The organism is Clostridium sp. 16K-1-R1 (assembly GCF_023921145.1).
Lineage (GTDB): Bacteria > Bacillota > Clostridia > Clostridiales > Clostridiaceae > Sarcina > Sarcina perfringens.
In genome coordinates this window covers 1,038,085-1,095,755 of sequence record NZ_CP046515.1, presented here as the reverse complement: position 1 = coordinate 1,095,755, position 57,671 = coordinate 1,038,085, and the positions used below count along the sequence as shown (strand labels likewise).

The following is a 57,671-nucleotide window of genomic DNA, read 5'->3' as shown; positions in this document are numbered from 1 at the left end:
TTTATTTCTTTTTAATTACTTTTTCTTTTTAATAGTTACTCCTCCAAGTGTAGCCAAAGCTGCACCTACTAGCATTAACTCACCTGCTCCTAAAGGTGATCCAGTGTTTGGAAGATTTCCATTCTCATCCTTATTATCTTCATTTTCATTCTTATCTCCAGAGTCTTCTTTGTCTCCTTCACCTTCAGAACCATTTTCTCCACCTTCTGGTTTACTTGGCTTATTCTCCTCTTCTTTATTTGGCTCTGAATCAATAAAGTTATTTATTTTATTTGTTAAATCCTCATATGCTCTTACAATCTCATCATCTGAAGCTTTATTATTTAATAAATTCTCAATATTTTTTAATGCTTCTTCTAACTGAGTTCTTTCTTCATTTTCTTTATCTTTATGCTCAACTAAAACATCTTTTCCACGCTGAATTTCATTTTTAATATCTTCAATTATGTAATCTAAAGATACAAAGGTAGGTTTTACTTCAAAGATTTCCACCTTTCCAGCATCTTTTTCCCACACTAACTTTACAGATACTAATTGTCTTGGATTCTTAAGAACAAGCTCATTTAATCCCTTATCTAACACTCCAAGGTCTAAAGTTTCTCCATTTACAGTCTTTCCAATAACTTTCGCTCCTGATAAATTATCTGTACTCTGAGCAACTGTAACTTTTGAAACTAATCTCTCATTAAAAATTCTGCGTAGAAGATAATCTCCACTCTTAATTTCACCTTCTGGTATATATGCAGAATTTAAATTATTATCTCTTATATTCTCACTTCTATCTATATAAGTTCCCTCTGAAGTAGCCTTAGTCTCGAATTCTTTTACTGTTTTATTTACAGTAAATTCTCTAACTCTTGACCAACGATCCTTATATCCAGTTGAAATAACTCTAACATATCTAGCTTTCACATCTAAATCTTTTATTAAGGTATCAGTTCCTTCTACAACACCTAACTTTGTCCAATTTTCTCCATCTAAAGAATACTCAATATCTCCATCCATATAATCTCCACCTGGTCCTTGAACTAAGCTTATATCTCTAATTTTCTTTTCTACCCCAAGATCTAATTGTACAAAGTCACCTTTTTTAATAGTATCTGAGCATACAAAAGATGTACCATAATCATTATCAGCAACAAAATCAGGATGTATATTTGCGTTTGAGCTTATTCTTCTATTTGTTGAAACTATTCCCTTAGAATATCCTTCTAATGAAATCTTAATTTCATTAATATTAGCTTCAGTTTTTTCCTTCGCTCTTATTCTAAAGAACTTTCCTACTAAAGGAGTCTCATCTTTAAAGATAGTTCCATTGCAAACTTCTTCCCACTCTATATTATCAAAGGAACTTTCTAATACAAATTTATTACTTTCTACATCTCCTAAGACTTCAAATCCAATTACATTTTTAACATCATTTATAGCAAGTCCTATAGAATCTCCCTCTTCAAAGCAAATCTTATTTATATTGCTTGCAGATATAATTTCATTTTCTCCCTCTGAAGACTTATTAATATTTGAATCTTTAACTTCTACATTTCCTATTAATTTTTCCTTACTCTTTCCAGTATTAACTTTAAAATCTCTAACATATAACTTATTTTCAGAGTCTGAAAGAGCTCTATATCTTATAAATCTAGCTTTTATTCCTGTTTCAACTAGTAATTCTCTCTCTCCCTTATTAACCTCTAACTCTGTCCAATTTTCTCCATCTAATGAATACTCTATTACTCCATTTGTTAAAACATCTGTATCATTATTATTTCTTCCCATAAGAAGATATATGTCTTTAATCTCTTCAGCTTCACCTAAATCAAATCCTATGAACTCATCCTTTTGTACTGGTGCTGCTGACCAAAAGCCTGTATTATCTTTATCATCAAACATATAATTTGGAAAGTGCGTTTCTTCAGAAATAAACCATTCTGAATATTTATGGTCAGCAATATTTCCAATTGATGTATAAGAATATTCCTTGTCCTCTAAAACAGTAGTTTCCTTATTGAAATATTCATTTCCAACTTCATGGACTTTTCTCATAAATGGATCCACCACATTATTAGCAATTGTAGCTTTTATTCCATCTAAATTTCTAAGAAGTTTTATTCCTTCAAAATTATCACTCCAGAACTCTGACATATCCTTATTTAATATGTCTTGTAATATTTCTATGGATTTAAGTCCAGCATTTCCATAAATCTCAAACTTTGATAAGTGTGAATCTAATTGATTTAATAAAGCTTTATTTTCTAAATTACTTCTTAATTTATTTAGCACCTGAACCATTTTAGAAAACTCATTTTGTAAATTGCTTAACTCTAAACTAATATCAGAACCTGCTTCCCACTTTTCCCATAAGCTATCTATAGTATTTTTAATCTCTGGTGAATCCGGTCTTCCTGTATCTAATCTAGTTGAATGATTAGCAAAAATCTTAAATTCTTCTTTCATTTCTCCTGCAATAATTTCAATAGCTTTGTCCCATGATTTTTCTGCTTCATATGAAACTGAATTCCATCCATAATCAGCTCCTGTTAATGTGGAAATCTTTGATGCATCAGAAAATCTCATAGGATTAACTATAAATCCTGACACTTCCTCATCTAAATTTCTATCTAGATCATATATTGGTCCTAAAGCCATTTTATCCTCTTTATAATCATTAACAGGATAATTCCACCATAACATCATTTTTCTATTATATACATTTGAAACCTTCTTTGCATCCTCTAAGCTAACCCCATTTGGAGGAATTACATCATTTCCTGTCCACATTACTTCAATATCCTTATCTAAAGTTTCTGCAAATTCTTTAGTATATGTCTTTACCTCTTCCCCGTTAAACATTGTGCTTCCCCAATATTCTACTGGGACAGTTATTAATGGCTTAACCCCTTCTTTATTTTTTATAAATTCTTTATTAAATCTATTTAAAACTTCTGCTTGTTGAACTCCACTACGATTTTCTATATCGTCCCAAAGAATTGCAAAGCTTCTTACTCCCATATCATATAGAGTCTCAGCTTTATTTATTAAAGCTTTAAAATCTGCTTCTCCCTCTTCTCCCTCAAACTTTATATCTAAACCTGGTGATATTGCAAAAACAAAATCAACCTTATTTTCATTAGCTGTTTTTATAAGTTCTTTCATTCTATCTAATTCAGAAGCTGGATACGGCTCTCTCCACTTTTCTCTATGATATGGATCTGACTTTGGAGCATATATATAAGCATTCATTTTATATTCTCCATACATTTTTATTTGATCCAATCTTTCCTCTTGAGACCATGGTGTTCCATAGAAACCTTCAACTACAGCTCTCATTTTAAAACTCGGCTCATCTTTTATAACAACTTCATCTAAGATAACCTTATTATCTTCCTTTTTAATTAATTGCTTTAAACTTTTTACTCCATAAAAAGTTCCTGTTTCATCATTTCCTCTTATAACTATTTTATTTCCCTCTATATTTTCATCAGTTACTAATACATAGCCCTCATCTTTGCTTATTGAAGATGTGTCTACATTCATTTCTTCTAATGTATTTTCCATCTCTTCAATATTGTCATCGCTCTCTCCTATATAAATAGTAGTAGCCCCCTCAATTTCTGATTCATTAATTTTTATGCCAAATTCAGTTAACATATTTTTCAAAAGTTCAAAGGCATATGTATCTGCTAAATCTCCTCCAACTATATTAACTGAATCTTCTAAGGTAAATTCACTATTTCCTACAGTCATATCCTTAGGAGTTGGATATATGCTTATATCTTTAGTAATATCATTATTCTTAATCTCATTTTTTAATCCCTCATCAGCTTTTACCGATACACTTATACCTAGGTTTAAAGCCATAACAGATGCTAAACACATAGTTAACTTTTTTCTAAAATCCCTTTTAATCATAAAAATCCCCCAATATTTCATTCAATATTTAATTGTATCAAATCCTTTAAAAGTCTTTTTATTATTTATTTTCCATTTAATACATTTTTATGATATCATACGACACTATGTTTTAAAATCGTTTTCAAATTAATTAAACAAAAGTTAACAGTATTAATAAATTTCTATTTAATGAACAAACTAATAAAAAATAGAAAGGGTGATTATATGAACCTATTTAAAAGATTTTATATAAGTTTATTTACTCCTAAAAGATATAAAGAACTTATTAAAACTTCTGGAATAAGCACTTTCTTTTATTTACTTATTTTATCTCTTTTATTAGGACTTTTAGCTTTTAGTAGAAATTACACTGAACTTAATAGATTTTTAATTTCTAGAAAATCTGCCTTTGAAGACAAAATTCCTCCCTTTGAAATTAAGGATGGAGTTTTAGACCTAAAAGATTCTAACTTTGTAGTTTTTCAAGAAGAAAATTGGACCTTTGTACTAAATGATAAGGAACCTGCAAAAGACTTATTAAAGGATTATGAATCAGGAATTGCCTTTGGAAATGAATCTTTAATAATTAAATATAACAATAATAAAATTACTGAAGCTAATTATTCAAATATGAATCTATCTTTAAATGATAATGACTTAAAAAATTATATAAATAGTTTAGAGAGAACCTTTGGAAATACATATTTATCCTTAATGGTTATTATATTTATTGCTTTCTCATACATTATAACCTTAATATTAGCTATAATAACTAAAATTCTATGTAGTATAAGAAATAATCCTATTGGATTTTTGGAAATAATAAAACTAAGTACTTATGGAATAACTCCATGCTTAGTATTATTAGCATTACTAAATTTATTAAGCTTAAATATGCTCATTACTCTTCCCCTAAGCTTTTTAGTATCAATAATATATGTTTACTTTGGAATAAATTATTTAAATAAAAATACTTTTTAAATATTATAAATAGATTCTATTTTAAATATTTATTATTATATAAATATTTAAACCCTAATTGTATATCGATGTGTTCTCCTATATCTATATAAAAAACAAAAGTTTAAAACTTTAATCTAAAAAATAACAAGGTGATTGATAAAAAATTATAAAACTTATAATTTTTTTATACAACCACCTTATTATTTTACCTTAAATTAATACAACTATAGTCTCAATATTTAATTAATATTTAAATAAATATATCAAAGTTATTACTTATTATTATCTGCTAAAAATTCATTGGCATATCTTACAACACCACTTATATTTTTTAAAGCTTCTTCATTTAATTCTATTGCCATAAAGTTTTCTTCTGGCACTTCAAAAGGAGCTTTTATTCCAAAATCTCCAGCTTTTTTAAATCCAAATTTAGGATAGTATTTATCATGTCCTAAAACTATTATTGAATCATATCCAAGTTCCTTAGCCATTCTCATACCTTCTCTTATAAGCTCTCCTCCAATTCCAATACCTTGATATTTAGGTAATACTGAAACTGGTGCTAAGGCTAAAGTTTCATATTTTTCTGTTTCATTTTCTATATTAGCTTTAGTTAATAATATGTGTCCTACTATTTCCCCTTCTCTTTCAGCAACTAAAGATAAACCATCAATAAAGTTTTCTCCCTTTCTAAGTTTGCTAACTAAAACATGTTCCATATGATCACTGTACTCAGCATCTTTAAAGGCTTCTTCTACTAAAAGCTCTACTGTTTTATGATCTTGTTCTAACTCTTTTCTAACAATTACTTTCATAACTATAACATCCTTTCTCATATGTTTTATTCTTAAATTTAAAAATTAAGATATATTTTATGTAAAATAATTACTTTTAAATTTAAGAACCATCTATGTATTTGCTTTCATTTATAGTATTTCAAATAAAAATAAATTTATATATATTAACCATTTATTCATTTGAAGTTTTCTTACTATTAACAACAATATTTTAACCTTTCGGAAAACCTTGTAAAAATGAACACTTTAAAGAAAAACAGATGACCACAGAGGCTATTTATTTCTATTAAAGAATTGCCCCTTTAATCCTCATTACTCTTATTTTATATAGTTTGCTCTTAATATTTATTAAGATTATAATTAAAATATACAGTAATTTACTATAAAATATAATTTAAAATTCATAATTTTTTATTTCTATATAGTAGACATATGAGGTCTGCTATTTTCTTTATAGCTAAATTACCTTAATTTTAGGAGAGTGATATTTTGGAATCGAAAAAGAAGATCTTGAGAAGTGTTTTATTAATAGCACTAGGTTCAAGCATCTTAGCCTTTGGTAGCTATAACTTTAACTATCAAAATAATGTAACAGAGGGTGGAGTCTTAGGCTTATTACTTTTAGTAAAAAATGTTTTTGATATATCTCCATCTATAACAAACTTAATAATTGATTTTTCATTATTTGCAATAGGTTCTAAATTCTTTGGCAAAAAATTCTTAGCATGTTCAATATTTGCAACTTTTTGCTTCTCAGTATCCTATAGATTTTGGGAAAGCATAGGATTTTTAACACCTAACTTTACTAATAATATGCTAGTTGCTAGTGTTTTAGCAGGTATTGGAGTTGGTGTTGGTGCTGGAATAGTATTACGTGGTGGTGGTGCTTCTGGTGGAGATGATGTAATAGCCTTATTAGGTAATAAATTTACTCCTCTTAAGGTACAACATGTCTACATGTTAACAGATGCCATTGTTTTATTAATGTCTTTAGTTTATTTAGACTTTAAGCAAATATTCTTCTCAATAATAGCAGTATGTATAAGTGGTAAACTAATAAGCGTAATCTATGAATACAAAAATGATGGTATTGATACTAAAGATGAAAATAAAGAAGCTGAAGTTTTAGAGAAAAATGGTTCTCTTACAGTTTAATAATATATAGAATTTAAATTAAATAGTAAAAAGAGCATGTATTAATGTTTTAAACTTATTACATGCTCTTTTATATCTTCTATATTAAAATTTAACATATAGTATTATTTTAAATTTTTTAATTTCTATGTGTATTAAAATAATTTTAATTGTACACTAGATCTTCATTATTTAAAAATTTACTATTTTAACTTTTTTCTCATCATTATTAATTCCTTTGGAATTTCATACCCTCTCTTATTATAAAAGGCTTCAGCTGTGCTTCCTTTCATAGTCCAAAAGTGAATTACTCCCACTTCCTTTTCCATAAGTATATTCTCTAAAGCGTTTAAAAGTTTCTTTCCTGTTCCTTTCCCCTGTGAACTTGAATCCACAAAGAATTCCTTAACACAAAAATGCTCTCCATCATACCATTGCTCTAAATTTCCTAAGATAACGCCTTCTATTTTTTCATCATTTCTTAAAACAGCACCCCTAAATCCTGGAGTTAAAACCACATCATTAAGTCTTTTTTTAGCATTTTCAAAATCCCAAGGTTCATTCCATGGTTCCTTACTAAAGGTTTTAACAAAAAGCTCAGCACATTCATTTAAGTCTTCTTTTTTAAACTCATATATATTACTCATAATTCTTATACTCCCATTATTTTAAAATTCAACTAGAATTAAATTAGGAGATGAGTTTCTTCATCCCCTAATTTAATTATTATTCTATAATTTATATATAATATTAAAGATTATATTTTTCTAATATTTCTTTTTTAAACTCTCCATTTTCATAGAAAAGTTCTCCATCTGCATATATTCTTCCACCATTTCTCATGTCACAAAGCATGTCCCAATGAAGTGATGATCTATTTTTACCACCAGCCTCTGGCATAGAATCTCCTATAGCCATATGAACTGTTCCTCCTATTTTCTCATCAAATAGCATATTTCTAGTAAACTTCTTAATTCCATAGTTTGTACCTATAGCTACTTCTCCAAAATGGCTTGCTCCTTCATCAGTTTCTAATAAAGCCTTTAATAAATCTTCTCCTTTTTTAGCTTTATATGAAACAACTTTACCATCTTTAACTTCAAGTTCTATACCTTCTATTTCCTTTCCTGCATAAATCCCTGGGAATGAAAAAGTTATGTGTCCATTTATCTTATTTTCAACTGGTGATATAAATATTTCACCATCTGGGAAGTTTACTCTACCATCACAATTTATCCACTTTCTTCCCTCTACTGAAACCTTAATATCAGTTCCTTCTGCTAAAATATGAAGTTCTTTTTTAGTATCTAAATATTTAACCCATCTTTCCTGCTCTTTGCTTACTCTATTCCATTCTGCCACAGGATCTTCATGGTCTAAAAGCCCTGCTCCATAAACAAAATCTTCATATTCACTAAAACTCATTGAAGCTTCCTGCGCATCTGCATATGTAGGAAATTGAGTTCCACACCATCTTAAAGAGCCATCTCCCATTCTTCCTGAATAGAACTTTCTCCATCCCTTTTCTCCAGCTCTGCTATCTTTTATTTTTTCTGAATCTATATTGCTAAAAGCTCTAGTATTTCTAGCTCCCCATGCACTTAACCAAACATCTGCCTTTTCAAGCATAGTTTCCATTATTAAATTCCCTGATAATAATTGATCCTTTGTAGAAAATTTAAGTCTTGCCTCCTTAGCTTCTTCTGATTCTAAAATATACTCAACATGAGCTCCTGCCTTAGTAGCTTCCTTTACTACCTCAGTAAGCCAAGGATTTGCAACCTCATTACAAGATACAAAAACAAAGTCCCCTTCCTTAACTCCTGTTGAATAATTTACAAGCAGTTTAGCTAACTTATTTAATCTTTGATCTGCCATACATATACCTCCTAAACATACAAATTTATATATTTTAATTTTTGAACTCTATTTTAACTTACTATTTTTATTAATAACAATAAATTTTTAAAACTATCTTTCTAATTTTCGCCTAATCTTTTTCTTTCTTTAATATTTAAATTTAAAAAATAAAAATTATAAGTAATAATAATTAAAGGTGCTAAAAGTGCCGTAATATTAGAGTAATTTTTATAATATATATTTTTTAAAAGTAGTATTGCCATTATTATAGAAAGAATAATATTTAATACAAATAATACCTTTATTCTCTTTTTAGATAAAATCTTCCCTTTAGCCAAACCTTTTTCTCTCTCCATAAAATCACCAATTTGTTTCTATCTATTTCATAAGTTTTATCTATCAATTTTATTATACTCCTATAAAAATTTGTAAACTATATAAATATAAAAGAAGGTGGAAGAATTATTCCATCTTCTTTTATAAATCTATTCATATGTTAAATTATATTTCCCTTGTTTCATTCTTTAAGAATTCTTTTTCTTCTTCATCTAAATATGGTGCTAATAAATCATAAACCTTTTTATGATAATTATTTAGCCAAGCCTTTTCCTCTTCATTTAATAAGCTTATATCTAATCCTTCTAAGTCTATTGGACAAAGTGAAATAGTATCAAACTTATAAAATTCTCCAAACTCTTCTGAATAAGTATCTTTAACAACTACCATTGTATTCTCTGTTCTTATTCCATGTTTTCCTTCTCTATAAACTCCAGGTTCATTAGTTATGATCATTCCTGGCTCTAAGGCAACCTTATTTGGTACTGGACTTATGCTTTGTGGTCCTTCATGAACATTTAAGAAAAATCCAACTCCATGACCTGTTCCACATTTATAATCAATTCCTTCATTCCATAATGGCTCTCTAGCTTTTATATCAAGGGCTGATCCAGTAGCTCCCTTTAAGAACTTAGCTCTCATAAGGCCTATATGTCCTTTTAAAACTAAAGTATAATCTTTTCTCTCTTCCTCAGTTAATTCTCCTAAAACAAAAGTTCTTGTTATATCTGTAGTTCCATCTAGGTATTGTCCACCTGAATCTATTAATAAAAATCCTCTTGGTTCTAAAGTGTAATCACTCTCTGGAGTTGCTGAATAATGCATCATAGCACCATGTTCTTTATGCCCTGCTATGGTTTCAAAACTAATTCCTTTAAATAACTTATCTAAACTTCTAAGCTCTTCTAACTTATCTGAAGCTGATATTTCACTTATTTCTATCTTTCCAATGTTATCCTTAAGCCATTTCATAAACTTAACCATGGCTACTCCATCTCTAACTTGACACTTTCTTAAGTTATCTAATTCAACTTCATTCTTAATAGCCTTAAACTTAGTTGTTATGTTTCCAAATTCCACAATATTATTTTTATTCTTAATGCACTCGTATAAATAAGCACTTATCTTATTTGGATCAATTAAAATCTTTCCTTCTAAATTACTAATATCCTCTCCAATTTTCTCATATGATTTTAAAGTAACCCCTTCATTTAAAATTTCTTCATCCATTTTAGAAATGAACTTTGATTTATCTACATAAAGATATGCTTCATTTTCTTTAACTAAGGCATAGCTTAAAACTACAGGATTGCATTTAACATCATTTCCTCTAATATTATAAAGCCAAGCTATGTCATCTAAAGAAGCTATAATATAATTATTAGCGCCTAGTTTTTTCATTTCCTCTCTAACTTCTCTTAATTTTTCTCTCGCACTTTTTCCACAGTACTTAACTTCATGTAAAAATGCCTTTTCCTTAGGAAGAGATGGTCTCTCTTTCCAAACCTCATCTAAAAGGTCCTCATCTATTTTTATATTAAGATTATTTTCTTTCTCTAATTTTTTAAAATCTTTATATTCTCCTACTGAAAATACCTTTCCATCAAAAGCAATAGTTTCTCCTGCCTTTGCATTTTCTTTAAGCCATTCTAATAAGCTTGGCCATCCTGGAATTCTCATTTTAAACATTTCAATTCCAGAACCCTTTAACTCCTCTAAAGCTTGTATGAAATATCTACCGTCAGTCCACAAAATAGCATTTTCTAAACCGACAAGTAAAGTTCCTGCTGATCCTGTAAAACCTGACATATATGCTCTACCCCTGTAATGTTCGCATACATATTCACTTTGATGAGCATCTTCACTAGGAATTATATAATAGTCAATTCCTTTATACTTCATAATTTTTCTTAATTTTTCTAATCTTTCAGTCACCTTCATAATTATAGCCCCCTATTTTTTAATCTAAATTGTAATTTGATTTAACTTTTCAAACCTCAATTTAATTTTCTGCTTTCAATAATAGTAACACAAAAATATTCTCCTAAAAATACCAATTAATAAAAATTAATTAACTTTATAAGTATAACTTATTAATGTTATTAATAAGTTCTCTTAAAAAATTACATAATTCCTTATAAAATTACAATATAAAACATATATATTGGCTACATTATGAAAAAATTGTAAATATACCTTTAAAAAAGGAATTATCTTATGTAAATCAATTATTTTTTTATTATAATGTAAGCATATTACATTTATTTTAATGTTTATAAAAAATAGATAAGAGAGATTCTTTATGAGAAAATTTTTAAAATCTGCTATAGAGTATTTAGCAAAAGATCTTGACTTGGACAAAGAATTATTAGAGCAAATTCAATATGTTGTAATTGTATTGACCTTTGAATTTATTAAATGTATTTCTGTAATTCTAATTGCTGGAATACTTGGATATTTCAAAGAGAGCTTAATAGTAATTCTTAGCATGTGCTTTATAAAGCCATTTATTGGTGGATATCATGAAGATAGCCAATTAAAATGTTTTATTGCAACATTAATTATTACAACAAGTATAATCATGCTTGTTACTTTTAACAAGCTAAATCTATTTAGCATTGTTATTTTAAATTTGTTTAGTATTTTTAGTATTTATAATAAAGCTCCAGTAATAGATAGTAGATTTCCATTGACTAAAGAACATTTAATTAAAAAAAATAAAATATTAAGTGTTACAAACTCAAGTATTCTTTTTTTAATAACCTTAATATTTTTCAAAATTTCATGGATTTCTCAAACAATAACGTGGACTTTATTAATACAAACATTACTATTATTTAATAAGTATAAAAGGGAGGATTCTTAAAATGAGAAAATCAATATTATCAATGTTAGCATTATTAACTACATTAACTATCAACGCTTCAACTACTTCTTTTGCTACTATAGGATTAGAAGAAATGCCTGAGTCTATGAAAAAATCTAGATAAAAATGAATAAAACTATATTTTTAGCTGATACGATAAACACTTTTTTACAATGTGTATTATTTATAAGCACAATAAATTTATGTAGTAAAGAAAATTGCAAAAAACCAAAGTCAAAGATGTTATTTTATATATTTCTTTTGTGGACAATGATATCACTAACAACTTTTTTTATGGGAAATTCCAGTGTTGCAACATTAATTCTTCATTTAGTAATGTTAATCATTGGAGGTCTAATATATAAAGATGATTTTTTAGCTGCTGCTATTGGATTTAGTTTGATTTATTCATTCATTGTTATAACCTTAATAATTTCATCTTTTCTATATAATGTCTTATCCCAAAATATATCATTAATAAATAAAAGTAATATATTTTTCATAACTATAATGTATTTTCCACAGTATATACTTGCCTTTTTAGTTTTATATAAAAAGAAAGGTATATACTCACTTTACAAAACTATAAAGTCTAGGAATAGCTCAATTATCTATTTAATACTCTTTACAATAGTACTAGACTTTATAGCTTCATTTAATGCTATTATTAATGCAAAGGATAATCCTATATTTACAGAAATAATATTAACTTTATTATTCATATTTATAATATTTATAATAATATATTTTTCTAACATAGAGAAAAAATCCAAAGAAATTGAACTACTAAATTCAAATTTAGAACAGAATATTAGCTCATTAAGAAAATTAAAACATGATTATGGCTCTCAAATTTCTTATTTATATGGATTACATCTTATGGGGAACTATGAGAAATTAGGAGAATTATTAAAAAACATAATTGATGGTAATGATAATATTATTAATAATATTGTTGTATCTAATGACACTTCAATTATATCAATGATAGTAAATACTATTAATCTAAAAGATATTACTGTATTTATAGATGAAAATGCTGATTTATTAGAAACCAATGTAAACGAATTAGACTTTCAACGTATAGTTTCTAATATATTAAGAAATTCTATTGAAGCTTTAGATGGTAGTGGTTCAATAAAAATTAATACTTATTATAGTTTTAATTATTTTGTGTTAAAAATCCAAAATAATGGTCCTGAAATTCCAGATAAAATATTAAATAAAATATTTGATAGTGGATTTACCACAAAAGAAAATAAAGAAAGTAATAATGGATTTGGACTAGCTATAGTAAAGGAGTTAGTAGAATCATATAATGGAAAAATTCAAGTAAGTAGTACTGATGAATTCACTGAGTTTACAATATACTTACCTACAATAAAATAAGAAAAGAAACAGAGTTCTATCCTCTGTTTCTTTTTAAACTTTATTTTATAATTATATTAAGTTTTTTATTACTTTAATACCTTCTAGGGTTTCATTTTTAATTCCACCTGGAAACTTTTCTTCAGTTTCAAATTCAAACCCTGCCCATCTATATAACCTAATTGCTTTATAACTCCAAGTCTGAGTTGGTATGTACATATCACAATCTCCTTCAATAGCTATCATAAGTTTAACTCCTTCTGAGATAAGAGCTTTTCCTAGCCCTTTTCCTTGATATTCCGGCTTCACAGCAACCCACTCCATAAATGGATGTCTTCTTTCCCCTGTATATCTCCACCAAGCTGTAAATGTAGCAATTTTTTCTCCATTATTATTTTCTATAAATATAGTTCTTCTTTCTAACTCATCTATATGAGGTAAATATTTATTTTTAAAATATTCTTCTCCATCTTTAGCATTTTCAAATTCCAGTACAGATTTTTCTATTTCTGCCCAAGCTTTTTCATCACCTTTTTTAAACTTAACAAATCTAAAACCCTCTGGTAAAGTTTCATCTTTTAATTCTTTTCCCTTTTCTCTCTTTAAAATTATTTTAAAAAATTCTATACTTTTATCTAACATTCTATCCCTCCAAATAAACCATATAACCTATTGAAACTTAATTTTTATCCTTATAGCTACTAGACTACAAATATTTTCTTATACCTTTCTATATTTAATTTTATCATTAAACTTATAATTTTAATATTACACTACTTTTTTTCATTCTTTATATCTAGATATTAATTGATCCAAAGAAAATAATAATTTAATTAAGTAAATACCTTTTCAACTTAGTATTTGTATATCCACAGAAATCCCTATTAATTTGTAGATATTAATTATAACATTATTGAACTCACTCATAAAAAAGTATGACATATTCTTAATATTGAAACCACTATATATAAAAATTACAATTATGGTGGTTCTTCACTTTATGATACAATATCTTATAATAGTATATGTAGTTAAGTTTTTTAATAAAAATATGGTGATTTATATGTAATACTTTATATGAGCATAATAATTTAGCTACGACTTATTAATTTAATGATTTAAGTTGAAATTAATTAAATAAAAGTAATAAAAGCTGTAATTAATTTGAGGTGTTTTAAATGGATATATGTGTTAGACCTGTATGGGCTGAAATAGATTTAGATATAATAGCAAATAATATGAAAGAAATAAGAAACCTAGTTGGTGAAAAGGAAATAATAGCCGTTGTTAAGGCTAATGCTTATGGTCATGGAGCTTTAGACATAGCTTCCACTCTTTTAGAAAATGGTGCTTCTAGATTGGCAGTAGCTATAATCACAGAGGCTGATGAACTTAGGGATGCTGGAATAACTGCACCTATTATGATTTTAGGTTATACTCCTATAAATTTTGCTGAAAATTTAATCAATAATGAAATTGAACAAACAGTTTATGATGTGGAATATGCTAAGGAATTATCTGACTTTGCCTTAAAGCTTGGCAAAAAAGCTAAAGTACACATTGCAATAGATACAGGAATGGGTAGAATAGGCTTCCTTCCAAATGAAGAGGGATTAAATAAAGTTTTAGAAATCTGCTCTTTACCTGGAGTTGAGGTAATAGGCCTATTTACTCACTTCTCAACATCAGATGAAAAAGATAAAACTTATACTTATGAACAATTTTCAAAATTAACTGCTTTTAATAAAGCTTTAGAAGACAATGGAATACACATTCCTTTAAAACATGCTTCTAATAGTGGGGCTATTATGGATTTACCAGAAACTTATTTAGACGGAGTTAGATGTGGAATTATTTCTTATGGATACTATCCATCTGAAGAAGTAAAAAAAGAAAACTTAAAACTTAAACCAGCACTTACATTAAAAACTAATGTAGCCTTTGTTAAAGAGTTAGATGAAGATATGTATGTAAGCTACGGAAGAACTTATAAAACTGAAAAGAAAAGTAAAATTGCCACTCTTCCAATAGGATATGCTGATGGATACTCAAGACTTCTTAGTGGGAAAGCCAAAGTTATAATAAAGGGTCAATTTGCTAATGTTATAGGAAGAGTTTGTATGGATCAATGTATGATTGATGTAACTCATATAGAAGATGTTAAAATTGGCGATGAGGTAATTCTTTTAGGGGAAGAAAATGGATTAAAATTTGATGCTAACGATATGGCTGAAATTATGGGAACAATAAACTACGAAATACTTTGTATGATCAGCCACAGAGTTCCTAGAATATATAAAAAGAATAATGAAATAGTTAAGGTAATAAACTATATTTAATAAAAATAGGAGTGTATTAAAAGTTATTTTAATACACTCTCTTAATTTAGTCATTAACATTTTAATGAACTATAACCTAATTTAATCATAATTATTTCTAGAACTAATTTTTTATTTTGTTTTTTCCTTATCATTAAACACTATTATCATTCCTAAAATAGCAAATATCACACTAGTGGATGTAACAAAACCATCTGCAGATATCCATGACATAAATGAAGCTAAAAAAACATATATTTCTGAAAAAATTAATCCTAAAATTGGACTTAATAAAATTATAATATACCCCATTAATCCTCTCCTATAATTAAACCGATTTTTCTAAAAATCTATTATTAAACAATTTTTTTCTTTTTATTATATCTTTAAAATAATTAATTTCTGTTTAACTAAACCTCCCCTATTATATATATACTCCCTTAAAAAATAAAATTCTAATAAAAAACAAAAGAAGCTGTATAAATATAGTTAAATAAATTAAACTTAATTGTACTTAGCTTTTTAATACAGCTTCTTTTCATATAAAAAAATATAATTATTTAATTTTTATTTTATCTTTCAGTTCTTAAAGTTATGGATTCTTTTGAAGAAAGCTCTCCATTATTATATTTTGCTGCAATTTTAAAGTTATATATAGTATGTCTATTTAATCCTTTAAACTTATAGGTAGTCTCATCTTTTCCTAATTCAGCTACTTTTTTACCATCTTTATATAGTACGTATCCTTCTAATCCAAATGAATTTTCAGGTGCGCTCCACTGAACAGTTACATTTTTCTTTGAAATATTAGTTGCTTTAAAATCTCTAACTGGGCTTACTATAACTTCTGAGGAATCAATAGCTTTTAAAGCTTCTTCTATTACAATCTTTAATTCACCTAAAACTTTATCCACATCTACTTTTAATGAATTTTCATCATTTTTAACTCTTTCAGCCTCTAAAATAGCATCTTCTAACTTTATTTTTATTCCTTCAAGATGATCAAATCCTTTAAGTTTTTCTAAAACATCATATGCTCTTTCTATCTCAGAATTTAATTCGTCTTTATTAGGAACTTTTGAAAGTTCAAAATTAGCTTCTGCTTCAGTTAAATCAGAAATAGCCTTATTTATATCCTCTTCATTTGCACCTTCATTGTTTAACACTTCCTTAGCTTTATCTAAAGCTTTTTTAAGTTCTTCTATAGCATTAGGAATATATACTCCTTCTGCATTTTCTAATTTACTTTCTATTGAAGATATTATCTCTTCTAATTGTGCTTTATCAATTACATTAACTGATTCAACGAAAGTATCTATAGCTTCTTTTAAAGTCTTTGTTATATTTCTAATCTCTTCTAAGCTTGTAGAACTTTCAAAACCTTCCTCAGCAATTCTTATAGCTTCATTTAAAGCATCTACAGCTTCCTTAGGATACTGTCCATTTCCATTTCCCACTACTGCATTTTCTACTTTTTCCTTAGCTAAAAGTACCATTGATTTATATGCAGTTTCAGCACTTACAGCATCATAGTATGAATCTAATGTATTTTTTAACTCATCATAAGCTGTGTCTATTTCACTTTGTGAAACTTGCTTTTTATTGTAAACTTCTTTAGCCTCATTATTTTCTAACTTTAGCTTTTGAATTTCTGCATTTACTATAGCTTTTTCATTATAGTTCATGCTATTCATAAGACTTGGTAATATTTCATTTAGTAAAATATCAACATCACTTATTAAAGCTGCAAGTTTAGTTCTGTTTATTTGAACAAATCCCTTATAGAATTCATTTAAAGCTGATTTTAAAGTGCTCATAACTTCATTAGCCTCTTTTGAATTTATATCATTTCCTAAAGCTAATTTTGCCTCATTTATAGCATTTCCAAGGGATTCCTTAGCCTCTTCAGTATAGTTTCCAGCCATATCCCCAACTACTGCACTATTATATATATCTTCAACTACTCTTATATAAGAAGCTAAACTTGAAGTAGAATCTCCTTTATAAATTTTGATTTCTCCAATTTTAACATTCTCACTATTAAAATTAAATCTTACAAATCTTCCTATTTTTCCTGACTTTAATATATTAGAATATACAGCTTTATTCTCTTCATTGTTGTTCTCATCAACTATCTTTGTCCATTCTGTTCCATCATTAGAAATCTCTATAGAGTATTTTAATGGAGAATTTCCCTTGCTTACTATATCTATTGCAGATATATCCTTTTCCTTACTTAAATCAAAAGTTACAGACTTTTCCTCTTCTTGTCCTGGAACCCAAAGAGTATTTTCATTTCCATCTCTTAAATTATTTGCTTCAGAATTATTTGAAGTTACCTCAACCTTAGTTTCATCTTTCATAGCTAGGTTTTCTGGAATTGCAAATACATTTAATTCAGCAGCTGAAGCAAATCCTCCAACCCCTTCTAAAGCTACAAGTTTAACATGAGTTGCCTTTGTACTATTAAATTTTAATGTTTTTAAACTTCCACTATCATCCCAATTTCCTTCAGATATTTTTCTAAAATTATTTCCATCCTCACTTACATGAAGCTCATATTTAGTTATATTTCCATTTTTAGCACCACTTCTTGGTAAGTAAGTAAACTTATTAATTTCGTAACTCCCTCCAAGTTCTAAAGTAATACTTTGTGGTAACTCTTCTACAGGATTATATTTTGTATGCCATATAGTATTTTCCTTTCCATCAATAGCAAACTTAGCTAAGCCTTCATTTCCTACATCAGGATGCTCTGATGTTGCTGTAGCTTTCATATTTCCTTGAGGTAATGCTATGGAAGCTTGTTCAACTTTATTTATAGCCTCTTTACTCATAGCTTTAATTTCTGCAATAGCTGCCCAAGCTTGATCAAATGAACCACCTGGAGCTTTTCCTGTAATAGTAGCATGTATTTTACTTATTTCTTTTTTTACAGGAATATTATATGACTTTTTATTATCCTCTGTATTAGAAGTCATATCCAATACTGTTTCTCTATTTCCACTCTCATCTTCAACTTCCACTTTAAATTGGAATCTAAATCCTTCCTTTTCAAAATGAAGCTCTAAGAAATCTACAAAATTATTTCCTTCTAAGTCAATTGTGGCATTAGCTGGCATAGCTCCATTATCACTTATCCAAATGGAACTTAAATCTCCGTCTGTAATATTAGATAAAGGATTTCCACTTTGAGAATTAGAACCACTTACATTTTTATTTTCTGCTATATTTACATAATTAGCTGGTTTTTCTTTTGACATGGCCTTTACTTCTGCAATAGCTGCCCAAGCTCCTGGATGTTGTCCACCTTCTGCTTTTCCTGTCATAGTAACATGAACTTTATTTATATCTTTTCCTACAGGTATTTTATATGATTTTTCATTATCTTCTTTATTTGAAGTCATATCTAATACATTTTCTTTATTTCCATTTGCATCTTCTACTTCTACTTTAAATTGGAATCTAAGTCCTGGCTTTTCAAAGTGAAGCTCTAAGAACTCAACATTTTCTGTTCCTTGTAAATCGATAGATGTAGTTGCTGGAGTTTTTCCACCATTACTAACCCAAAGAGAATTTAAATCTCCATCTGTAATATTAGATAATGATTTTCCATTTTCAGCCTCTGCTCCAGTAACTGTTTTTCCTAAAGCAACGTTAGTATACTCATCTTCCTTTTCTTTTCCTCCATATACCATTATTTCTGCTAATTCTGGTATTTTATATGATGGACTTAGGTTTAAATCTACATTAGTTAATGAAACCTTAACTTTTTGAGCCTTTCCAGTAAAATCAACCTTTTCAATGACTCCCTTACTAGAATAATCCTCAGATTTATCTGATACTATTTTCCACTGTCCACTTTCATCCATAACCTCTACTTTGTATGCTACAGCCCTATCACCAGCCTGATTTCTAAAAGCAAATTCTATTCCATCTACACTTTTAACTCCTTGTAAATCTACAGTTACACTTGCAGGATATCCCTCTCTATCAGCAATCCACATAGTTCCTGTATTTCCATCTGTAATGTTACTTAAAGGATCGGCTTCAGTTTCTTCATGAGTTTCACTACTTACAGGCTTTCCTAAAGCAATATTAACTCTTTCAACTGATTCATTTTCACCTAATATTTTATCCATATTAGTTACTGAATAACTTTCCATGGCTATCTTAGCAAGTTCTCCTAAGTTTTCATTAGAAGCTTCTGTAGGATAAAGCTTATCTGTATCACTCTTCTTGTTTACCCAGTCATACTCCATCTTAAACCAATCTATATTAGGGGCTTTAGCTCCTCCATCTAATTCAGTTTGTAATCCATTTATCCATTTTTCCCATCTAGCATAATAATAATCCTCAGTTAATCCTGACCATTGTCTATTAGAATAATCTTTAAGACCACCACCGTTAGCATTATTTCTTGAACCCCAAGTTGTTACTAAAGCTCTAGCATTAAACTCAAATAAGTCCTTAGTCCAATCATCAGCGTCCTTAAGCATAGTTCTAGCATCTTCAATCCAATTTCCTATTAAAAACTCTGGTCTAGTTGATAATACTCTCTCTTGAAGCTTTATAAGTTCTAAAAACTTTCCTGAAACAAATTTAAATTTCTCTCCATTTCCATTATTATAAGCATTACACATAACCTCATAATATTCTTGAGCTGAGTTAGCTAATAATTGTTTTAATATATCAGCAAAGTCATAAAGGAATGCATCACTATCTTTGAATTCATCATAGTTCTTTGCAAATATTTCAATAGCTTTTTCAAATTCACTCTTATCATAAACTATTTTTGAATGTCCCCAAGTTGAAGCACTTTTTATTCCAAAGCCAGGTCTTGCATTTATAATAGACTCAGCAGCACCTTGGTAATAATCATTTCTCTTTTTGTAAGCAGTGTCTAATATAATATTCCAAGCATCTAAAATCTCTTTATTAGTCTTACCATATCTTCTTTCAATATAATCTTCAGTCCATGTTCTAAAGTTTATTTGATCTCTAGTCCAAGCCATGTCAAATAAAAGTTCATACGCTAAAGGATTTGTATTTATAGCCTCTGGTGTAATACCTATACCAACCATATGCTCTGAATTAGCTAAGGCTTTAGGAATTTCTGTTGCAAGTTTTTCTGGTGCTGCATCCATTCCCATTCTTCCCCCAAAGTTATGAAGCATATTCCAAATCCACGGTAAATCTCTTTCCTCTAATCTATTCCAGTCTGGACTTACCTCTGAGAAAAGATCTAATACCATAGCTTGGTCTTTTTTAGTTAATCCTTCTAACTTATTATTACTAGGATTTCCTTGCCAGTTTTGTATAACCCAAACTGCATCATTATCATGCTCTATCATCTTATTTTGAATTATTTCATATATCTTTCCATTATCTAAATCACCAGTATTTCCTCCCTCATGGAATGGATCTACTCCATAGAAGTTAGTTACATCTCCAAACACTTCTTTTTGCTTTTCATAGAAAACATCTGCAACATTTTGGAAATAATCTACCTCCCCTTCATTTACATATGTTTTAAGCATATCTGGTCTATCAAAGCCACACCATCCCCCTTGAGAAATAGTTTGTGCTTCTGAATTTTTTTCCTTAAAATCTCTTGGAACCATACCTGAGTATCCTTGAAGAACAGGATTTATTCCAAAACTTTGCATTCTATCATGCATTTTTCTTCCAAGCTCTGCTCTTTGCTCAAACCAATCATTAGGAAGTGGCCCTCCAAATCCAGTCATATTTTGCATATAGAACCAAGCAAAATATGCAGGTCCCGAAATAAATTCTTTAACCTCTTCATCACTATATCCAAATTCATTTAAGGTTCTTCTTAAAACCTCTTCTTGTCCAATTATATCTAATACTAAGTTAACCCCATTCATAGCACACCAATCTAGGAATTCTTCATATTGATCCCAATCCCAGAAAGACATTGTATAAGAATAGGTACAAAAGTTTAATGCATATCTATGCTCATATGGAGTATCTATAACTACTCTCTCCCCAACAGAAGGCATTGTTTCAGGCATTTTTAAATTAGATCCCATTATTGGATTGTAACTTACATTACAATAATTTTTTAAATAATAGTTAAATCCTGATGCTAAGGAAACACCATTATTACCTTTTATTAAAACCTTTCCATCTCTTGAATCAGAAACCTCAAAAACATCATTTCCATTTAATTGATCTCTTATTTCAAAAATAAACTTGTCCTTAAATTCTTCTCCTATTACTCTACCAACTAAATTCTTTATTTCATTTAAAGTTTTTTCATTGGCATAGGCACTATCACTATTAAACTTTTCATATTCAGTAGCCCAAGGGGTTTCACTAAAATTACTTGTAGCAATTTTCTTAACTTCTGGTAAACTCTCTCCTGTATTTTTACCAAATACATTTATTTCAGCTATATTCACCCTATCACTATTACTATTTTGAACTACATCAATTCTAATCTTTCCTGCCCTTACATTATCAATGGTATGCACATTACCATTACTGTCTGATACATTTTCATTATTTTTATATGCTATTTTATTAAAGTTTTCTCCATCTTCTGAAGCATATATATTATATTTATACACAGCTTCATCCTTATTAAATATTTCAATTTTTGATAATTCGTAAATTCCACCTAAGTCAACTTCTATCCATTTATAATCATTTGAAGATTCCCAGTAGGTAGATAAATCACCATCTATGGCTAAATCAGCTGTGTTACCTTCAGTATTTCCCTTTGCAGTTACAGTAACCCCTTCCGTAATTTCAACACCAGTTGATGCCCTTACCTTAATTGCACTTGGATTAACTAATCCAAATACAAAAGTACTTGCTAAAACATAAGCCATTTGCTTTTTAAATTTTTTACTAAACAATTTAAAATCCCCTTCACTATAATATATTCAATAAAACTACTTTTTGTTGTGCTTTACTATTATATTAATATGTTTAGTAAATTAAAAAAATGTATGTTATTACAAAAAACTAGATGTTCCTACAAAAAATAACTAAATATTTAATTCTCATCTTAACCAAAATAAACAAAAAATATTTTTAATCCATAGTACTAAGGATTTTTTTATAAGAACTAAATTTTTAATCACTATCACTTAATTAAAAGTAATAGCAAAAATTAAAGCTTATAGCTAACTTTAAACTTATTAAAATTAGCTACAAGCCCTAACTATTTAAATTAAAATATTTTATTATTTTTTAATTATTGTGGTCCCATATATGGGTTATTTCTAGTTTTATCTTTTCCAAGTTTTCTTGATTCCTTAGAGTATCCTATTTCATTAGCAGTTTCATTTTTCATTTTCTCTACTTCTTTTTTTGTTTTTTGACTAGTTTTTTTGTTATCTTTGCTGTTTTTATTATTTTTATGAGACAAAGTTAAACACTCCTTTCAAATTAAGTTCTTAATTAGTATTTAACTTTAATAACTCATATATCCTTAAAACAACTTTCCAAAACTGTTGACTATTTCCTAAAAACCACTAACACTTTACTTCCTCAAATTCATAATCCTTAGTTACATCATTTATCCATTTTCCACTAATTACCCTATATACACTGGTAAGAGATTTTAATATTTCATCACATTTTATAACTAAGAATACTAAGGCAACTGGAAGTTCTAAAACAAAGGCTACAAAAAATCCACCTGGAATAGCAACAAGCCACATAAAAATAAGATCATTTATCAAGACAAACTTAGCATCTCCACCACCTCTAAGTACACCCATCATAAAATTACTTGCAAGAGATTGAAATACTATTATTCCTGAAGTTACAGTCATTATTTCCATAGCTATTAATTTTGTTGAATAAGATACATTATAGAAATTAACAACAAATGGCTTTATAAGTAAAATCATAAGTCCTGATATACATCCCATGACAACACTGAAAATCCCTATACTATAGGCATATTCCTTTGCTTTTTCTTTTTTACCTTCTCCTATGGTATTTCCTATAATTACTGCTGTAGCATTAGACATACCAAATATAAAAACTGTTACAAATTGATGAGCAACTCCATTTATACTATTAGCAGCTACAACCTCTGTTCCCATTCTACCAACTATTACAGATATCATAGAAGCTCCAATTGCCCAAAGTAATTCATTACATAAAACAGGAGTACATAATCCAACATAATCTTTTAAAATCTCTTTATCTATCTTTAATAAATGTTCTATCTTAAGACCAATCTTTCTTTCATATATAAACATAAACACTAAAACTATTGAAAACTCAGTAATTCTAGCACAGACAGTAGCTATGGCAGCTCCTCTTATTCCGAGTTCGGGAGCACCTAAATTTCCAAATATAAAAATCCAGTTTAATATTGAATTTACCACTAAAGAAGCAGTATAAACTATAATTGATATACTCACAGTTTTTACTGAACGAAGCATCATTATTGTACAGTTTGTAATAGAATAGAACAAATATCCTATGCACACAATTCTTAAATAACTTGCTCCAAAATCTATAACAGCCTTATCAGTTGTGAAAATTCCCATAAAGTATTTTGGTAAAAATAATGCTATAAATATGAAAATACCAGTTATTAATAAACATACCCTATACATTATGGCCAAAATCTTATGAATTGTTTTAACATTTCCTTTTCCCCAATACTGAGAAATCATAATATTAGATCCTCCAGCTAGTCCAAACATTAAAATTGTAAGTACAAAAAATAAATTATTAGCTATAGAAACTGCTGATAGTTGAATTTCCCCCAAAGCTCCAACCATCAAAGTATCTACCATACTTACCATAAAGGTTATTAAATTTTGTACTGCTATTGGCAAAGCAATACTAAAAAGTAACCTATAAAATCTTTTGTCTCTAGTTATAATCATAATTAGCCCCCTTACTAAAAATATATTCTTATAAAAGTCAATGTACATTATAGCATTCTGTACTAACTTATAATACGTGTTTAAATTTAACAATATATGAATATTAAAGCAATTATATTAATATTTTTATTTTTAAATTAATTCTTAATTAAAAAAAGCCCTAAGTTTTAAACTTAGAGCTTTAAAATCTAAACTAAATTATCATTTGCATAATAATAATTTCCATTTATAACTTCCATATCTTTTAATTTTTCAGAATCGATATAAGTTCCTGGTATATAAGTATATTCTATTAGTTTGTTTTTCCCTAGTTTGTCAGAATACTTAGTAAAAGCTAGCATGTACACATCATTTATTTCTGAGGTGTATGTTTTTTCTGGTGCGTAAGCATTCATCTCTTTAAAAAAATCGCTTACATCTTGGTATGGAGCTATTAAATAAACCTCATCCCATTCAAAAGCTATATTTTTATTTAAAGAAATTAAGTCTAGCTTTTTATCCTCTTCACCTTCTATAATACTTATAACTTCTTTGTTTAATGACTTATTTTCTCCAACATAGTCATTATGATACAACCCTAGATATACTATAGATATTAAAAATATTATTACTAAAGTTGTAATAGAGATAGCAACCTTTTTCTTCATACAGACCACCTCTCAAAAATAAAATTTCCTTTTAAAAAAAGTAAGATATATTTTACTATATCTTACTTTAATTTTACCACATATTACATGGTCATTATATACTTCAAAACAATTTAACATTATAACTATTTTTATAATTAAATTAATCATAATATTTTCAAAGTAAAAACTTATAAGTCACTATTATTTTTACATGTACTTTAAATACAACATATAACTTAAATGTATTTTATCTTAAATCGTATATAATAATTTTATTTTCTTGCTTTTTGTATTTTAACTTTTTTACCCTTTATAGTAACTTCCTTAAAGCTTTTTAAAACTTTATCACCTTTTCCATTTAATATATCAACATAAGAGAAACCATCTTGAACATCTATTATTCCAATATCTTCTCCTGTTAAACCTGGTAAGTTACTAAAACATCCAACAATATCAAAGGCTCTTATTTTCTTTTTCTTTCCGCCATTAACATGTATTTTAACTATATCACCATGAACTTCTTTCTTAGGTTTTTTACTCTCTTTTAATTGAACCTTTTGACTTTCCTTAAATATTTTTCTTCCAGCTTTAACTTCTTCATCAGAAGGAAGACTTACTTTTTTTATTTCATAACCAATATATTCTTCAACATTCTCTAAATATTTCTTCTCATAATGATTTACAAAGGTAATAGCCTTTCCTTCTCTTCCTGCTCTACCGGTTCTTCCTATTCTATGAACATAGCTTTCTGTTTCCATTGGAACCTCATAGTTTATAACAAGTTCTATACTATCTACATGAATTCCTCTAGCTGCTATATCAGTACAAACTAATACTTTAAAGTGCTTATCTCTAAAGTTTTCCATAACCTCAATACGCTTCTTTTGCTCCATATCTCCATGAAGTTCATTACAAGTTATTCCCTCATCCTTAAGCATTTTGTAAACAGACTTAACCTTATTTCTTGTATTACAAAATACTATAGCACTCTCTGGATGATAAGCATAAAGGCATTTCCATAAAGCTTTCCCCTTATTTTTCTTCTCTATTTCAATTGCACTTTCTTCTATTCTATCCCTATTAAATACTTTTGATTTAACCTCTAAAAGCATAGGATTTCTCATATACTCTTCACATATTTCCTCTATTTCCTTAGAAAATGTAGCAGAAAATAATGCAGTGGTTTTGTTTAATCTTAATTCTCCTAATATGTCCTTTATTTGATCAATAAATCCCATTGAAAGCATTTTATCAGCTTCATCTATGACTACATAATTTACTTCACTTAAGTCTAAAGTGCCTCTTTCCATATGATCAAATACTCTTCCTGGAGTTCCTACCACTATATGTACTCTTTGTTTAAGCTCTCTAATTTGCTCATTAAAAGGTTGTTTCCCAAATATAGCCGCACATCTAACCTTTTTTATTCTTCCTATATTAGAAAGTTCATCTTTAACTTGAATTGCTAACTCTCTAGTTGGTGTTAAAACTAGACACTGTACCTTTTTTTCTTCAATATTTATCTTTTCACAAACAGGTATTCCAAAACTTGCAGTTTTACCACTACCAGTTTGAGATTTAACTATTATATCTTCACCTTTTAATAATTTTGGAATAGAAGCTTCCTGAACCTCTGATGGATTTTTATATCCTAAATTATTAAGTGCTTTAATAATATCCTCACTTAAATTTAATTCATTAAATTTCATATATTATGTTTATCTCCTTTTTTAAAACTTTATTAGTCTTCTTATAGTTATACCATATATTCATTTTTTCTACTAATTTTAATTTTTAAAATCCTAAGAAAATAAGATAACATTACATTTTTCCATATATCATAAAGAGGGAAACAGTTAAAATTCTTAAGATTAAAAAAATAACATAATACTATGTTTTCTACTTTATTAACTTATATATTTTAAAATATCTTATTATAAAGAATTTTCTTTATAATAAAAAAGTGAACACAAACAATATATTTTTTATTGCTTATGTTCACCTTAAACTATCTATCTTTAAGCAAGTATTAAATTTTATTTTCACTCTATGGGGCTGTATCAAAATATAATAATAAAAATTATAAACAGTATGAAGAGAACATCTAGATCAGCTTTAGAATTTAAATTATTACGTAGAAAATATCACGTTAAAAAGCTGAGACTGTTCGAAGCGTAGCAAGTTTCGAAGCTTTAGTGATATTTTCGAAGTAATGATTATAAATTCTTAGCGAAATCTAGTAATTCTCGGAATATGTTTATAATTTTTATAAAAAGTTATTTTGATACACGCCCATAAACTTTATTTTAAAAGTCTAACTACATTTTCAGTTGTTAATTCTAAATTTCTACTTCCTTCTTTTAAAGCTTCATCTAAAGTTGAAACTCCAGTCATTATACTAAATATACTCTTTATACCTATTTCATAAAGGTCTTCTATTCCCTCTCCAACCTTTCCTGAAAAGGCAATTGTAGAAACTCCATTCTCCTTAGCCACAGTAGCAACTCCCATTGGTGTTTTTCCATATATAGTTTGATCATCTATACTTCCTTCACCAGTAAATACAAAGTCTGCTCCCTTTACCTTTTCAGCTAACTCTGTATGTTTTATTACAAGCTCTATACCTCTTTTTAATTCTCCACCTAATAGTAATAAAGCGGCACCTAATCCTCCAGCAGCACCAGAACCTTCTATGTGTGAAACTTCTTTTCCTAGGTCTTTTTTTATTACAGAAGCGTAATGAGCTAAATTATTATCTAATTCTTTAACCACTTCTTTAGTTGCTCCCTTTTGAGGACCAAATACTGCTGAGGCTCCTTTTTCCCCTACTAATGGATTAGTTACATCACAAGCTACTTCTATTGATACTTCTTTTAATCTTTCATCTAAAGAACTTAAATCAATACTTTCTATATCTTTTAATGCTCCTCCACCAAAGGCTATTTGATTTCCATCCTTGTCTAAAAGTTTTCCACCTAAGGCTTGAAGCATTCCACATCCTCCATCATTAGTGGCACTTCCACCTATTCCTATAACTAAATGTTTTATTCCTTGATCTAATGCAGCCTTTATAAGCTCTCCAGTTCCAAAAGTTGTTGTTATTAAAGGATTTCTCTCTTCTCTCTTAACAAGTTGAATCCCTGAAGCACTAGCCATTTCTATAACAGCAGTCTTTCCATTACCTAAAATTCCATAAAAAGCTTCCACCTTGTTTCCTAAAGGTCCCGTAACATTTACTCTTTCTATTCTTCCAAAGGTAGCATGAACTAAGGCTTCTACAGTTCCCTCTCCACCGTCAGCCATTGGAACCTTTATGCATTCTGCATCTTTAAAGACCTTTTTAATTCCTCTTTCCATAGCATTACAGGCTTCCATTGAAGTCATACTTTCCTTGAATGAATCTGGTGCTAATACAAATTTCATCTTTATTTCCTCCTACTAGATTTTATCTTAACTTTTCATTTTAAAATCCACTGTGCTTTTACTAAAAACTCTATTTTAAATCATAATTCTTAAAAGTTAATAAATTTCATACTAAGTTTAAATTAAACCTTACTAAAAATTTTCTTTATTATAAAGTAACAAAATATTTATACATTAGCGATAATAAGCATATAGTTAAAACTTTTCTTTATTTATTAAATAACTATTTTAATATTATTCCAAATATTATAGTTGATACAATTGTCATTGTTAATCCAACTAAAGATTCATATGGTATAAGTTTAAGTCTTTCCTTCATGTCCATTGAAACACTTCCACCAGTAGCGTGGAAGAAGCTTCCATGAGGTAAGTGATCTAAAACTGTAGCCCCAGCATGTATCATAGCTGCTGTAGCAAGTGGTGCCACTCCTAATTGAACAATTGTTGGTCCAAATACTGATGTAGCCACCGCTGTTCCTGAAGTAGTAGAGGCAGTTGCCGCTGACATAAGTATTCCTGAAACTGGAGCTAACATAAAGCTCGGTAATCCTAAAGCGTTTATTCCACTTATAATAACATCCTTTAATCCTGAGTTAGCAATTATTCCCGCTAAAGTACCTGTACCTATTAAAAGTATAGCTACTCCACTCATCTTAGCTAGTCCATATGTTGCATATTTGTTAATATGCTTAATTTTTCCCATAGCTAGTATTCCGCATATACCACCTACTGGTAAAGCTATTAATGGATCTATAGCAATGCCTGCTATTGGTCTTAACATTAATAAGATTATTGCTACTAATGGTCCAACCATTGCTGGTAAAAATCCAGGCATATCTGTTAACTCTTTCATATGTTCATCAGATTCTACTAAAGAACCTTTTTGTTTTATTCTACTTGCTAATATACATGTAATTATAACTCCAAATATAGCTGGTACTATACCTGCTATCATAACATTAGTTAATGAAACTCCTAAATTATCTGCTGCCGCAATGGTATTTGGGTTTGGAGACATTATATTTCCTGCCTTACCTCCACCAACCATGGCTAATAATATAGCTGGTTTACTTAAACCTGATTTGTGAGCTATTGCTAAAGCTATTGGAGATACTGTTATTACTGAAACGTCTACAAAAACCCCAACCATTGTTAAAACCATAGTAGCTATTGCTAAGGCTATAAGAGCTCTTGATTCTCCAATCTTCTCAACTATTGTCTCTGCAATCTTCGCTGCCGCTCCGGATTCAATTAAAACCCCAGCTAGTACCCCTGCTGTAAGTATTCTAAGGATAGCAGGCATCATATTTTTTGCTCCATCCATCATTAAATTAACTGTCCCTGTTAGTCCTGCTCCACCAACAAGTCCACCTATTAAAGCTCCTAATATAAGTCCGTATGCTGGATGAACCTTTTTTATGATAAGAGTGATTGCAATAACTAATGCAATTACTGCACCTAAAGCTGTAACTGTTACATTCACAATAAATTCCTCCTTCTTATTAAACTCATTTATTCTTATTTATATTGACGATTTTCATTGTATAAGTTTTCATATTCAAAATCATTATTTAATATCACTAAAATAAAAAGGTTTTCTTTATGCAAACGCACAAAGAAAACCTTTTTTTATTTTAATTGACTTACTATATATGCAATCAAAAATTGAAATAAATCTAAATAATTATCAAAGCTTAAGCCTGTTATTTCCTCAATTCTCTCTAGTCTATAATTTAATGTATTTCTATGTATATGTAAAGATTCTGCGGTCTTTTTTCTCTCTCCACTATGTTTCATATAAGATATAAAGGTTTCTAATAATTCTTCTCCCATATTTTCCTCTAATATCTTGTTTTTAATAATTTTCCATTCCTCTTCATCTAAAAAATTATCTAAGTAACTAAAAACCTTTACTTTTTTATAATCATAAAAGAACTCATTTTTATATAATTTACTTCCTATATCTACTGCTTCCACTGCCTCGTTCATAGATTTTGATATAATTTTATGTTTTGAGCTTAATCCTATCTTAGAATTTGTGTCACTCATAATTTCCTTTAATTCCATTAACCTTTTATAAAGCAAATTATTATCTAATAAAATTACAACTATTCTATTTGAAGTTAAATTTATATAGTACTCATCTTCTTTTATGAACCTTTTTATTTTTTTAATTATTTCCTTAAATTGATCTTTCTGAAACTCCAATACAAGTATTATTCTATCTAAGGATATATCAATACCTACATTAGCTCCCCTTTGAATGAATTCTAAGTCATAGGCCTCTTTTGAATAAAGCCATTCATAAATAAACTCTTCTTTCAATCTTTCTTTAACTATATGTTTATTTAAAGTGTATTCTTGATTTATTAAAAGTTCAGCAGTAACAGTTACAAGCTGTGTAAATTGCCTAACATTTTTAGGATTTCCTGTTATACCAATAACCCCTATAGCTTTTTCTCTAAAAAATATAGGTGAATTAACTCCAGATTTCACCTTGTCCCCATCTTTAGATATTTCAACCACCTTTTTTACCCTTAAGGCTTCTAAAGCACCATTATGTATCATTCCTATTCTACTTGAATCACCACTACCTATTATTACTCCCTTATGATTCATTATGTTTACATTGTAAGGAATAACCTCCATCATTTTATTAACTATATTTTGAGCCAGTTCCCTATTTAACATTATATTGCGCTAAGTATATTCCCTGTTTATACTTAACTCCTCCTCTCTTTGAACCTCCCATAATTACACTTTGGAGTATTCTCTATAAGCTTAGATAAACTGATACTAGCAAAATATTTAAACATTTACAATACTTAAAATAAAAAAGGATATGTATCAAAACTAAATAATAAAACTTATAAAATATATAATCTATTAATTCTCATAACATAGTTAAAAGTTTTATTAAAAAGTTATTTTGATACATACCATACTATTTTACATATAGTTATTTTCCTACTTGCTATTATTTATTTTCTTAAGGGTAAAATATCCTATAAAGCTAATTTGTATATTTCAAGGATGTCCTCTGTGTTTAATTCTACAAAATGACCTACTGTATACTCATCATTATCTGTGCATTTTTTAGCCATTTCTTCTAATCTATCTTCACCTATTTCTAACTCTTTTAAAGTTACTGGAAGATTTATTGATTTGAAGAATTCTTCAAGTTTCTTAATTCCTTCTAAGGCAACCTCTTCCTTAGTTTTATCTTCAACTTGAACATCAAATACTCTAGTAGCAAATTGGTTGAATCTATCTAAATCATGTTTATAAACAAACTTCATCCAAGCTGGTAATATAACAGCTAATCCTGCTCCGTGAGTAACATCATATATTCCACTTAATTCATGCTCTATATTATGTGATGCCCAATCTGTTTCTCTTCCTGTGCTTAAAAGATTATTATGTGCTATTGTTCCAGCCCACATAACCTCTGCAAAGCTATCATAGTCTTCCTTATTTTTTAATACCTTAGGAACATTATTTATTACTGTTTTCATTGTTCCCTCAATTAATCTATCTATAAGTTCAACATTCTTTGTGTTTGTGAAATATCTTTCCATTAAATGTGCTAAAATATCTGCACTTCCAGCTGCTATTTGATATTCTGGTAAAGTAACACATAGTTCTGGATTTAACATTGAAAATTTAGGATATAAAAGTGGTGATCCTGTTGATCTCTTATACCATCCATCTTCATTAGTTATAACAGTTCCTGAACTTGATTCACTTCCTGCCGCTGGTATTGTTAATACTGTACCTAATGGTAAAGCTTTTTCTATTTTAATATTCTTAGTAAAGAAATCCCATACATCTCCATCATAAGGAACACCAAGAGCTATGGCTTTAGCTGAGTCAATAACACTTCCTCCCCCAACAGCAAGTATAAAGTCAACTTTACTATTTTTACAAAGTTCTATTCCCTTTTTAACTAAACTTAATCTAGGATTAGGCTTAACTCCTCCAAGTTCTATTACATGTAATCCTGCTTTATTTAAAGAGTCTAAAATTCTATCATATAACCCATTTTTTCTAATACTTCCTCCACCATAATGAAAAAGTACTTTACTAGCTCCTAAGCTTTTAATCTCTTCTCCAACAGAGGATTCAACCCCTCTACCAAAGTTAATTTTAGTAGGATTATAAAAAGTAAAATTATTCATTTAACTCACCCTTTCTCTTTTTTCCATATTATTTAAATTAATTACGTTTACAATATTATATATCACTTTTTATTTTAAGTAAAAGATTCTATAAATATATTTTAAAACTCTAATTATGTTTAAAATATGTATATTCACATAAATTTAAAATAAAAACCAACAATATAATAGGAAAATATTGAAATATACATTTTAAAGTATATAATATATTTAAATTATTCTTATGAGAGGTGATTAATTTGATAAATCATAAAGGAACAAAATGCATTTCAACGGAAAGAATAACTCTTAGACCTTTTTGTTATGATGATGCTGAAAATATGTTTAAAAACTGGGTAAATGATCCTGAAGTTACAAAATATCTGTCTTGGACTCCTCACGGAAATTTAAATGTGACTAAGGAATGCTTAGATAATTGGATTAAAGCCTATGAATCTGATGAAAACTATCACTGGGCAATAACCTTAAAAGAAAATCCAAATGAGGTTATTGGAAGTATTGGTGCAGTATTTATTGACAATTATTTAGAACAAGCTCACATAGGTTATTGTCTTAGCAAAAAATATTGGAATAAAGGAATAGTAAGTGAATCTTTAAAAGAAGTTCTTTCTTATTTATTTCAATGTGGTTTCACAAGAATAGAAGCAATACACCATGTTCTTAATCCTGCGTCTGGACAAGTTATGAAAAAATGTGGCATGAAATTTGAGGGCATACTTAGAAAAGCTAGAAAGGATAATAAAGGTGAATTTTTTGATATAGCTCAATATGCTCTATTAAAAACAGATTTAGAGTAAGTACTATAAAAATTCAGTAATACAATTTTTAATCAAACAAAAAAGACAACCCTCCCTCAAAGGTTGCCTTTTCCTTATACCTAATTTCCCCCTTGGCAAGCTATGCTTACCATTTTCTTTAAGTAATTAGAAGTGTTTCTTTTAATTCCCTTATTATCTGTTAGTATTATCCTTCTATATAAATATTACTTAAATTCTTAATTATAATTTAAAGTTTAAAGTTTTTTAAAGGTTTTAATACTCTTTAAATTCTTAACTACTTTAATGTTACTTTTAAAGTATGAACCTCAAATGGTTTAAATGTAAGGTGCATTGTTTCTTTGTTTAATTCCTTTCCATCTATGCTATCTTCTATTAAGTTAACCATTTCTATATTTTCATATGGAACATTTATATTAACTTTAGCCTTAGCATCTTCTCCATGACACTCATATAATCTGATTATCATTTGGTCACCATCTTCAGCTTTTTTAATTGTATCAATTATTACATTTTCACAATCTATTGAAGCCATTGCTTCTTTAACTAGGTTTTCACCTAAGTTTTCACTATAAATTACTTGTATTGGAGCATTAACTTCATGAGCTTCATGAACAACATTTCCTTCAATATAGTCTCCTCTGTGTGGGAATAAGCAATAAGTAAATTCATGCTCTCCTCTATCAGCATTTGAATCTGGATATCCTGGACTTCTTAATAGATTTAAGTCTATTTTAGTTTCTGAGACATTGTGTCCATACTTAGAATCATTTATTAAAGCAACTCCATAATCCCTTTGTGATAAATCTATCCATCTTTGAGCACATATTTCACCCTTAGCCATATCCCATGAAGTATTTCCATGAGTAGGTCTCTTTATTGTACCAAATTGTATTTCACAATCTGCCTCTCTAGTATAAACATTAGTATTGAAAGATGTTCTAAGCATCTTACCATTTTCTTTCCAATCAACCTTTGTTTTAAAGTCGATTCTCTTACTACCTTCTAAAATGCTTATTTCTTGTACTAAAGTAGAATCTCCATATTTATAATTTTGCTTAATAGTTGCCTTTGGTCCATCTACAATAACTTCTGATTTTACTAACTCAAAAATTTCAGATGGTCTATCTTCATAAACTCCTGAGAAGTCCCAAGCATCTCCATTATCTTCATAAACTCTAAGTTCATTTCCTTTTTCATCTCTTAAGACTTCTTTATTTAATTCTTTATCAAAAATTCTTGCAATTGTTCCATTTTCATTAAACTCAACTTTAACTAATCCATTTTCTAAGTTATTTTCTGAAACTTTTAAAGTTGAAATTTCACAATATGGCTCAATTTCTTCTTTTCTGATTGTTTCTCCACTTAAAGAGTTTAAGTTAATCTTTGTCCATCTATCATAAAGCTTAATCCATTGCTCTCTACTCCATGATAAAGAGTTTACTAATATAGCTCCCTCTTCTTTGCTATCTGCACTTTCTAAAATATCTCTATATAACTTTTCAGTCATTCCTTCTACCTTAGCAAGCATCTTTTCATAGGCTTCTACTGACTCGTCATAAACTCTTCCTATTGATGATCCTGGTAAAATATCATGGAATTGATATAAAAGAACTTCCTTCCAAACTTTTTCTATTTCATCTTGAGGATATTCTCCCTTTCCTAAAACTTTAGCTTGCATTGCTGCTAACTCTAAGTTCTTAAGAGCTATTTCCATCTTTCTATTATATTTTTTATTCTTACCATGTGTAGTGTAAGTTCCTTGGTGTTTCTCTAAATATAACTCTCCACTCCACACACTGTATTTATCTATATCTTTTTCTATTCTCTTAAAGAAATTGCTTGAAGGTTCTTGCTTAACAGGAGCTATTCCATTTATATTTCTTTCTCTTCTTAATCTCTCTAAATGCTCTTCTCCTGGGCCACCGCCTCCATCACCAATTCCAAATAGCATTAAGCATTCATCTGATAAGCCTTTATCTAAGAAGGCTTTCTCTGACTTAGCAACAGCCCTTGGTGCAGCTGAACTATTATAAGTTCCCTCTGGTGGCATGTGTGATAATACTCTACTTCCATCTAATCCTTCCCAAACAAAGGTATGATGTGGAAATTGGTTATAATTGTTCCATGATAATTTAATTGTCATGAAATAATCTACACCACTCTTTTTAAGAATTTGTGGAAGAGCTGCTGAATATCCAAATACGTCTGGAAGCCATAAAGTATCCATTTCCTTTTTGAATTCTTCTCTAAAGTATCTCTTTCCATATAATAATTGTCTTACTAAAGATTCTCCTGATGGAACATTAGTATCTGGTTCAACCCACATACCTCCTTGAGCTTCCCATCTTCCATCTTCTATTCTTTCTTTAATTCTTCCATATAAATCTGGATAGTATTCTTTCATCCACTGATAAATTTGAGGTTGGCTTGCTCCAAATACATACTCAGGATATTTTTCCATATTAGCTAAAACTGTTGAATATGTTCTAGCTCCCTTTCTTATAGTTTCCCTTATTGGCCATAACCAAGCTAAATCTATATGAGCATGTCCAATAGCTGAAACTGAAAGTGAAGGATCTCCACCTTTTTTATCTAATTCTTTCTTTAAAATTTCTCTGGCTTTTTTAACTTCTTCTTCATTTAAGATTGTAACTTCTTGTTGAGTAACAACTCCGTCCTTTAAGAAATCACATCCACTCATTCCAGTTTTAATACTTAATACCTTTGATGCTTCATAAAGAGCATTTAATATAGTATTATATCTAGCACTATCTTCTGGTAATTGATTCATAAGTTCATGTAAAACCTCTACATCATAGTAAAGAGCCTTTACTTCTTCATTACAAGTTGCAATATATGCATCTTTTATAATTCCATTATCTCTATATTTACCAAACAAATCGTTACATGCACAATCTGCCCATATATCTATAACTTCTCCACCTTCAGCTCTCTCAAACATAGGAACCTCTCTCTTACCTGGCATTCCTAAGCTTAAATCAAACTCTGAATTTAAAGTTGTAAGCCCTCTCATAGGATTTCCATTCTTATCTACCACAAAGGCTTCCCCACTTATATCTATTAAAAGGACAATCTTTTCTCCTTCATAACTTTTAGGTACTTCTCCCTTAAAGTTAAACCAACCACAGTCCCAAAGTTCTCCCCAAGACTCTCCTATAATTCCTTTTTTATGCTCTCCAGTTAGTCTATTTTCATAACTTACTGGCTCATTAGTTATATACATATCTATTTCTAAAGGCGCAACCACATTGTATATTGCCTTTTCTAGCTTCTCACACAAACCGTTTACAATATTCTTGCGTTCATTTATCTGAAATAACATTCATCTCACCCCTTGATAAATTTAAAAATCATAAAATAAATCTTTAGAATCCTACCTTAATAATTAAATTAATGGGCTTCTTTTCTTTCGATTCATCTAAATTCTCTATTTTAAAGATATCTTATAAGCAATTAAGTGTAAAGTGGACAAATATTAGTTTTATAGTTCATATTTTTAATAATTGAAATTCAATTTAAAATCTCTTAAATTATAATTTTAAATTTTAAATTTAGATTATATTTTTAACAGTTTAATTTCTATATTCTTTAAATAACTAAAATTAAATTCAAATAAAACTTTTTAATTTTATATTTTAAACTTTTCTTCTAAAAATAATTTTTATCCTAGAAATAAAAAAGGTATAAAATAAATAAGACCAAGGATAGGAAGAAATCTTAAAACCTAAACCTTGATCTCAATTTATTTAAAAAGAATTAAAATAAATCTTTTATAGGTAATATGCTAATTTGCGGAAGAAGTTAATTCTATAAAACAATATAATTTAATCCTTATTAAATACTATAATTAGAATTTATCGCAAACTAGTTCAAAGTATGCTTTTGGATGATGACAAACAGGGCACTTTTCTGGTGCTACTGTTGATTCTAAAATAAATCCACAGTTTTGACATCTCCATAATTGTTTTTCATCTTTTTTAAATATTTCACCATTCTTCAATAGATTATATAATTCTAAATATCTTTCTTCATGGTGCTTTTCTATTTCTCCTACTTTTTCTAATATGAATGCTATTTCATTAAAACCTTCTTCTCTTGCTTCCTTAGCAAACTCAGCATACATATCTGTCCATTCATAGTTTTCTCCACCAGCTGCATCCTTTAGATTATCTAAAGTTTCTCCAACTGTACCATCATTTAAAAATTTAAACCAAATCTTTGCATGAGCCATCTCATTATGAGCAGTTTCTTCAAAGATATCAGCTATCTTATTATATCCTTCTCTTCTAGCTTTCTCTGCATAGAAAGTATATTTATTTCTAGCTTGTGACTCTCCAGCAAAGGCTGTTAAAAGATTCTTTTCTGTTTTACTTCCTTTTAAATCCATGAACTCCACCTCAAAATTTAATTTTATAGTCTATCGATCTTATTTCTAATAAACATCAATACAATTTAATTTTTCCCTTTTTGAGGTTTTATATTCTAAATTTAAAGTTAAAATTTTTAGCTAAAATAAAACAAACTTCTCATTAATAAATACATAGTAAGGTTGAATTAAAAAATCTATAAATAATTTCAATTTATTAAGCTTTTATATAATACGTATTTCCTCTTTAGTTCTATTATTAATTAAATAAACTTCCATATTATCTCTATGGACTTCATTTAAGTTATAGAACATTCTTGACATATAAAACTGATCATGCTTTGAATCCTTATTATATCTTTCATCAATACTACTATATTTTCTTATGGCTAACTCAGTAAACCCAACCCATTTTTCTAAATCAAAACTTCTTTCATAATCTCCACTTATTAACTTTACGGAATATTGATTTGCAATTCTTTTACATTCCTCTTCATCCTTATTACCAACAAAAATATACAGTAATGAACCAAATTCAAAATTTGATAAACTACGAATTTCAAAATCAACATTATCAAAAGTAATTTTTTTATTTAAACTTAAATAATCTTCATCTGTTAAATAAACTTCTTCTTTTATGGATACAGACTTCGCTATATAACTACCATCAGCTGATCTAGCATTAATTGAAAAGCTTAAATTTGCAGGTGAATCCTTATTTTCTTTAGCAATTATTTGTCCAGTTGAAATAATACGTACACTAGAATATTCCCATCTTCTTTCAACATCATTTGAAGATATATAAAATTCTCTCCCTTTAAAGTTCACATTTCCAGTAATATTAACATCTGTACTGTTTATATATCCTCCATCAATCTTTTTTACTGAATAATCAAATAATGCATAGTCTTCAAATACTTTTACTGAATTTATGGTTATATTGTAATCTAAAAACTCTAGTGTGTATGGAAAACCTCCACTTAATTCATTTTCTTTTTCTAATTTTCTATTTACTTCTAAAATTTTTTCAAAGTTACTTGTTTTTTTATTTGATTCATCTTTTAACTTAAATCCAATAAAAATGACTATAGAAAATAAAACTATTCCAATTAATGAGTACACTATCACTCTCTTTGATTTCATTGAAAACTCTCCTTACTATTTCATTTTCTACATGATATCATTTTTTTATATCGTAACTTTAAATCTACTGTTAAATTTATACAAACATAAAAAATGCTTAATAAAGGTATAATATTTCCTTTATTAAGCACTTAAATACAAATTAATTATTTTAGTAAGACCTATTAAATATTTTCTATAAATAATTTATCTAATTGTTTTTCACTTGAAAAGCCTAAATCTTTTAAAGCCTTGTCTATAGCATTTAGGACATAGGTTATATCTTCTATATTTGCATTTTCCCCCATGTGTCCAATTCTTAATAATTTATTTTCATATTTATCTAAGGATGTTGAAATTAGTACATTATATTTTTTATTTAGATGATTTCTTAAGTTTAAAGCACCTATTTCTTCTGGTATTTCCACAGCTGTAACTGTATTTGAATATCCATTTTTTAAGAATAAATCTAATCCATATTCTTTTACTGCCTTTCTAGTTGCTTCTCCAATTTTTCTATGTCTTTCAATAACTTTTTCTTTTCCTTCTTCTAGAATATTGTCTATAGCAACCCTAAGAGAAATAATATCACTTATTGGCATTGTATATGGAAACCACTTATCTTTGTAATAATTTTTCCATATATTCAGATTGCAATAAAAACCTACAATAGGTGTTTCTCTATTTTCCATAACCTTTCTTGCATCATCACTTATACTAACCATAGTAAGTCCTGGCTCTGCTGAAAATGCCTTTTGAGAGCCACCTAGGGCTATATCAATTTGCCATTCATCAACTTTAAATTCTTCTCCTACCATAGCAGAGACAGAATCAACAACTGTCAAAATTCCATAACTCTTAAGTAATGGACAAATTTTATCAACAGGATTTAATACTCCCGTTGGAGTATCACAATGAACAACTGTAGCATATTTAAAATCATTATTATTCTCTAAAAACTTAGATAAAGCTTCAACATCAATCTCTTTAGTATAATCTCCTGAAAAATAAGTTACTTCTCCCCCATACATGGTTACAAAGCCATCAAACCATCTTCCATATAGCCCATTATCTAAAACTAAAACCTTATCTCCTTTTTCAGTTAAGGATGCACAGGCAGCTTCTAACCCTAAAATTCCTTCTCCAGAAAGTATATAGCAATCATTTTTAGTATTTATAATTTCTCCAAACCTATCACAAGTTTCCTTATAGAACTCAACAAAATCCACATCAACATCTGGATTTGTAGTTTTTAAAGCTCTTGCTCTTCTTACATTTTCTCTTAAATTAGTAGGCCCTGGTGTATAAATAGTTTTATTACAATTCATAATTCATTCCTCCAAACACTCTCATTTTTCTCTTGTATAAAAAATAACACAACTATTCAAAATCACCAATAGAATCGATACAATACAAAAATTAAAAAGGGATGTATATAAAAGTAACTATTAAATAAAATTCAAAAATAAAAACTTTTATAAATTTTGATATTTCCCTTTACACCAAACTCTTAATTTCGTGTTTTTATTATAAAAGGTATTAGTATATAATTAATTTATAGAAATACATTTAAACTAGGAGATGATTTTATGATAAAGCATATAGTAATGTGGAAATTAAAAGATGAAGCTGAAGGAAACTCTAAAGATGAAAACGCTAAAATAATAAAAAACTCACTAGAAGATTTAAAAGGAAAAATTAATGAAATAGTTGATATTGAAGTAGGAATAGATGTTAATAAATCAGAGCAAGCTTATGATGTGGTTTTATATTCAACATTTAATTCTTTAGAGGATTTAGATTCATATCAAAAGAATCCTGACCATGTTAAAGCAGGTTCTTTTGTAAAAAAAGTAGCATCATCAAGAGTTGTTGTAGATTACGAAGTTTAAGTTCATAACATAATAATAAAGCTTACAAACAATATTAAGAGAATATCTAGATGAACTTTAGATTTTAAATTATTAAGTAGAAGATATTGCTTTAAAAAGCTGAGACTGTTAATTTCTTAGGAATACAATCTCTCAAAGTTCCACTTTATAAGTTCAAGAATCCAAATTAAAAATTTGAACTTTTACTTAAAATCTAGTAATTCTCTTAATATGTTTGTAAGCTTTATAAAAAGTTATTTTAATCCAATTTATTAATTTACTCTTTCAAAAATTAGAATCTCTTCTAAGGGTGAATTAAATTCTTTAATCCTTGGCCCTATAATAAATTCATCATTTTTATATTTCCATTTTCCCTTTGGAAAGTTTACTATTCTTTTTCTAGCTCCCTTTTTTATATTAGGTGCTATCATATATTTTTCTCCTAACATAAATTGGTCTTTAATTTCTTCTAAATTTTCATTTGGAAATTCATACTCCATATATCTAACTATTGGCTCTCCACTTCTACTAGATTCTTTTGCTAACTTATAAATATATTCTGAGTATTTAACATGCTCCCAAGCTGCTTTTTTACAAATTTCAAAATTTTCTTTAGATAATACTCTCCAAGGTGCTGCTGAAAATTGCATCATTGGCATAAGGGCTGCACATTGAGCATACCTTACAAACAATTCTTCATCTAAATTAGAACTATTTTCTAAAAAGTTAAGATATTCTCCCCCTCCAATCATATCAGGACAAGTATATGAATATCCTAAAATCCCCTGTGCTAGCTGATTAGGAATAAGTGATGAAACACCATTATATTCCCAACTATGATTTTTATCTGCTAACCTTTGTACTAAAGGTAATCCTGCACATTGAAAACAAGCTCTAAACTCATTAAATTCATAGTTTACTCCTAATAAAGCCCAAAGCTTACTATGTTCATTAGCCTCTATTTTCTTATATGTTAAGTCATCATTACTATAAAAACTAGCATCTCCAGCATCAAATTTAAATCCATCAACTCCATATTCTTCAATCAAAAAATCATTTTGATCTAAATACCATTTAACTGCCTCAGGATTTGTTAAGTCTAGTACTGCTGAATAACCATTCCACCATTTTTTTATTGAAACAGAGCCATCTTTATTTTTTACTAAACAATCTCTATCTCTTAAATATCTAAATTCTTGTGTATCAGGAGTAATAAAGGGACATGTCCATAGCATTACCTTAAAACCTAACTCATGTAATTTATTTATCATTCCTTTAGGATTTTTAAACTTTTCACCATTAAATTTCCATCTTCCATAATAATCACTCCATCCATCATCAATCATTATTATTCCCTTAGGCATACCATTTTCTATTATAGAATTAGCATACTCTAATATTTTTTCCTCTCTTTTATCATATAAAAGTTCAATCCAAGTATTATATTGTGGTTTAGTGAAAAAACGCTTAGGTGGTACTTTACCATTAGGCTTAAAAAATTTATTTGCTGCATGTAAAAAAGCTTCTTTTAAAGTTTCTCCCTCTTCATACAATTGTGGAACAGATTTTTCACTTAAGATTTCTATAACCCCACTATAAACTTTTAAAACAAATCCTGAATCACACCATATATATCTTCCTTTATTAGAAAGTAATATTGTATTAACCTTATTAGGACTCTTATTTGGATAGATATCCACTTCATATTTAGAATTAAAATTAAGTGGATATTTTATGCCATCATTAACCACAGGCCCATACCAATATTCATTTTCATACATTTTAAAAATATAACTTTTTAACTTCCCCATATAACCTACCCTCTCAATTTATTGAATTATACTTTTATAAAAACATAATTTGTAAAATTTATCAATAATTATATTTTAGCTTTTCTTTTCATTTTAAGTTAATTTATATCTAGAAAATATAAAGTTATTTTTTATTAATTTATACAAGGAGTTTAATATGAATAATAGGGTAAATATAAATTATATTTTAAATAGAATATAATTTAAGGAGCTTGATTAAATTCAAGCTCCTTAACTATTTTTATTATATTATTTTTGCTTTAAAGCATTTTTTACTGTTGATTTATATCCAGTATATGTTGCATAGAAATATCCACCATAAACAATTACCATTATTAAGGCAGTTACTAAGGATGAACCCCCTATATCTGGTCTATTAAACATAGTTAGGAATCCATTTACAACTTTTATTGCTACTACTGAGTGAACTAAAGCTACAACTAATGGTAATCCAAAATAAATACTAACCTGTGTAAATATTGATTTATTTATCATCTTTTGAGATACACCAATTCTTCTTAAGGATTTATATCTATCAATACTATCGCTAGCCTCTGATAATTGTTGAAGAGCAAGGACAGCAGTACTTGATATTAAGAATATAACTCCTAAATATATTCCTATAAACAATACTATATTTGTCATTCCATTATTATCTTCATAAATACGTGCTTTTGTATATCCATTTACAAAACCATATTTACTTGAATCAACAACTCCATCTCTATATTCATTGAATAATTTTTGTACTCTTTCTTCCTCATTTGAATTTTTAGGGAAGTTTAGATTAATTTTATTTGCAATAGGCTTTAAATTAGAAACAATATTATCTGGCACTATTAAAGTGAAAAAGTTATTTGTCATTCCAGTACTTTCAAATGCCTCTTTTATAACTTTTTCCTCTCCAATTAAGGCATTATTGGCAACCTTATATTCCTTACCATCAATTTCTATTTTCTCATTGTTTTTAAGAATATTTTTTAAAGTATTCTCTACTTCACCTAAGTTAGATGAAATTAATACTTCGTTATTAGCTAAACTTACTGATTTTTCACCACTTAAAGCTCTTATATCATTATATGAACTTATACTTATGGCATTTGTTCCCTTATAAGTCATTGCTTCTACTATCTCTTTTTTATTTTTACCTTCTGCATTTTTATTTAATAAGCTTTCTAAATTAGTTTTTTCTAATTTATATTCATTATATGAAACAATTTTATCCTCTGGATTAAATTTAAATCCTAACTCTTTTATTGATTCTTCAGCAGTTTTTATTTTACTCTCCTCATCAACATAGTAAGTAGCAGATGCGTCAAATGGAGTTGTAGCTTCTAATCCTTTTTCTAAAGCATTTTTAAAGCTTAATCCAGTTGATAATGTACTTATTGTTAAGAATAACATAAGACATATTACTGTCATTGATAAAAAGTTAGTATTTATTTTACTATTCATTTGTCTTAACACAAAAATATTTAATCCTTTTAAGTAAACATTCTTATTCTTTTGTAAAACATATAAAACAAATCCTGCTAAACTAAAGAATAACAGTAATGTTCCTAAAACTCCTAATACTATTGACACTAAGAACATACTATTTGTAGGATCTAATCCAACTTTAATTACTAATTTATACGCAACTCCTAATAATCCTAAAGATATAAAGAATATTATTGCTGTTAATATAGGATTCTTTATTTTTATATCCTCATTCTTCTTAGCAGCTGTTAACATATCTATAAGTTTATATTTTGAAATTACAAAAGTATTAAAAAGCATAACTAAGATAAAAATTATACCAAAGTATAAAATAGTTTTTAAAATAGCATCAGTTGATAATAAGAATTTATAATTGCTTAGAGATACCTCAAATAATTTAGCTGCAAAAGCAGATATTCCTTGAGAAACTATTATACCTACTCCTAAACCTACAACTAATGATATAATTCCTACTAATGCTGTCTCATATGTAAGTATTTTTGAAATTTTGTTTTTTCCCATACCAAGGGTCATATATATACCTAATTCTTTTTTACGTTTTTTAACTAAAAAGTTATTTGCATAAAGAATTAATCCACCTAAAACACAAGATATAAATACAGATATTCCAGATATTAACCCTTGTAATACTTTTATATACTCAGCCTGTCTTTTTCCAAATTCTAAAAAGGCCTTTTGATCTCCTATGGAGTTAAATGCATAGAATATACATACTCCAAGAGTTAATGTTAGAAAGTATATTGAATAATCTTTAAAACTCTTTCTAACATTGTTTAAAGCAATCTTAAAATACATCCCTATCATCCCCTCCAAGAAGTGTTATAACCTCAATAATTCTATCAAAAAATTCTTTTCTTGAATCTGTTCCTCTTACTAATTCATTAAATATTTTTCCATCTTTTATAAATAAAATCCTATGAGCATAGCTTGCTGTGAAAGCATCATGAGTTACCATAAGTATTGTAGCTTCTAAGTCCTTATTTAAACTTTCAAAAGAATCTAAAAGCATTCTAGCTGACTTTGAATCTAAAGCTCCTGTTGGCTCATCTGCTAATATTAATGATGGATTAGTAACAATTGCTCTAGCTGAAGCAACCCTTTGTTTTTGTCCACCTGATATTTGATATGGGAATTTATTTAATATTCCATCTATCCCTAAACTCTTTGCAACTTTTTTAATAAGAGCATCTATTTCCTTAGGCTTTTTACCTTGTATTGTTAATGCTAAAGCTATATTTTCATAAGCTGTTAAGGTATCTAATAAATTAAAATCTTGGAATATGAATCCTAATTCATCTCTTCTAAACTTCTCTAATTGCTTTGATTTTAATTTTGTAATATCCTTTCCATTAATAACTATACTTCCTGTAGTAACATTATCTATAGTTGATATACAATTAAGTAATGTTGTTTTACCACTTCCTGATGGTCCCATTATTCCAACGAACTCACCCTTATCAACCTTAAAGTTAATATTGTCTATTGCTTTTGTTATGTTATCTTTGTTTCCATAATACTTTTCTATATTTTCTACACTTAAAATATTTTTCATATTCTGTTCCTCCTCGTTTCATTTTACAATGTTATTTTATCCTCTTTAATAGAAATCACATATTTATTTATCTTTCATACACCTTACAATTTTGTAAGGTTTCCTTAGAAGAAAATATTTAATAAATAATAGAAGTTCAAATGAGAAAATCATTGTGATATTCAAGATATTATTATAAAAATTACAAAAAAGAAATAACTCTACTTAAATCTTATAAGTAGAGTTATTAATTAACTTAATTTCTTTTATGTAATCTTAAGAAATCATCTTTTAATATCTATATCTATTATATCCACCAAATGAAGTATTATCTTTATCAAACCAAGAATCTAAAAGTTCAAACCAGTTACCAACTTTATTTATTTTTGAATCTAATCCATCTTTACACCATGCTAGTTTTCCATATCCACTTCTTAATCTACAAGCATTAGTGTCTAAAGGATTGTACCATCTTTGAATAGCCCAATGTGGTATTGCTTGTCCTGAATATTGATCATAATAATTTCTATTACCATCAGGAAGGAAAATACTTATACCATTTTTACCTTCTTTGAAATTTTTAAACTCTTTTCCTCCAAATGAATATAAAATTAATTGGTCAACATTTTTCATAACATTCTTTGATAATTTTTTAGTTGTTTCATCAAATTCATTACTTAAGCTAATTTTTTCACATAAATCATATAAATCAAAATATGGATATTCAATCCATTCATATTCATCATATGCTTTAAAATAATGCATAGTTGGTGCATTTTTCCCTGTACCTCTTAAACTTTCAATAGCATCCTTTTTATTATTCTTACTTAAATTTCTAGCTAAAGCATCAACTGATTTTTTAACTTTTTCAATTTTTGAAAGATCGTAGCAACTTAGCTGTTGACTAGTTACTCCATAGCTATTTACAGAATCACGCTGCTCTTCTACAAATAATGCACCAAGTTCATTATTTGTAACAAGTGATGGATTAAATATTTTTTCTTTGCCTCCTAAAGTGGAATCAACTTCTCCATTTTCACCTTTAGTAGATCTTAAACGTGAAAATATTTTGTCATAAGGATATCCATTCCCCCAAACAACTGGAGATGATGCAACAAGTGTTTTTGCTTCAAAACTTCCATTATTAGGTCTATATTGATAAGCTACCTCTGAAGTTCCCATTAAACAAGCATCAAATACTAAAACATCAACAGATTCATCTTTAGTAAGTACATCTGAAAACTCTCCAGTATAAAGACAATCTTTGTTGTTACTATCATCCCAGCATATTGCCTTATTTACAGTACTAGCTATATCTTTATCATCCTTGGCCCCACCACCATGGTTAGACATGATTAACATATACTTATCCGCTTCATAGTTCTTTTTACAGAATTTAATGAATTTTTTTAAAGTATTTGCATCTCCCATGTTAGCTTCATAATTACTTGTAGTAGTTATCTCTGGAAATTCACTTTTTCCACTAATTCTTTCAGCAGAATTTTCACCTATTTTATAAAGTCTTGTGTCTTCAAAATTAGAACCTAACACTTTTGAATCGTTAGAATAACCAGGAATTCTATCAACTAATACTATAATATTTAGATTAGGATTATTTTTATAACCCTCTTTCATTTCTTCAATATCATTAAGTATGTACTCTTCTAGGTTATTATCACAATCAGCATATACCATAACCGTTAGTTTTTTATCACCTTCAGTTTTTTCAGCCTCTTTAATTTTCTCTGATACAGTTTTATGCTTGTGTCTTGGAGCAGCACTTACTGTTGAAGCTCCTCCTAATAGAACGCTACCAATGGTAATAGTAGCCATCAATAATGATAACTTTTTCTTAAACATATACATCCCCCTCTGAAAATTAACATTAAGTTAACATTAAGTTAATACTAATTTAATATTAATTTAATATATGAAATTTTCAATACAATTTGCATAACTGGTCAAAATTTATACATAACTGGTTATAATAATCTATTATTTAAGTTTATAAATATACAAAAAGTATTTAATTTTTCGGGAATATTATGAACAGCTATTAGTTCATATAACAATTCCAATTCTTTCATTCCTTAATATTAAAAATTATACAATCGCAATTATTTACATTTTATTTACACTTATGATATAATCAACCAAATAGGAGGTTGATTATATGTATTACTTTAAAGAATTTACTTACACTTCAAGTAGTTTTCTTATCTTATTAATTATTTATTTAATAAAAGTTTATCCTTCTTATGCCATGGCTAAGAAGGCCAATTTAAAAAATCCTTGGATGATGCTTATACCAATCCTCGGTGAATTACAAATGTTTCACCTAGCTGGTATGTCTTATTGGTATTTTATTCTTACATTTATACCAATTTTAAATATTATTATTACTATAATTGTACTTTATAAAATTTTTAAAAATTTTGGATTCGGATTACTTTCTACAATCATAGGAATAATATTTGCACTTATAGCATTCTGGTATATAGTCCTATCTGATAGAAAGTTTGTAGGATCCATACCTTGGGAATATCAAAATGAATTAGTAGGGTAAATTGCCCTGCTTTTTTTATTCAACTTTAACCCCTCTCCTATAACCTCCGTAGAACCTTCTATATATTAACACACAATATAACTATCATTTTTCTCCATAAAAACCTCATGAACGCTATTTTTAGTTAATAGATGATGGAGCCTTGTTTAATCTTCTAGTAACTTTATTTTAGGTTTATCAAAAAAACTTATTTGATTATTTATCATATATTTCACTTCTCTTAATTTCTAAATTTAGATAAAAAAATACCGCATATCCAATATAGAATAATACGGTATAAATAATTCTTTATTTATTAAAGTTCTTATCTATTTTATCTATAACAGTATATGTGCAAAAATAACAGTTGATATTGTAGCCCATCCTATAATCATTATTCCTGCATCTTTACCATTGAGTATGCTTCCTAAAACAAAAAAAATGCAAATACTATAAATATTGCTAATCCAATTGACTTAAAAATCATCTTAAACAATTCCCAATCCCCCATTTATATATGTAATATTTTGTAAATCATATCATTATAATCCATATACTTCAATAGTCTTAATTAGTTATCTAATTGGCTATTATAGTATCTCCTATTGGGAAAATTATGCTAACTTCTGTTCCTTCATTCTCTTTTGAAGTTATTTTTAAGCCTAAGCCTAATTTATCACAAAGATTTTTGCATAGGTATAATCCCATACCTGTAGACTTGGTAAATCTTCTTCCATTTTCTCCAGTAAAGCCTTTTTCAAAAACTCTACCTAAGTCTTTATTAGGTATTCCAACACCATTATCTTTTATTCTAAGAGTTATGCTGTTTTTAGATTTATTTACAAATATTTTGACTCTACTATTTTTAGCACTATATTTTATTGCGTTATTTATAACTTGATTTATTATAAATTCAACCCATTTTTCATCACTATAAACATTGTAATCTAAATCCTCTAAGTCTATAGCTATTCTTTTGTTTATGAAATCCCTAGAATTTTTCTTAATTACATTTCTTACACTTTTCCCTAAGGAAAATTCTTTTACAATATAATCTTTGCTAACATCTGTACTTCTAGCATAATATAAAGCTTGATCTATATATTCTTCAATTTTCTTTATTTCCTTTTTGATATTTTCACTAGACTCACTTTCATTATTTTCTAAAATAAGCCTAGTGGAAGCTATTGGAGTTTTTATCTCATGAACCCATGTTTCTATATATTCTCTATATTCTTTTTGCTCCAGTATATATTTTTTAACATGCTCATGCATATCTTTGTCAGTTTCTTTTAAAACCTCATATAAAAATTTGCCATGATAGAAATTTGGCTCTTCTATTACCTCAGGTAATAGGTACTTTCTGTCTAATTTATCTAAAGTAATGCTTATGTTATCATAAAATTTTTTACTCTTGTAAAAATCTAAAATTATATATGTAAAAAGAGGAATAAACCAAAAGCATCCAATTAAAAATATTATTCCTGAACCAACATTGCCTATGAACAATAAAACTGCTATAGTAGCAAAAATTATAAAGTTTACAATTAAAAAGAATATTTTTTCCTCAAAGTAATCCCTTAGTTTCATGGCATAATATACCCTAATCCCCTTCTAGTTTCTATAGCACCTTTTACTCCAACCTCTTCTAATTTTTTTCTAAGTCTAGTTACATTTACTGAAAGTGTGTTATCATCTACAAAAATATCTGAGTTCCACATATAATCCATAAGATCTTCCCTTGAAACAACATTTCCTTTATTTTTTAAAAGATGTGATAATATCTTAAGTTCATTTTTAGTTAACTCTTCTTCTTTTCCTCTGCAAGAAATTGTTCCATTAGATAAATTAAGCTTTAAATCACCATATGTTAAAACTTCTTGCTCTGATAAAGAATAGGTTCTTCTAAGTAATGAGGCTATTCTAGCTAATAAAACTTGAGTATTATAAGGCTTTGTTATAAAATCATCAGCTCCTAAATTCATGCTCATAATTTCATCCATATCACTATCTCTACTTGTAACTATTATTATAGGCACATTAGAATCTTTTCTTATTTCTCTACAAATATGATATCCATCAAAATAAGGTAAGTTTATATCTAATAGGATTAAATCTGAATTATTTTCTTTAACATACTCTAATATATTTTCAAAATCTGTTGGAGCTAAAACTTCATATCCATATCTAGTAAGAAGTTTTGTAAGTTCTTCTCTTATGGTATCTGTGTCTTCAATTATAAGAATTCTCTTCATACTAACCAGTCCTTCCATTATAATTAATTTCATAATATTCTTTCTTAACAGATAAAATTTTAAAGCTATATATTAAGCTTTCTTAAAGTATTACGATTTTATTGTCTTTAATTTATTATATAAAAAAAACTGTATTAAAGCACTTTTTAATTTAAGTTACCTAATACAGTCATAATGAAAAATACTATTAATTACACAATATAGTTTCTATAAATTTTTAATCTATAAATTATACAAGATGTGCTTCCTTTTAATATGTTTGATATTGCAATGCTCCACCAAACTCCATTTATCCCTAAAAACTTTACTAAAACTAAGGCCATAGGAATTCTTAACATAGTAAAGATTATACTTATGGCTGATGGTATTTTAGGAAGTCCTAATCCTGAGAATACCCCATTTGATATCATCTCAAAACTACTAAATATCTGAACTATTCCAAGTACTCTTAAATAACTGCTTCCAATTATTATTGTAGCCTCATCCTTAACAAATAATCCTACTAATAATCCTGGAATACAAATAAATAAGGCTGAAACAAGTACTGAGTATATAGCTCCTAAAAGCAAGGCTTTCTTATACCCTTCATTTACTCTATTTAGTTTCTTTGCTCCATAATTTTGTCCTGTAAATCCTGCTATAGCCCCGTTTAATCCTCCAATTACCATAAAGCTTACAGATTCTATTTGAAGCCCTATTTTCTGAGCTGCTATAGCATCTGCTCCAAAGCTAGCTATAATTCTAGCTAATATAATATTCACTAAGGTAAAAAGTACCCTTTGAGATGCCATAGGAAATCCTAATCTAGCTATTTCTCTTACTTTTTCATAGTTTATTTTCTTTTTTAAATCTATTTTAAATATTCCTTTTCCATAATATATATACATAAAAAACATAAGTATATTGGCAAGTAAGGTTGCCACTGCTGCTCCAAAAACACCAAGTTTAAAGGTATATATTAATATTGGATCTAATATCATATTTAAAATTATACCTGTAGCACTTATTTTTAAAGCTAATTTATTATTACCAAAGCTAGCTAATATTCTAGTAAAAAGATAATTAAAAAAGCTAAAAAATAATACTGGAGCACTTACAGCTAAATATATATAAGAATCTCTTTCAACTAAGGGATCATTTAAATTTAAAAATCCTATGAATCCTTTTCCAAAAACCACTAATACTAATGCATATATTAGTCCTATAAGAAAATTCATTATAATACCATTTCTTATATAATCCTCTGTCTCTATTTCATTTTTTCTCCCTACTTCATGAGAAACCTTAATTCCAGTTCCCGTAACTACTAAGGCATTTATAGAATATCCTAGTCCTAAAAAAAAGCTTGAAGAGCCAATACTAGCCACTGCACTACTTCCAAGACCTCCAACCCAAAACATATCTATAAGCCCATAAGCAAACTGAAGGAATGAACTTCCCATAATAGGAAGAGCTAAGGTGGTAAGGACACTTAGTACCTTACCCTTGGTTAAATCTATTTTCTTCATTTACCCTTTCTCCTATTTAAATTTGCCCATTTTTTATACGACTTACTAAATCTTCTACCTTTTCTTTTATTTTATCTCTTGTGTATATAAACTCTTCATCACTCTTTCCACTTGGATCCTCCAACCCCCAATCTTCCCTATGCTTGCAAGGTAATGTTGGACAGGAAACATTACATCCCATAGTTATAACTATATCCACCTCTGGAATTTCTCTTAATAATTTTGGTTTTTGAGTTAATTCCATATCCACTCCAATTTCTTTCATTATTCTAGCAGCATCTTGATTTATTTTATCTCTTTCCTCAGTACCTGCGGAATAACTTTCAAAGACATTTAATCCTAGTATTTTCCCAAAGGCTTCTGCCATTTGTGATCTACAAGAATTGTGTACACATATAAAGGCTACTTTTTTCATAATTCTTCTCCTTTTACTAAACTATTTTTCATAATAAACTAATATCTTTTTAAACATTTTAATTCTAATTAACTTAAACTAAGTTTCACCATTTATCATATTTCCTAAATAATTCATACTAATCTAAGCATGTTATTATTTCCATAAAAAATAATATAGATTTATTTGCATTATTTAAATTTAAACTATAATGATTCCAAGTTCCTTCTTTTCTACATTTAACAAGTCCACATTCACTTAAAATCTTCATGTGATGTGATAAGGTAGATTGAGATATATCGAAAAACTTCAATATTTCACAAGCACACTTTTCTCCACTTGATAACAAATCTATTATTTTTAATCTATTTGAATCTCCCAAAGCTTTAAAAACCCTTGAATTTATTTCAAACTTATCCTCCATATTTCTTCACTTCCTAATACTAAAACTTTTTATAACTATATTTCATTATAATTATATATCGACAATTGTCAATGTTATATATTTTGAACTTAGGGATAATCCTCAAAATATATTTATAGTTTTTATTTCATTTTTAAATCTCCAATTTAAAAACAACTAAAAAAGGTTGCAAAGTTAAATTAACTTATACAACCTTTTTATTTCTTCTTTTATGGATTTTTTAGAAAAAAGATTACTAGGAGTTATTATCTCTGACACATTATATAAACTGTTGTTTCCTTATTTATTGAATATAAATGAACTTGTCTTACTTGATTATGAAGCATTACCTATGGTGGTATTTACTTATTTTGTAGTTACATTTTTTATTATCTTCTATGCATAATTCCTTTAGAACTATTTAATAATACTTCTACATACTTCTTATTCATATAAGGTAAATTTATTTCCTCTGAATTTTCACTATAATAATCAATTACAATTTTGCCTATATTATTTTTTTCTTGTATGGGATTTGTATTAAAGCCTACAGCTTGTATGTCCTTCCCCTTAAGAATATGTATTGTTCTAAAGAATCCTCCTGTTACTGCACGAACTTTATTTTCCTCAATCTTAAGATTTATATTTCTTCCTTTTAAAATTGATGAAGGAATTGTTATAAGACTAATTATATTAATAAGCAATACCCATTTTACTTTTAATATTAAATAGGCTACTAAAGATATAATAAATACTATTAAAACTGGTTTTAGAATCATAAATATCTTTCCATGTCTTATTCCTTCTCCATCACCTTCTATGCTCCACTGAGGTATAAATTCTCTTATTATATTTTGAACTTCTTTGTCATTTCCTATGGGATACATTATTATCTGCTCTTTTCCTTCTCCAGAATAGCCTTTTATAACTACATTTATTTCATATCTTTTTAAAAGTTGTCTTAAAGGATTTGATTTTAATTTTATAAGCTTTATGCTATTTTCCTTAAAAGAAAATTCCTTTGTGCTAAAGAATCCATATTTTATTTTTATATTTTCTCCTTCTTTTAAAAGGGTAAAATTATAATATTTTATAAAATAATATACTGTAGCTATGGCTTTTAATATAATTAAAGCTACGATTAATCCAACTATTGCAAATATAATCCCTATTTTTGAAGCCTCATTTGCAATATATCCATTTATAACACTATCAACATACTCTGAATTTATAAACTTTTCAATCTTACCCCAAGCATTAAATATGAAAATAATAGCTATAAATAAATTAAAGCTTGTAAATCCATATAAAATTAAATCTTTATTGCTTATTTTCTTTTCTTTAATATTTACTTTTTCACTCTTATTTATATGTACCTTTTTGCTCTCATTTATATTTTCCCTATTATTTAAATTACTATCATAATCCTCTTTTAACTTTTCAAATTCAGAATCTACAAAACTTTCCCTAAATATATTCTCCTTTAAGTCAAAGCCTTCACTTACTTCATTATTAAGCTCTTTATTAAATTCTTTATTAGTTCCAAAGGCAAAACTCTTAAGCAAAGCTATATCTTCATTACTTAAGCTCATTTTAATATCTTCTTCTCCAACCTCTCTAGAGGGACTTTCAATTTTTACAATCTTATATCCTAAAATTCTCTCTATTAAATTTTGAGAAATATCCATAGATTTAAAACTCTTCTTTGGAATTATTGTAGTATTTTTAGAAAAAACTCCCTTATGATAATGAGCTTCATCTCCTTTTAAAAGCATATACTCTTTCTTCCAACTAAGAATTGAAATTGCAATTCCTAAAAGTACTAAAACTATTATTAAGATGTAAACCCATTGTTTTAAAAATACTACAAATATAAGACCTAATCCAAAATCACTTATCATTCCCTTAACTATATTATAAAGTAGACTTCTTACACTATTTTTTATTTCCCTGTTATTAAGGCTCTCTTTTTCATAATTACATTGACTTATTTCTTTATTAGCTAATTTTTCATTCATAATTATGCCTAAAGCTCCTCTCTAACGTTTTCATTAATCTTAATCCTTAAAAACTCTCTAATCTTTTCAACTTCCTCTTTATCAAGATTAGGAATCTTATAGCTTCCCCCAGCAGTTCCTATTTTTACATCTGCCAAATTAAACTTTCTATTTACTGGCCCTTCACTTAAGTTTATATTCTGAATTCTAACTATAGGAATAGTCACACTTTTTTTGAAAAAAACTCCCTCAGTGAAGAATATCTCTTCTTCATCTATTCTGTAACTCCACTGTTTGTATTCAAAAAAAGGCTCAATATAAGCGCTTAAAGCTGTTATCCCTAGAATTATAAAGCTTAAAATATTCACTATTTTCATGTGATTATTCAAAATATAATCTGCCCATTGAATATCCATCTTAGGTAAAACAAATATAATTCCTAAGTAAATAATCACTAATACAATTAACCCTATTGTTCTCCCTAAAATCCATGACTTAATAGCTTTATTGCTTAGCTTTTTGTCCATTAGTCCATCCCCCATTCAAATTTTGTTAACTTTTCCTTAAAATATCATAATTAGTCTTATTAAGTCAATTTAAAACCTAAGAATTAAGCAAAGTTTAAGAAAGAATCTATTGTAATATAAAAAATCACTTTCCTAAGTATTTATATAGAAGCTTTTTTCTTCTATCTACCTAAGAAAGTGATTAAACTCTATCTTTTTGTCTTTTAAATATAAATATTAAATATAATATTGTGCTTGAGCACTATACATAGCTTCATACTCATTGCCTTTATCTTTTACAAGTTCATCATGAGTTCCATATTGAATAAGTTTTCCTTTTTGAAATACTGCTATGTTATCACAAAATCTACAGCTAGATAATCTGTGAGAAATATATATTGTTGTCTTTTTTCCTATAAGTTCATTAAACTTACTATATATTTCATACTCAGCTTTTGGATCTAAAGCTGCCGTTGGCTCATCAAGGATTACTATTGGTGCATCCTTATAAACTGCTCTAGCTATGGCTAATTTCTGTGCTTGTCCTCCTGAAAACTCTATTCCACCTTCATCAAAGTTTTTATATACAGGAGTATTTATTCCCTTTGGTAACTTTTCTAAGTCTTTTCCAAAGCCACTCTTTATTAGAACCTCTTCTATTTCCTCATCCTTAACCTTATTAAAATCATTTAAAGCTATATTTTCCTTAATTGAAAAGGACATTAGTTTAAAATCTTGAAATACTACTGATAGAAGTTTCATATATTCATCATAATCATATTCATTTATATTAACTCCATTTAATAAAATTTCACCTTCTGTTGGCTCATAAAGCCTTGCTAAAAGCTTTATAAAAGTAGTTTTTCCAGCACCATTTAATCCAACTACTGATAACTTTTCACCCTCATTTATTTTTATTGAAACATTTTTTAAGGTGAATTCTTTACTTCTTGGGTATTTAAAGGATACATTTTTAAATTCAATATTAACCTTTTCTAAGCTTCCAATCTTCTTACCTTCTTTATTATGTTTAGATTCTATATTTTCAAATTCCACAAAGGCTTGAAGATATCTACACATTTGTCTTACCATTACATAACTTCTAAAAAGATTAGATATGGAGTTACTAAAATTTATAGCAGCATTAGTGTACATTGTAAAGTCTCCAATTCCTATACTATTTATTAAAACTCTATAAGCTATATATCCATAAACTATAATCATTTGAAATTGTAATACTATTTCATTGAATCCTTCATACTTACCTGATTTGCTAAACATCTTAATAAATGCATTGGTGCTATTTATATTAAAGTCATTTAATTTCTTTACAAATAAAGGAGCTACATTATAAAGTCTTATATCTTTACCTGCTGAAAAATCATTTATTGTATTAATATAATATCCAAACTCCCTATTTAGTGGAATTAAGGAATCAAAAAATTTATGCTGTAACCTTTGAGATTTCTTATACATAAATGAACTTAAGAGAACAATTAAAATTATTAGGGCTATAATAATCCAATCTAGGGTTAAAATAAGACCTATTAATCCAATTACTTTAAATATCTCTGTTAATCCCTTAGATATATTGTAGGTAAGTTGCCAAATAGCTCCCTGATTTCTTATGGGAAATAAGGCTCTTTCCTTTAAGTTTAAAATCTCTGGATCTTCAATATTTTCAAAATCCAAGTCCATAACTTTCTTTCCTATAAGCAAATCAAAACCTGCTACTACCTCTTCATTTTTAATATTACATTTTTTATCTAAAACTCTATTTATTAAGTTTAATACTCCATTACCTATTACAGTTAATAAAACTAATATAATAAGAACCTTTATTCTTCTAGCTACTAAAAGTTCATCTATAATATACTTTGGCATTATTATATTTAAGAAAGGAACTGCTGCTGCAAATAAAGATGAAAAGAATAATGTTGGTATATAGGTCTTTGATATTCCATGAGCTAATTTTAAGAAATGCTTTATTATATATAAATCACTTGTGTACTTTTCTTTATTCTCCATTATGCTAAAGCCCCACTTTCTTCTTTATAATATTGTGCTTGTATATTAAACATATCACTATACTTGCCATTTTTCTTTAATAATTCCTCATGAGTTCCATACTCAACAATCTCACCATTTTCAAAGAAGGCTATAACATCGCAAAACTTTGTACTTGCAAGTCTATGAGATATATAAATTGCTGTTTTATCTCCAATTAGCTCGTCAAATCCCTTATAAATATTATATTCTGCTACAGCATCTAAAGCTGAGGTTGCTTCATCTAAGATTACTATTTTTCCATTTTTATATAAGGCTCTAGCTAGGGCTAACTTTTGATTTTCTCCTCCTGATAATTCAACCCCTTCTCCATCTAAAATTTTTAAAAGAGAGGTATCTATTCCCTT

Annotated in this window: 42 protein-coding genes (1 of these 42 running past the window's edge); 9 read left to right on the top strand and 33 right to left on the bottom strand. The window is 28.0% G+C overall.

The window, feature by feature from the left end:
• Window positions 1-15 precede the first annotated feature (15 nt).
• Window positions 16-3,909, bottom strand: a complete 3,894-nt coding sequence (locus GOM42_RS04710) for a beta-N-acetylglucosaminidase domain-containing protein (protein WP_252597717.1) — start codon at window positions 3,907-3,909, stop codon at window positions 16-18.
• 207 nt (window positions 3,910-4,116) lie between these two features.
• Here GOM42_RS04710 and GOM42_RS04705 point away from each other — a divergent pair, with 207 nt between their 5' ends.
• Window positions 4,117-4,872, top strand: coding sequence for a DUF1189 domain-containing protein (locus GOM42_RS04705; RefSeq protein WP_025648726.1), 756 nt, complete (start codon window positions 4,117-4,119; stop codon window positions 4,870-4,872).
• A gap of 254 nt (window positions 4,873-5,126) precedes the next feature.
• On the opposite strand, the gene GOM42_RS04700 is transcribed toward GOM42_RS04705, so the two are convergent.
• The gene (locus GOM42_RS04700) at window positions 5,127-5,669 is read right to left on the bottom strand and encodes an N-acetyltransferase (protein ID WP_003454040.1); all 543 of its coding nucleotides are present in this window, start codon (window positions 5,667-5,669) and stop codon (window positions 5,127-5,129) included.
• 471 nt (window positions 5,670-6,140) lie between these two features.
• Between GOM42_RS04700 and GOM42_RS04695 the strand changes: the two genes are divergently transcribed.
• Window positions 6,141-6,806, top strand: a complete 666-nt coding sequence (locus tag GOM42_RS04695; protein WP_003455751.1) for a YitT family protein — start codon at window positions 6,141-6,143, stop codon at window positions 6,804-6,806.
• 182 nt (window positions 6,807-6,988) lie between these two features.
• Here GOM42_RS04695 and GOM42_RS04690 read toward each other — a convergent pair whose 3' ends face one another.
• The 3 genes from GOM42_RS04690 to GOM42_RS04680 form a co-directional block, all read right to left on the bottom strand.
• The gene (locus tag GOM42_RS04690; protein ID WP_003474296.1) at window positions 6,989-7,432 is read right to left on the bottom strand and encodes a GNAT family N-acetyltransferase; all 444 of its coding nucleotides are present in this window, start codon (window positions 7,430-7,432) and stop codon (window positions 6,989-6,991) included.
• A gap of 103 nt (window positions 7,433-7,535) precedes the next feature.
• Window positions 7,536-8,663, bottom strand: a complete 1,128-nt coding sequence (locus GOM42_RS04685; protein WP_078233479.1) for an aminopeptidase — start codon at window positions 8,661-8,663, stop codon at window positions 7,536-7,538.
• 483 nt (window positions 8,664-9,146) lie between these two features.
• A complete protein-coding gene (locus tag GOM42_RS04680; RefSeq protein WP_078233478.1) occupies window positions 9,147-10,922 on the bottom strand; it encodes an aminopeptidase P family protein in 1,776 nt (591 codons plus the stop codon).
• A 361-nt stretch (window positions 10,923-11,283) separates the two neighbouring features.
• Here GOM42_RS04680 and GOM42_RS04675 point away from each other — a divergent pair, with 361 nt between their 5' ends.
• From GOM42_RS04675 to GOM42_RS04670, 3 genes are all read left to right on the top strand, one after another.
• The gene (locus GOM42_RS04675; RefSeq protein ID WP_003455702.1) at window positions 11,284-11,847 is read left to right on the top strand and encodes an accessory gene regulator AgrB; all 564 of its coding nucleotides are present in this window, start codon (window positions 11,284-11,286) and stop codon (window positions 11,845-11,847) included.
• Between the two features lies 1 nt (window position 11,848).
• The gene (locus GOM42_RS15675; protein ID WP_003453910.1) at window positions 11,849-11,971 is read left to right on the top strand and encodes a hypothetical protein; all 123 of its coding nucleotides are present in this window, start codon (window positions 11,849-11,851) and stop codon (window positions 11,969-11,971) included.
• 170 nt (window positions 11,972-12,141) lie between these two features.
• Window positions 12,142-13,236, top strand: coding sequence for an ATP-binding protein (locus tag GOM42_RS04670; protein WP_233419463.1), 1,095 nt, complete (start codon window positions 12,142-12,144; stop codon window positions 13,234-13,236).
• 51 nt (window positions 13,237-13,287) lie between these two features.
• On the opposite strand, the gene GOM42_RS04665 is transcribed toward GOM42_RS04670, so the two are convergent.
• Window positions 13,288-13,857 carry a GNAT family N-acetyltransferase gene (locus GOM42_RS04665; protein ID WP_078233477.1) on the bottom strand — a complete coding sequence of 190 codons (570 nt, stop codon included), beginning with the start codon at window positions 13,855-13,857 and terminating at the stop codon, window positions 13,288-13,290.
• Window positions 13,858-14,393: 536 nt separating this feature from the next.
• Here GOM42_RS04665 and alr point away from each other — a divergent pair.
• Entirely contained in the window at window positions 14,394-15,554 is a 1,161-nt protein-coding gene (gene alr, locus GOM42_RS04660) for an alanine racemase (RefSeq protein ID WP_011590407.1), read from the top strand.
• 111 nt (window positions 15,555-15,665) lie between these two features.
• Here the strand turns inward: alr and GOM42_RS04655 are convergent, their stop codons facing one another.
• The 10 genes from GOM42_RS04655 to GOM42_RS04610 all read right to left on the bottom strand — a co-directional run bounded on the left by GOM42_RS04655 (window position 15,666) and on the right by GOM42_RS04610 (window position 32,648).
• On the bottom strand, window positions 15,666-15,845 hold the full coding sequence (locus tag GOM42_RS04655) for a hypothetical protein (RefSeq protein ID WP_003455738.1): 180 nt from the start codon (window positions 15,843-15,845) through the stop codon (window positions 15,666-15,668).
• Window positions 15,846-16,105: 260 nt separating this feature from the next.
• Complete coding sequence (locus tag GOM42_RS04650; RefSeq protein WP_078233476.1) at window positions 16,106-22,420, bottom strand: alpha-N-acetylglucosaminidase TIM-barrel domain-containing protein; 6,315 nt, start codon at window positions 22,418-22,420, stop codon at window positions 16,106-16,108.
• 341 nt (window positions 22,421-22,761) lie between these two features.
• On the bottom strand, window positions 22,762-22,935 hold the full coding sequence (locus GOM42_RS04645; RefSeq protein WP_003454088.1) for a hypothetical protein: 174 nt from the start codon (window positions 22,933-22,935) through the stop codon (window positions 22,762-22,764).
• A 106-nt stretch (window positions 22,936-23,041) separates the two neighbouring features.
• Window positions 23,042-24,418, bottom strand: coding sequence for an MATE family efflux transporter (locus GOM42_RS04640; protein WP_003455839.1), 1,377 nt, complete (start codon window positions 24,416-24,418; stop codon window positions 23,042-23,044).
• A 188-nt stretch (window positions 24,419-24,606) separates the two neighbouring features.
• Complete coding sequence (locus tag GOM42_RS04635) at window positions 24,607-25,065, bottom strand: hypothetical protein (RefSeq protein WP_003454082.1); 459 nt, start codon at window positions 25,063-25,065, stop codon at window positions 24,607-24,609.
• A gap of 254 nt (window positions 25,066-25,319) precedes the next feature.
• Window positions 25,320-26,756 (bottom strand): DEAD/DEAH box helicase, encoded by a 1,437-nt coding sequence (locus GOM42_RS04630; protein WP_078233475.1) that lies wholly within the window; start codon window positions 26,754-26,756, stop codon window positions 25,320-25,322.
• A gap of 592 nt (window positions 26,757-27,348) precedes the next feature.
• Window positions 27,349-28,470, bottom strand: a complete 1,122-nt coding sequence (locus GOM42_RS04625; RefSeq protein WP_078233474.1) for a glycerate kinase — start codon at window positions 28,468-28,470, stop codon at window positions 27,349-27,351.
• Window positions 28,471-28,693: 223 nt separating this feature from the next.
• Entirely contained in the window at window positions 28,694-29,953 is a 1,260-nt protein-coding gene (locus GOM42_RS04620; protein ID WP_003465956.1) for a GntP family permease, read from the bottom strand.
• 146 nt (window positions 29,954-30,099) lie between these two features.
• Window positions 30,100-31,161, bottom strand: coding sequence for a sugar diacid recognition domain-containing protein (locus GOM42_RS04615; protein ID WP_025648713.1), 1,062 nt, complete (start codon window positions 31,159-31,161; stop codon window positions 30,100-30,102).
• A 314-nt stretch (window positions 31,162-31,475) separates the two neighbouring features.
• Complete coding sequence (locus GOM42_RS04610) at window positions 31,476-32,648, bottom strand: iron-containing alcohol dehydrogenase (protein WP_078233473.1); 1,173 nt, start codon at window positions 32,646-32,648, stop codon at window positions 31,476-31,478.
• A gap of 239 nt (window positions 32,649-32,887) precedes the next feature.
• Between GOM42_RS04610 and GOM42_RS04605 the strand changes: the two genes are divergently transcribed.
• Window positions 32,888-33,445, top strand: a complete 558-nt coding sequence (locus GOM42_RS04605) for a GNAT family N-acetyltransferase (protein WP_003480605.1) — start codon at window positions 32,888-32,890, stop codon at window positions 33,443-33,445.
• A 256-nt stretch (window positions 33,446-33,701) separates the two neighbouring features.
• On the opposite strand, the gene GOM42_RS04600 is transcribed toward GOM42_RS04605, so the two are convergent.
• The 4 genes from GOM42_RS04600 to GOM42_RS04585 form a co-directional block, all read right to left on the bottom strand.
• Window positions 33,702-36,770, bottom strand: a complete 3,069-nt coding sequence (locus GOM42_RS04600) for a glycoside hydrolase family 38 C-terminal domain-containing protein (RefSeq protein ID WP_110077324.1) — start codon at window positions 36,768-36,770, stop codon at window positions 33,702-33,704.
• A gap of 525 nt (window positions 36,771-37,295) precedes the next feature.
• A complete protein-coding gene (gene rbr / locus GOM42_RS04595; RefSeq protein WP_003477208.1) occupies window positions 37,296-37,835 on the bottom strand; it encodes a rubrerythrin in 540 nt (179 codons plus the stop codon).
• A gap of 204 nt (window positions 37,836-38,039) precedes the next feature.
• Window positions 38,040-38,957, bottom strand: a complete 918-nt coding sequence (locus GOM42_RS04590) for a hypothetical protein (RefSeq protein WP_003477206.1) — start codon at window positions 38,955-38,957, stop codon at window positions 38,040-38,042.
• 164 nt (window positions 38,958-39,121) lie between these two features.
• Window positions 39,122-40,264, bottom strand: coding sequence for an alanine--glyoxylate aminotransferase family protein (locus GOM42_RS04585; protein WP_011590401.1), 1,143 nt, complete (start codon window positions 40,262-40,264; stop codon window positions 39,122-39,124).
• A gap of 261 nt (window positions 40,265-40,525) precedes the next feature.
• Here GOM42_RS04585 and GOM42_RS04580 point away from each other — a divergent pair, with 261 nt between their 5' ends.
• Window positions 40,526-40,828: a Dabb family protein gene (locus tag GOM42_RS04580; protein ID WP_011590400.1), complete on the top strand. Its 303-nt coding sequence runs from the start codon at window positions 40,526-40,528 to the stop codon at window positions 40,826-40,828.
• 251 nt (window positions 40,829-41,079) lie between these two features.
• On the opposite strand, the gene GOM42_RS04575 is transcribed toward GOM42_RS04580, so the two are convergent.
• The 4 genes from GOM42_RS04575 to cloSI form a co-directional block, all read right to left on the bottom strand.
• On the bottom strand, window positions 41,080-42,618 hold the full coding sequence (locus GOM42_RS04575; protein ID WP_096071633.1) for a glycoside hydrolase family 31 protein: 1,539 nt from the start codon (window positions 42,616-42,618) through the stop codon (window positions 41,080-41,082).
• Window positions 42,619-42,867: 249 nt separating this feature from the next.
• The gene (locus GOM42_RS04570) at window positions 42,868-44,913 is read right to left on the bottom strand and encodes an ABC transporter permease (protein ID WP_078233471.1); all 2,046 of its coding nucleotides are present in this window, start codon (window positions 44,911-44,913) and stop codon (window positions 42,868-42,870) included.
• Window positions 44,903-45,670 (bottom strand): ABC transporter ATP-binding protein, encoded by a 768-nt coding sequence (locus GOM42_RS04565; RefSeq protein WP_078233470.1) that lies wholly within the window; start codon window positions 45,668-45,670, stop codon window positions 44,903-44,905. The genes GOM42_RS04570 and GOM42_RS04565 overlap by 11 nt, the downstream gene beginning before the upstream one ends.
• Before the next feature lie 270 nt (window positions 45,671-45,940).
• Complete coding sequence (cloSI, locus tag GOM42_RS04560) at window positions 45,941-47,509, bottom strand: clostripain (protein WP_252597716.1); 1,569 nt, start codon at window positions 47,507-47,509, stop codon at window positions 45,941-45,943.
• A gap of 313 nt (window positions 47,510-47,822) precedes the next feature.
• Between cloSI and GOM42_RS04555 the strand changes: the two genes are divergently transcribed.
• On the top strand, window positions 47,823-48,215 hold the full coding sequence (locus GOM42_RS04555) for a DUF5684 domain-containing protein (protein ID WP_078233468.1): 393 nt from the start codon (window positions 47,823-47,825) through the stop codon (window positions 48,213-48,215).
• Between the two features lie 558 nt (window positions 48,216-48,773).
• Here GOM42_RS04555 and GOM42_RS04550 read toward each other — a convergent pair.
• The 9 genes from GOM42_RS04550 to GOM42_RS04510 form a co-directional block, all read right to left on the bottom strand.
• Window positions 48,774-49,784: an ATP-binding protein gene (locus GOM42_RS04550; RefSeq protein WP_078233467.1), complete on the bottom strand. Its 1,011-nt coding sequence runs from the start codon at window positions 49,782-49,784 to the stop codon at window positions 48,774-48,776.
• Window positions 49,781-50,449: a response regulator transcription factor gene (locus tag GOM42_RS04545; protein WP_003449171.1), complete on the bottom strand. Its 669-nt coding sequence runs from the start codon at window positions 50,447-50,449 to the stop codon at window positions 49,781-49,783. The genes GOM42_RS04550 and GOM42_RS04545 overlap by 4 nt, the downstream gene beginning before the upstream one ends.
• 191 nt (window positions 50,450-50,640) lie before the next feature.
• Window positions 50,641-51,957, bottom strand: a complete 1,317-nt coding sequence (locus tag GOM42_RS04540) for an MATE family efflux transporter (RefSeq protein WP_011590393.1) — start codon at window positions 51,955-51,957, stop codon at window positions 50,641-50,643.
• A 16-nt stretch (window positions 51,958-51,973) separates the two neighbouring features.
• Window positions 51,974-52,372 carry an arsenate reductase ArsC gene (locus GOM42_RS04535; RefSeq protein WP_078233466.1) on the bottom strand — a complete coding sequence of 133 codons (399 nt, stop codon included), beginning with the start codon at window positions 52,370-52,372 and terminating at the stop codon, window positions 51,974-51,976.
• Between the two features lie 118 nt (window positions 52,373-52,490).
• Window positions 52,491-52,775, bottom strand: coding sequence for a metalloregulator ArsR/SmtB family transcription factor (locus GOM42_RS04530; protein WP_003449190.1), 285 nt, complete (start codon window positions 52,773-52,775; stop codon window positions 52,491-52,493).
• A 368-nt stretch (window positions 52,776-53,143) separates the two neighbouring features.
• Entirely contained in the window at window positions 53,144-54,772 is a 1,629-nt protein-coding gene (locus GOM42_RS04525) for a PH domain-containing protein (protein ID WP_078233465.1), read from the bottom strand.
• Window positions 54,773-54,780: 8 nt separating this feature from the next.
• The gene (locus GOM42_RS04520; protein WP_078233464.1) at window positions 54,781-55,278 is read right to left on the bottom strand and encodes a PH domain-containing protein; all 498 of its coding nucleotides are present in this window, start codon (window positions 55,276-55,278) and stop codon (window positions 54,781-54,783) included.
• Between the two features lie 216 nt (window positions 55,279-55,494).
• On the bottom strand, window positions 55,495-57,285 hold the full coding sequence (locus tag GOM42_RS04515; RefSeq protein ID WP_078233463.1) for an ABC transporter ATP-binding protein: 1,791 nt from the start codon (window positions 57,283-57,285) through the stop codon (window positions 55,495-55,497).
• A protein-coding gene (locus GOM42_RS04510) for an ABC transporter ATP-binding protein (protein WP_252597715.1) crosses the window boundary here: on the bottom strand, window positions 57,285-57,671 show its 3' end. The gene runs 1,425 nt beyond the window's last position; the window shows 387 of its 1,812 coding nt (coding positions 1,426-1,812); its start codon lies beyond the right edge, outside the window; it ends in the stop codon at window positions 57,285-57,287. The genes GOM42_RS04515 and GOM42_RS04510 overlap by 1 nt, the downstream gene beginning before the upstream one ends.

Coding starts and splice junctions, on each gene's coding strand:
- GOM42_RS04630 (WP_078233475.1), bottom strand. CDS start 26,756: ATGAAATTTAATGAATTAAATTTAAGTGAGGATATTATTAAAGCACTT.
- GOM42_RS04615 (WP_025648713.1), bottom strand. CDS start 31,161: ATGTTAAATAGGGAACTGGCTCAAAATATAGTTAATAAAATGATGGAG.
- GOM42_RS04565 (WP_078233470.1), bottom strand. CDS start 45,670: ATGAAAAATATTTTAAGTGTAGAAAATATAGAAAAGTATTATGGAAAC.
- GOM42_RS04545 (WP_003449171.1), bottom strand. CDS start 50,449: ATGAAGAGAATTCTTATAATTGAAGACACAGATACCATAAGAGAAGAA.
- GOM42_RS04540 (WP_011590393.1), bottom strand. CDS start 51,957: ATGAAGAAAATAGATTTAACCAAGGGTAAGGTACTAAGTGTCCTTACC.
- GOM42_RS04520 (WP_078233464.1), bottom strand. CDS start 55,278: ATGGACAAAAAGCTAAGCAATAAAGCTATTAAGTCATGGATTTTAGGG.
- GOM42_RS04690 (WP_003474296.1), bottom strand. CDS start 7,432: ATGAGTAATATATATGAGTTTAAAAAAGAAGACTTAAATGAATGTGCT.
- GOM42_RS04555 (WP_078233468.1), top strand. CDS start 47,823: ATGTATTACTTTAAAGAATTTACTTACACTTCAAGTAGTTTTCTTATC.
- GOM42_RS04700 (WP_003454040.1), bottom strand. CDS start 5,669: ATGAAAGTAATTGTTAGAAAAGAGTTAGAACAAGATCATAAAACAGTA.
- GOM42_RS04625 (WP_078233474.1), bottom strand. CDS start 28,470: ATGAAATTTGTATTAGCACCAGATTCATTCAAGGAAAGTATGACTTCA.
- GOM42_RS04675 (WP_003455702.1), top strand. CDS start 11,284: ATGAGAAAATTTTTAAAATCTGCTATAGAGTATTTAGCAAAAGATCTT.
- cloSI (WP_252597716.1), bottom strand. CDS start 47,509: ATGTTTAAGAAAAAGTTATCATTATTGATGGCTACTATTACCATTGGT.
- GOM42_RS04710 (WP_252597717.1), bottom strand. CDS start 3,909: ATGATTAAAAGGGATTTTAGAAAAAAGTTAACTATGTGTTTAGCATCT.
- GOM42_RS04585 (WP_011590401.1), bottom strand. CDS start 40,264: ATGAATTGTAATAAAACTATTTATACACCAGGGCCTACTAATTTAAGA.
- GOM42_RS04550 (WP_078233467.1), bottom strand. CDS start 49,784: ATGAAACTAAGGGATTACTTTGAGGAAAAAATATTCTTTTTAATTGTA.
- GOM42_RS04665 (WP_078233477.1), bottom strand. CDS start 13,857: ATGTTAGATAAAAGTATAGAATTTTTTAAAATAATTTTAAAGAGAGAA.
- GOM42_RS04640 (WP_003455839.1), bottom strand. CDS start 24,418: ATGATTATAACTAGAGACAAAAGATTTTATAGGTTACTTTTTAGTATT.
- GOM42_RS04570 (WP_078233471.1), bottom strand. CDS start 44,913: ATGTATTTTAAGATTGCTTTAAACAATGTTAGAAAGAGTTTTAAAGAT.
- GOM42_RS04670 (WP_233419463.1), top strand. CDS start 12,142: ATGGGAAATTCCAGTGTTGCAACATTAATTCTTCATTTAGTAATGTTA.
- GOM42_RS04635 (WP_003454082.1), bottom strand. CDS start 25,065: ATGAAGAAAAAGGTTGCTATCTCTATTACAACTTTAGTAATAATATTT.
- rbr (WP_003477208.1), bottom strand. CDS start 37,835: ATGGATTTAAAAGGAAGTAAAACAGAAAAGAATCTTTTAACAGCCTTT.
- alr (WP_011590407.1), top strand. CDS start 14,394: ATGGATATATGTGTTAGACCTGTATGGGCTGAAATAGATTTAGATATA.
- GOM42_RS04590 (WP_003477206.1), bottom strand. CDS start 38,957: ATGAAATCAAAGAGAGTGATAGTGTACTCATTAATTGGAATAGTTTTA.
- GOM42_RS04515 (WP_078233463.1), bottom strand. CDS start 57,285: ATGGAGAATAAAGAAAAGTACACAAGTGATTTATATATAATAAAGCAT.
- GOM42_RS04655 (WP_003455738.1), bottom strand. CDS start 15,845: ATGGGGTATATTATAATTTTATTAAGTCCAATTTTAGGATTAATTTTT.
- GOM42_RS04680 (WP_078233478.1), bottom strand. CDS start 10,922: ATGAAGGTGACTGAAAGATTAGAAAAATTAAGAAAAATTATGAAGTAT.
- GOM42_RS04580 (WP_011590400.1), top strand. CDS start 40,526: ATGATAAAGCATATAGTAATGTGGAAATTAAAAGATGAAGCTGAAGGA.
- GOM42_RS04525 (WP_078233465.1), bottom strand. CDS start 54,772: ATGAATGAAAAATTAGCTAATAAAGAAATAAGTCAATGTAATTATGAA.
- GOM42_RS15675 (WP_003453910.1), top strand. CDS start 11,849: ATGAGAAAATCAATATTATCAATGTTAGCATTATTAACTACATTAACT.
- GOM42_RS04685 (WP_078233479.1), bottom strand. CDS start 8,663: ATGGCAGATCAAAGATTAAATAAGTTAGCTAAACTGCTTGTAAATTAT.
- GOM42_RS04530 (WP_003449190.1), bottom strand. CDS start 52,775: ATGGAGGATAAGTTTGAAATAAATTCAAGGGTTTTTAAAGCTTTGGGA.
- GOM42_RS04610 (WP_078233473.1), bottom strand. CDS start 32,648: ATGAATAATTTTACTTTTTATAATCCTACTAAAATTAACTTTGGTAGA.
- GOM42_RS04600 (WP_110077324.1), bottom strand. CDS start 36,770: ATGTTATTTCAGATAAATGAACGCAAGAATATTGTAAACGGTTTGTGT.
- GOM42_RS04575 (WP_096071633.1), bottom strand. CDS start 42,618: ATGGGGAAGTTAAAAAGTTATATTTTTAAAATGTATGAAAATGAATAT.
- GOM42_RS04705 (WP_025648726.1), top strand. CDS start 4,117: ATGAACCTATTTAAAAGATTTTATATAAGTTTATTTACTCCTAAAAGA.
- GOM42_RS04535 (WP_078233466.1), bottom strand. CDS start 52,372: ATGAAAAAAGTAGCCTTTATATGTGTACACAATTCTTGTAGATCACAA.